At 53.8% G+C, this 47102-nt stretch carries 43 protein-coding genes and 1 tRNA gene; 20 read left to right on the top strand and 24 right to left on the bottom strand.

From position 1 onward, the window contains the following. The first annotated feature begins 103 nt into the window (after positions 1–103). The 4 genes from VFO10_RS06540 to tnpC all read left to right on the top strand — a co-directional run bounded on the left by VFO10_RS06540 (position 104) and on the right by tnpC (position 3555). Positions 104–1183: a hypothetical protein gene (locus tag VFO10_RS06540; RefSeq protein WP_325138277.1), complete on the top strand. Its 1080-nt coding sequence runs from the start codon at positions 104–106 to the stop codon at positions 1181–1183. 80 nt (positions 1184–1263) lie between these two features. After that, on the top strand, positions 1264–1620 hold the full coding sequence (locus VFO10_RS06545) for a hypothetical protein (RefSeq protein WP_325138279.1): 357 nt from the start codon (positions 1264–1266) through the stop codon (positions 1618–1620). Between the two features lie 2 nt (positions 1621–1622). Then, positions 1623–2138, top strand: coding sequence for an IS66 family insertion sequence element accessory protein TnpB (tnpB, locus tag VFO10_RS06550; RefSeq protein WP_325138282.1), 516 nt, complete (start codon positions 1623–1625; stop codon positions 2136–2138). Positions 2139–2172: 34 nt separating this feature from the next. Further along, a complete protein-coding gene (tnpC, locus tag VFO10_RS06555) occupies positions 2173–3555 on the top strand; it encodes an IS66 family transposase (RefSeq protein ID WP_325138358.1) in 1383 nt (460 codons plus the stop codon). Positions 3556–3588: 33 nt separating this feature from the next. On the opposite strand, the gene VFO10_RS06560 is transcribed toward tnpC, so the two are convergent. Genes VFO10_RS06560 through VFO10_RS06570 form a run of 3 tightly spaced genes read right to left on the bottom strand, consistent with a single transcriptional unit; the run spans position 3589 to position 4721 of the window. Then, positions 3589–3966 (bottom strand): hypothetical protein, encoded by a 378-nt coding sequence (locus tag VFO10_RS06560; RefSeq protein WP_325138285.1) that lies wholly within the window; start codon positions 3964–3966, stop codon positions 3589–3591. Continuing rightward, positions 3963–4295, bottom strand: a complete 333-nt coding sequence (locus tag VFO10_RS06565) for a hypothetical protein (protein WP_325138287.1) — start codon at positions 4293–4295, stop codon at positions 3963–3965. Before VFO10_RS06565 ends, VFO10_RS06560 begins: the two co-directional genes overlap by 4 nt. A 30-nt stretch (positions 4296–4325) precedes the next feature. After that, on the bottom strand, positions 4326–4721 hold the full coding sequence (locus tag VFO10_RS06570) for a hypothetical protein (protein WP_325138289.1): 396 nt from the start codon (positions 4719–4721) through the stop codon (positions 4326–4328). Between the two features lie 787 nt (positions 4722–5508). Between VFO10_RS06570 and VFO10_RS06575 the strand changes: the two genes are divergently transcribed. Beyond that, the gene (locus tag VFO10_RS06575; protein ID WP_325138291.1) at positions 5509–6858 is read left to right on the top strand and encodes a hypothetical protein; all 1350 of its coding nucleotides are present in this window, start codon (positions 5509–5511) and stop codon (positions 6856–6858) included. A 221-nt stretch (positions 6859–7079) separates the two neighbouring features. Here the strand turns inward: VFO10_RS06575 and VFO10_RS06580 are convergent, their stop codons facing one another. The 3 genes from VFO10_RS06580 to trxC form a co-directional block, all read right to left on the bottom strand. Beyond that, positions 7080–8294 (bottom strand): hypothetical protein, encoded by a 1215-nt coding sequence (locus VFO10_RS06580; protein WP_325138294.1) that lies wholly within the window; start codon positions 8292–8294, stop codon positions 7080–7082. A 62-nt stretch (positions 8295–8356) separates the two neighbouring features. Further along, positions 8357–8439, bottom strand: a tRNA-Leu gene (locus VFO10_RS06585). A gap of 301 nt (positions 8440–8740) precedes the next feature. Continuing rightward, the gene (trxC, locus tag VFO10_RS06590) at positions 8741–9178 is read right to left on the bottom strand and encodes a thioredoxin TrxC (RefSeq protein WP_325138359.1); all 438 of its coding nucleotides are present in this window, start codon (positions 9176–9178) and stop codon (positions 8741–8743) included. Positions 9179–9375: 197 nt separating this feature from the next. On the opposite strand from trxC, the gene VFO10_RS06595 reads away from it, so the two are divergent. Continuing rightward, positions 9376–9753: a PilZ domain-containing protein gene (locus tag VFO10_RS06595; RefSeq protein WP_325138295.1), complete on the top strand. Its 378-nt coding sequence runs from the start codon at positions 9376–9378 to the stop codon at positions 9751–9753. A gap of 53 nt (positions 9754–9806) precedes the next feature. Here the strand turns inward: VFO10_RS06595 and VFO10_RS06600 are convergent, their stop codons facing one another. After that, entirely contained in the window at positions 9807–10133 is a 327-nt protein-coding gene (locus tag VFO10_RS06600; protein ID WP_325138297.1) for a hypothetical protein, read from the bottom strand. A 289-nt stretch (positions 10134–10422) separates the two neighbouring features. Here VFO10_RS06600 and metH point away from each other — a divergent pair, with 289 nt between their 5' ends. Further along, entirely contained in the window at positions 10423–14133 is a 3711-nt protein-coding gene (gene metH / locus VFO10_RS06605; RefSeq protein WP_325138299.1) for a methionine synthase, read from the top strand. On the opposite strand, the gene VFO10_RS06610 is transcribed toward metH, so the two are convergent. After that, entirely contained in the window at positions 14134–15216 is a 1083-nt protein-coding gene (locus VFO10_RS06610; protein ID WP_325138301.1) for a two-component system sensor histidine kinase NtrB, read from the bottom strand. It lies immediately after the preceding gene. A gap of 154 nt (positions 15217–15370) precedes the next feature. On the opposite strand from VFO10_RS06610, the gene VFO10_RS06615 reads away from it, so the two are divergent. The 3 genes from VFO10_RS06615 to VFO10_RS06625 all read left to right on the top strand — a co-directional run bounded on the left by VFO10_RS06615 (position 15371) and on the right by VFO10_RS06625 (position 17397). Next, positions 15371–15841 carry a hypothetical protein gene (locus VFO10_RS06615; protein ID WP_325138303.1) on the top strand — a complete coding sequence of 157 codons (471 nt, stop codon included), beginning with the start codon at positions 15371–15373 and terminating at the stop codon, positions 15839–15841. Between the two features lie 97 nt (positions 15842–15938). Further along, positions 15939–16430, top strand: coding sequence for a hypothetical protein (locus VFO10_RS06620; RefSeq protein WP_325138304.1), 492 nt, complete (start codon positions 15939–15941; stop codon positions 16428–16430). A gap of 313 nt (positions 16431–16743) precedes the next feature. Continuing rightward, positions 16744–17397 carry a DUF4360 domain-containing protein gene (locus VFO10_RS06625; protein ID WP_325138305.1) on the top strand — a complete coding sequence of 218 codons (654 nt, stop codon included), beginning with the start codon at positions 16744–16746 and terminating at the stop codon, positions 17395–17397. 74 nt (positions 17398–17471) lie between these two features. Here the strand turns inward: VFO10_RS06625 and VFO10_RS06630 are convergent, their stop codons facing one another. Both VFO10_RS06630 and VFO10_RS06635 read right to left on the bottom strand, forming a co-directional pair. Further along, positions 17472–17783, bottom strand: a complete 312-nt coding sequence (locus tag VFO10_RS06630) for a DUF4389 domain-containing protein (RefSeq protein ID WP_325138307.1) — start codon at positions 17781–17783, stop codon at positions 17472–17474. Continuing rightward, positions 17780–18766, bottom strand: a complete 987-nt coding sequence (locus tag VFO10_RS06635; protein WP_325138309.1) for an AgmX/PglI C-terminal domain-containing protein — start codon at positions 18764–18766, stop codon at positions 17780–17782. The genes VFO10_RS06630 and VFO10_RS06635 overlap by 4 nt, the downstream gene beginning before the upstream one ends. Before the next feature lie 93 nt (positions 18767–18859). On the opposite strand from VFO10_RS06635, the gene VFO10_RS06640 reads away from it, so the two are divergent. Continuing rightward, positions 18860–19672: an MOSC domain-containing protein gene (locus VFO10_RS06640; protein WP_325138312.1), complete on the top strand. Its 813-nt coding sequence runs from the start codon at positions 18860–18862 to the stop codon at positions 19670–19672. Between the two features lie 47 nt (positions 19673–19719). Here VFO10_RS06640 and VFO10_RS06645 read toward each other — a convergent pair whose 3' ends face one another. From VFO10_RS06645 to ggt, 5 genes are all read right to left on the bottom strand, one after another. Further along, a complete protein-coding gene (locus VFO10_RS06645) occupies positions 19720–20010 on the bottom strand; it encodes a hypothetical protein (protein ID WP_325138314.1) in 291 nt (96 codons plus the stop codon). A gap of 13 nt (positions 20011–20023) precedes the next feature. After that, positions 20024–20749, bottom strand: a complete 726-nt coding sequence (locus VFO10_RS06650; RefSeq protein WP_325138316.1) for a hypothetical protein — start codon at positions 20747–20749, stop codon at positions 20024–20026. Positions 20750–21420: 671 nt separating this feature from the next. After that, positions 21421–24219, bottom strand: coding sequence for a 7TM diverse intracellular signaling domain-containing protein (locus tag VFO10_RS06655; protein ID WP_325138317.1), 2799 nt, complete (start codon positions 24217–24219; stop codon positions 21421–21423). A gap of 144 nt (positions 24220–24363) precedes the next feature. Beyond that, positions 24364–27006: a peptidase U32 family protein gene (locus VFO10_RS06660; protein WP_325138319.1), complete on the bottom strand. Its 2643-nt coding sequence runs from the start codon at positions 27004–27006 to the stop codon at positions 24364–24366. Between the two features lie 325 nt (positions 27007–27331). After that, complete coding sequence (gene ggt / locus VFO10_RS06665; RefSeq protein ID WP_325138321.1) at positions 27332–29074, bottom strand: gamma-glutamyltransferase; 1743 nt, start codon at positions 29072–29074, stop codon at positions 27332–27334. A gap of 150 nt (positions 29075–29224) precedes the next feature. Between ggt and VFO10_RS06670 the strand changes: the two genes are divergently transcribed. The 4 genes from VFO10_RS06670 to VFO10_RS06685 are packed head-to-tail and all read left to right on the top strand — an operon-like array spanning position 29225 to position 33161. Then, positions 29225–30559, top strand: coding sequence for an ABC transporter permease (locus VFO10_RS06670; RefSeq protein WP_325138323.1), 1335 nt, complete (start codon positions 29225–29227; stop codon positions 30557–30559). 22 nt (positions 30560–30581) lie between these two features. Next, on the top strand, positions 30582–31301 hold the full coding sequence (locus VFO10_RS06675; protein WP_325138325.1) for an outer membrane lipoprotein-sorting protein: 720 nt from the start codon (positions 30582–30584) through the stop codon (positions 31299–31301). After that, positions 31302–32471 carry a hypothetical protein gene (locus VFO10_RS06680; protein ID WP_325138328.1) on the top strand — a complete coding sequence of 390 codons (1170 nt, stop codon included), beginning with the start codon at positions 31302–31304 and terminating at the stop codon, positions 32469–32471. 18 nt (positions 32472–32489) lie between these two features. Then, on the top strand, positions 32490–33161 hold the full coding sequence (locus tag VFO10_RS06685) for an ABC transporter ATP-binding protein (protein WP_325138330.1): 672 nt from the start codon (positions 32490–32492) through the stop codon (positions 33159–33161). On the opposite strand, the gene tatB is transcribed toward VFO10_RS06685, so the two are convergent. The 3 genes from tatB to VFO10_RS06700 all read right to left on the bottom strand — a co-directional run bounded on the left by tatB (position 33162) and on the right by VFO10_RS06700 (position 35636). Continuing rightward, positions 33162–33812: a Sec-independent protein translocase protein TatB gene (gene tatB, locus VFO10_RS06690; protein WP_325138331.1), complete on the bottom strand. Its 651-nt coding sequence runs from the start codon at positions 33810–33812 to the stop codon at positions 33162–33164. A 77-nt stretch (positions 33813–33889) separates the two neighbouring features. Continuing rightward, positions 33890–34549: an O-methyltransferase gene (locus tag VFO10_RS06695; protein WP_325138333.1), complete on the bottom strand. Its 660-nt coding sequence runs from the start codon at positions 34547–34549 to the stop codon at positions 33890–33892. Positions 34550–34604: 55 nt separating this feature from the next. Further along, complete coding sequence (locus VFO10_RS06700; protein WP_325138335.1) at positions 34605–35636, bottom strand: transaldolase family protein; 1032 nt, start codon at positions 35634–35636, stop codon at positions 34605–34607. A 241-nt stretch (positions 35637–35877) separates the two neighbouring features. Between VFO10_RS06700 and VFO10_RS06705 the strand changes: the two genes are divergently transcribed. The 4 genes from VFO10_RS06705 (at position 35878) to VFO10_RS06720 (ending at position 39444) form a co-directional block, all read left to right on the top strand. Beyond that, positions 35878–36561, top strand: coding sequence for an START domain-containing protein (locus VFO10_RS06705; protein WP_325138337.1), 684 nt, complete (start codon positions 35878–35880; stop codon positions 36559–36561). A gap of 116 nt (positions 36562–36677) precedes the next feature. After that, positions 36678–37664, top strand: a complete 987-nt coding sequence (locus tag VFO10_RS06710) for a hypothetical protein (protein WP_325138339.1) — start codon at positions 36678–36680, stop codon at positions 37662–37664. A 159-nt stretch (positions 37665–37823) separates the two neighbouring features. Continuing rightward, positions 37824–39053: a hypothetical protein gene (locus VFO10_RS06715; protein WP_325138341.1), complete on the top strand. Its 1230-nt coding sequence runs from the start codon at positions 37824–37826 to the stop codon at positions 39051–39053. A gap of 13 nt (positions 39054–39066) precedes the next feature. Further along, on the top strand, positions 39067–39444 hold the full coding sequence (locus tag VFO10_RS06720; protein ID WP_325138343.1) for a response regulator: 378 nt from the start codon (positions 39067–39069) through the stop codon (positions 39442–39444). Here VFO10_RS06720 and murJ read toward each other — a convergent pair. From murJ to thiC, 6 genes are read right to left on the bottom strand one after another with little or no spacing between them, the layout of a single operon-like run. Then, positions 39441–41018: a murein biosynthesis integral membrane protein MurJ gene (gene murJ / locus VFO10_RS06725; RefSeq protein WP_325138345.1), complete on the bottom strand. Its 1578-nt coding sequence runs from the start codon at positions 41016–41018 to the stop codon at positions 39441–39443. The two genes, VFO10_RS06720 and murJ, sit on opposite strands and share 4 nt — an antisense overlap. Before the next feature lie 36 nt (positions 41019–41054). Beyond that, a complete protein-coding gene (gene thiE, locus VFO10_RS06730) occupies positions 41055–42506 on the bottom strand; it encodes a thiamine phosphate synthase (protein ID WP_325138346.1) in 1452 nt (483 codons plus the stop codon). 1 nt (position 42507) lies between these two features. Beyond that, positions 42508–43296: a thiazole synthase gene (locus VFO10_RS06735; protein ID WP_325138348.1), complete on the bottom strand. Its 789-nt coding sequence runs from the start codon at positions 43294–43296 to the stop codon at positions 42508–42510. 6 nt (positions 43297–43302) lie between these two features. Beyond that, positions 43303–43503 carry a sulfur carrier protein ThiS gene (gene thiS / locus VFO10_RS06740; protein WP_325138350.1) on the bottom strand — a complete coding sequence of 67 codons (201 nt, stop codon included), beginning with the start codon at positions 43501–43503 and terminating at the stop codon, positions 43303–43305. Positions 43504–43513: 10 nt separating this feature from the next. Next, positions 43514–44572 carry an FAD-dependent oxidoreductase gene (locus tag VFO10_RS06745; RefSeq protein ID WP_325138352.1) on the bottom strand — a complete coding sequence of 353 codons (1059 nt, stop codon included), beginning with the start codon at positions 44570–44572 and terminating at the stop codon, positions 43514–43516. Further along, positions 44569–46326, bottom strand: coding sequence for a phosphomethylpyrimidine synthase ThiC (gene thiC, locus VFO10_RS06750; protein WP_325138354.1), 1758 nt, complete (start codon positions 46324–46326; stop codon positions 44569–44571). Before thiC ends, VFO10_RS06745 begins: the two co-directional genes overlap by 4 nt. A gap of 328 nt (positions 46327–46654) precedes the next feature. On the opposite strand from thiC, the gene VFO10_RS06755 reads away from it, so the two are divergent. Then, a partial coding sequence (locus VFO10_RS06755; protein ID WP_325138356.1) for a hypothetical protein occupies positions 46655–47102 on the top strand: 448 nt, incomplete at its 3' end.

Below are 47102 nucleotides of genomic sequence, written 5' to 3' on the forward strand. Positions count from 1 at the left end.
CCACAGTTCATCAGGCATTCGATATCGATCAAAGCTTTTTCCCACAGCAACCTCGGCACGTCGAGAACAACAGCAAGGAATGAAGTGCAGACTCTAAAAAGTTATGGCAACGATTTCAACAGGTTTTTGGATGAGCTCTAAAGTCGAAGCGGAATTTCGGAGAGATGTCCGTGACCTATTCACAACGCATCTTAACGGGTCTTTGTCCTGCTCATTCGTTAGGGGATGGTTCAGAAGTGAAGAGCAGACGATTTCAGCAGAAAAATATTACAAAGGAAGAGTAGTCAAAGGAAATAATCTGAATCTTCACTTTCACAATATCCTTCTTATGAGTTGTGTCCCTGAAGAAATTCAGGATGAATTTCAATTGAGTTGCTATTTCTACATGAAGTGGTTCCGATGTTATCGTCAAGCTTGCAAGCAGCGTGGTATTAAGCCAAAACCCTTAAAACCGCCGTATAGAGATGATAATGGTGTCATTCGCGGAAGTGTTGTATTCCTATTCAAAAGATCATTGACAGATGACCAAGGCAACGACTCGTTGGCAAGTTATGTGATAAAGAAGGCGGCTTGGGGCCTTTCGGCTGAAGCCACCGCAAAAAGCCGAAAGAATGAATCCAAGGGTTTAAACATGCAGTCGATTGTTGAGTCGAAACGGGCAACATGCTTTAAGGCAAATGCTGTAAAAATGTTGGTTGTCGTCAATCACGGTCAGCGTGAGTATGAATATTCAAAAATGAAAGAAGGTCCGGTTCATAAACCAAAGAAAACCAAAAAACCGAGGAAAACTCCAGAAGAAATGATGCATATTTCGTTAAAGAAATATGAAAATGGAGGTGCGGCAAATCTGAAAGTCAGAGCCAGTGCGTGTAAGAAGAAAAATACCAAACCTATATCAAAGAAATCAGATGAGTCAAAGAAATGTAAAAAGGGATTGGGGAACCGCTATATCAACAAAAAATCGAACCAAGAAAAGGAGAATGAAAGAAGGAGGTGGCGCCCGTATGCTGCGGTAAATCATTCGGAGTATTACAAAGTAGGTGAAGCTGATTTGATAAAAGATGATGTCGAGAGACTATTCGAAGAATTTGTGAAGGAAAGCTCGGAAGCTCGCGAAAAAGGTAGAAAGAAAAGAAAAAATAAAGTGAAGTTTGAAAAAGGAGAGACCATCCTTGCCTCATGAAAATCTGTGTCCTTTCCGCAACGATTCGTGACTTGAGCTGAGCAATGCGCGACGATCTCCGAAACAAAAGGAGATCCAGTATGCACTCACCATCCATCGCCACAATTAAAGAACAGATCGAAGTCTATAGAAAAACTCGGTCCTACCGAAAGCAGCCGATCCCGGACGAGATCATTTCAAACCTTAAGACTCTCGCCCGGTCCATGCCCATCAGTAAACTGCAGCGCGAACTGAAACTTTCGGAATCCATCATGAAGCGCATTCGGGAACCAAAAGGTTCCAGCGACGTCATTCGGCTGGCTCCCGTTAACCTCGTGGGATCAGCAGGCGCGCTGGTTCTCGAAGTATCTTCGCCGCGCGGTGAAACAATATCAGTCCGCGGATTGTCCACGTCGCTGGAAGTGGCGGAACTTATCCGCGTTCTGCGGGAGGCCTGAGCATGTTGGCCTTGACGCCGCACTTGCGTATCTTTGTGGCCTTCGACCCAATCGACTTCCGTTGTGGCATGAATCGACTGGCTCAGATTGCCAAGGATCTTTTCAATGAGGATCCTCAATCGGGCGTCCTGTTTGTGTTTCGAAACCGCCGTCAAAGTGAAGTAAAAATGCTTGTCTATGATGGCTCAGGATATTATCTGATACACAAACGACTCTCTAGCGGTCGACTCGCTTTTTGGCCTAAAACTCTTCTTCAGCAGAAAGAGCCTGGAATCACGGTGGAATCCAGCGAGCTGCTTGTTCTTTTGCGCGGTGGCGATCCGCGTGGGACAATACCGGAATCATGGAAGAGAGTCGAGCCGAATGGCTTCGAAAAAAAATCTTCATCCCGACCTAAGCGGGATCGAGACGGCACAACTCGAAGAGCGTCTGCGCACGGGCCAACTGACCACGAGCGATGTGGAGCATTTGCTAAAAATCCTGGCCCTGTTTTCGACCCTTCGCCAGCTCCTTCATAAAAGAAGTCTCGGCCTGTTGACCTTGTTAAGGCGCATGTTCGGAGTCAAATCCGAGCCGCACAATGCTTCGGACGATGAGCGGCCCAGGGAAAAATCAAATGACGGCAACGGTGGCCATGGCCGTCGCGGACGCGACGGCTATCCTGGAGCTGAGCGTTTTCCTGTCGAGCATCCTGACCTCAAACCAAAGCAGAAATGCCCCGAATGCAACAAGGGTCGGCTTTACGAAGCCGAGCCGGCTGTTGACTATGCCTGGGAGGGCACCGCCCCTCTTCACCTCACAATATATCTTCTGCAAAAACTCCTGTGTCCGGAGTGCAAGACTTCGTTCACCGCGCCTTCGCCTGGTGAAGGACTGTCCCGCACAGTCGACGATAGCCAGGATTCAATGAAAACGGGTACCGTCGACGCAAATGCCAGCGCAAACGCGATGGTTGCTGGAATGCGCTTTGAATATGGTGTTCCCCACTATCGTCTGGCAAAAATCCAGGAACGCAGAGGCATGGCGTTGCCGGCTGCAAACCAGGATCGCATGATTAAACAGGTGGCTTTCAGTGCAGCCCCGGTCCACGAAGTCCTTGTCCGGATGGCTGCAGACGGTGAACTATTGCAGAGCGATGACACTAAAATGAAAATCCTGAATTGCCTGAAAAATGGCCAGGATCCACCAATCAAAAGAACACAAACAACGGTCATCATCAGCCATGTCAAGGGCCGCGCCATCACATTGCATGTGACAGGGCCGTCGCAGGCCGGGGCTAACGTATCGGCTATCCTCGCGTCACGATCCGAAGATCTTGAACCGCCCATTCATATGTGTGATGGACTAAGCGCCAATAATTTAACTGAAAATGCCGTTGTCGCCAATTGTCTGGATCATGCTCGACGCAAGTTTTATGACTTGCGCACCTCGTACAAAGACGAAGTAAATTATATTCTTTCGGAGCTGCAAAAGGTCTATCTCGTGGATCGAGAAGTCAAAGAACTGCCGGCAAACGAGCGACTGGCCATGCATCTGAAGCTAAGCAAACCGACCCTGGACAGTCTTCATCAATGGATGCCGGATCAATTCACCGAACGAAATGTCGAGCCAAATTCCCCGCTCGGAAAAGCCATCAATTATTCGTTCAGAAGGTGGCCGGAGTTGACCAGGTTCCTGGAAATGCCGGGCGTTCCATTGTCCAACAGCGATACCGAGCAGGCCATCAAGTGGGCCATCTGCCATCGTAAAAACTCGCTGTTTTATAGAACCCAGAACGGCGCAAGGAATGGCGATATCATTCAATCCATCATCAAGACCTGCAATAGCGCGAACGTCAACAGCTTCGACTATCTCGTCGCGCTTCAGGAGAACCGTTCGCGGGTGTATGCGAACCCTGAGATGTGGCTGCCGTGGAACTATAGGTCCCATCTCTGATTTTTATTCTTTCCGGAAAGCACACGAAAATCTTTAGTTTTGAGCCTTGATTTCTATACGAACGGCATCATCCCAATTGTTGTCCAGATTCCGAATAGTCTGTAGCTCAATCTTTTCATCCTCCGGCAGCGATGGAATAGGTTTATTATTTTGAGTCAATGAGAGCTGAATTAGGCGGATGAAAAAGACGGGGTGGCAGGACGCTGGAACGTTTGTTTCGAGGGTATAGACGTTTGACTGGATGATCTTCCAGGAATTTTCAGAAAGCGCCATGTTGAAATTTTGAATTAAATAACCGTCGACAATGACGGATGATTGTTCAATATGAACTTCATGCGCAGTTGTCTGTGGATGACCTGTGCCACATGCTATTGTAGATATTGCAGCAATGACTGATATAACCCATTTCACGATTTCGCTCCATGTTTGCGATTTTTGCGTTGAAAATTGGTTCCAAAATTGTGATCAGCAAAAAGCGTCGTGCAATATAAGAGAAGGTCATTCTGATCTGCGTGTATCTGCTTCAGATTGCTAGCGATAGGTGCGAGGCGATCTGATTCAAAGTTTGAGAGGATGTCTTCATGTCGTTTGAGATGAAGTTTTATTTGCTGACACTGCTCGTGTGCTGATTTTTTTTCTGCTTCGAATTTTGAAATGATTCTTTTGATCCTGAGATGAATGAGGATGAGTAGGAGTCCAATGATTGCTTCGATTGCGAGAAGACCAATGGAAAAAACCATATTCAAACTCCTGCTTTTCTGATGTGTTTCTTATGAAGCGATACCTGATATCCAAATTTGGTCCTTGTCATTTACACTCACATGCACCAGCACATACTTTTGATCGTTAGCTATAAGGTCAAGATTGCTGCTGGCGTAGATCAGCCGGTGGCCGGGCTCGACAGATCCATCAGAATTGAAAAATGGGCTGCTCGCCAATGCTTTGTAAGAGAAAAAGGCCCCACTGCCCGATCTGGCCATTCGATGCTGCTTTGCAAGGATTCTGATTTTCAAAATGTACATTAAAACCTCCGATTTTTTGATTTCGAAGGGCGGTTTGCCCCTCACAAACACAACGGGCAAACGCCTGAAGATCGAAAGCATGCCGTGAGCTGCAATGGGGGTGGTGTCCGAAGGCAAAAGCCTTTTGAGCGGAAGAAGTGACATGAAAAGGCGCGCTGACGCATGCTTTAACCCGCTATGCAGCGAGCAATGCATCGAAGGAGGTTTTAAGGATAATATTGAAGTTCCTGCTCAATGCATCATCGGCTCGCTCAGGTGGGAGAAGGTGCGTCTCGAAGGCTTTTGGGCTCTGCTGATCCTTTAAAAATGAGGCTGTTCTGTGATAGACTGGCCTGAATGTTGACGACGAAGGCAGAGCAATTTTTTGAAAGAGATCATTGGATATGCCCACCAAGGATGAAAAGGCAAAAAAGAGAAGAGAGAATAGGAAGCGAAAAGAACAACTGAATCAAGTGGAAGCCGCTGTCGTAGTCTCCATGCCTGTTCTGTCTGCGCATCAGGATCGCGTGTATAAGCGGCCTTAGCTTGCGGGGCAGCCCGGTAAACACCCACTACGTCTCTAGCTTTTATCGACCTCGATATATCTGCGATGCGAGTGCGAGCTTAATCATTTTGGTAGTCGTGCGCATTTACGTGCAATCACGCGGGCTGGGCGGATGACGATATTTACCTGCACAACTCGAAACAAACTTTGAAGTCTGGAAGAGCTGGCAATTGACCTCACGGGTTCTCCCGCGTTTCCGAAGATGATTAATTGAAGTTATTTCATTTACTTATATATAGACTAGACTGATCAAGTTCGGGCCTTGGCAAAAGTGACAGGGAATGGCGAAAACGATTTGTTATTTCAAGTCTGAGTGCTGTCTGCAAAGGGATTGACCCGGGAGATGGGTGATGGTATCCGAATATTGCGTACCTTAAAGGAGCTAAAATGAGAGCTATCGCCATATTATCCGCCATTACGGCAGCAGCCCTTGCTACAGCGCAGGCCGCTTATTCAGATCAGATCTTTCCGCTTGGGGAGCCAGCAGACAAAACTGATGGTCTGATCAAATCTTTTTGCCTTTTGGAATCCGTCTCAGGCCAGGAATCCAAATCTTGTATGGACGCAGTTAACGCCTGGGCTGGCGAGGAGATCGTTGCCAGCTGTGCTGAGGAGCAGGCCAAAGCTCTCGCAAAATCACCAGGCGTGAAATATATGGATATGGTTAACGGCGGTGTTTGGCATACCAGCTATCGGAAAGACAAAGACGGTAGTGACCATCGACATGATTGGTCAGACGGCATGAGAGAAGAGGCTGGTCAAGAGCTTGGGACAAGATATGTGACGCGACTTCGGGAAAAAACAGCCGAGCGGGAGTTACAAAATACAACGTCAGCAGACAAAAATTGGTCCACTGATGGAAACATCGGTGTGTCGGGAAAACTCTTTGGAACCGGAGTTGATGCTGGAGTAGGCCACGAGCGCGGCGGATCTTCAGGAACAGAGAAAACAGTCACCCAGAAAGGCCCAACCCAGGCTGAGATAGACAGTGAATTCGCCAGGGGGTACAAGGAAGGCTATAAAAATCCTCAAAAGGCAGGTATCCCTCCTGATGTTGCTTGCGAAAAAGGTCAACCGACTTGTTACAGTTCAAACGGCAATGTGAAGAATGAGCACCCAAAATCCGATCCTCCGCCGACAAAGGAACCTACGAAAGTTCCACCTCGCGTGTCTTCGGACGACTCGTCAAAACCTGACGATACAAAGACAGTGGATGCTTCTGATTCCTCCAACAAGGTGATATCTGACAACGAAGAGGCTAAAAAGCCGGACACAGCAGTATCAACTGTCGCCAATGATGGAGTGCTTAACTTAAGCCCCATGCAGCTCTGCGTTGCAAAAGCCGTTGAAAAGAAGTTTGGAAAAAACGGGGGACTTGGCTCAAAAGTCGTCGTGCAGACTGACAGCAGCAAGACACCAGAGGAACTCAAAAAGATCAACACCCAGATGCTGAAAATGGGTATATGTGATGAAACCTATTGGGGTAAAGCTTACTGCACGGACTACCTTAAGAAGCTGAATTACGGACTGGGAACATCTGTTCGAGGCGTAAAAATTGATAGCAGCTCTTTTGTTTTACCACGTCAGCCGCAACGCCCCCTCATCAATCCTGGAGCGATTGATTTGGGTAACCCTGAAAACTTCGACAACGGACCTGATGCCTGGAATGAAGGAGCACCTTTTCCAAAGGCACTCCCTTGCAGTGGGATTTTTTCCCGAGGGTGTCTGTCCGAATAAGAAACCTACCAGGGGGGGGGCGCGAGACCCTACCCGGTGGTGGACTGCCACGACCAATTCGGCTGCCAGTTGTGAAGCCTATAACCTGACAACAGAGCCCTGGACTATCCTTCTGGGGTTTTTCACTTTCAGTCTCAAATCAGCTCATCAGCCTTGTCCTTAGCCTGGACTCAAGTTGCTCTTTGCAATCTTGAGCTGAGGTCCCTGTCGAGTTCAGCTTCTTAATCGGTACCGGTTCGGTCGGTTTTGGATCCTTCTGCGTTCTCTTTTGCATCATCTTCATCATCTATGAGCTTGATTTTAAGGTTACTGCCCGCCAATTTTCTGCGGCGCATCATCTCGAACTGGAAATATCTGCGTGTGGTATCTTCGGACCGGTGGCCGTGCAGGTTGCCCACTAGAAAGAAGTCGCTAATCTCGAACGCCATTGACGTGATATGAGCCCGTCGGAAGTCGTGGGGTGTGTAATCAAACAGCGGTTCGACTTTCGTTGTGTTATAAAGATCTTCATAGGATACCGCTTCGTCTGGTATCCCCTGGTCAAAAGTCTCAATCAGAAACTTAGCGATCTTCTTACTGGTACAGGCTGCGATATAGGGACCTTGTTTTGGATCATCGTCGTCGTCCTTGATCTTGACCTTTGTTTCTCGTTTATAGGCTTTGGTTACGTCGCAGAACAATTGGATCTTAGCCAGCTGAAGGGCTCGGCTGATAACGTGCTTATGGTCGGTGTAGCCTTTGACTTCGGTCGCTCCAATCAGGTCTGCCGGCATTACCAATGCAGCTTCCGAGGGCCTCAAACCGAAGGCAATACTGGCAGCAAAGCACCATTTAATCTTCCCCTTCAGCAGCCTAAGCCAAGCAATATACTCATCATCGGTGGGCAGTCGATCGTGGGGAAGGAAGGTATCTTTTCGCTTAACTGGCTCGTTTAAAACCGTTGGGATGATCTTCAGGAGGTCTTTGGAATGGAGAAACTTAAGGTATTTCCGAATGGCCGTCCGTGCTACGTTCCGGGAATGGGGATCACTAACCCTTCCTTCGAGATAGATTTCCCATTTGCTGATATGGCTCTGCCACGCCTCGAACTTGAGGTGCCCGAGGTAAGGGAAGATATGGCGGCCAAGGTACATGAGATAACCGTCTATCGTTATCCCGCTGGCTGTCTTGGCCAAGTATTTGATGAACGATGGGCGATGCTTCAGGAAATAGTCAGGGAATACCGGGCCGGAGCGGTCTGTGATCTGGGCATCCAGGATCTGGCGGATTTGTTCGTCTGAGAGGGGGTCCAAGTGCTTAACCTTGGACCTGGGCGTGCAGCGGTGCTTCGTGCCGTCCAGAAGCTTGTAGGAGACATGAACCTGACCCTTTGCTCCTCTTCGCTCAAACCAGAACGAGAGGACATGTGCGCCTTGATGCTTATCCTTCACAAACAAAGAAACCCCCGAAAGAAACGGTGCTTGCCGTTCTTATCGGAGGTCATATAGTTTTGCAAGAGTAGGGGTGGTCAGACTCGAACTGACACACGCTTGCGCGCACGAGATTTTGAATCTCGCGTGTCTACCATTTCACCACACCCCCACTTGATTTTGGCTGCAATCTTAGGATCTTGCGGCTTCTGTCGAGTGTCGGTAGATCAGATCAAAGTCTGTCTACCAATTTCAAAAAAAGTGATCATTCTTACCGAAACCTATGGTTCTGGACCTATACACTCTGAGTTTTTTGAATCCAGCGTGTCTACCATTCCACCACTGAGGCATTCTTTGGTAGTTCTGCAGGGTATAAGCCCCGAGAGGACCCGATTATGCGGAGAAGCCCTGCGGCTGTAAAGTGAAAATTTAAAAAAATCACGAGGGCGGCAAGCTGGCCGCCGCTTGGGTGATCAGACCGCTGCCTGGCCGAGCCACTGGATGAAGTGGGGCATCGGAAGAGCGCCGGAGATGCGTTGTTTCTCCTGTCCCTTGTCGAAAAGGACGAGGGTGGGAATCCCGCGCACCCCATAGGTGTTCGAGGCCTGCGGATATTTCTCGGTATTCACTTTGGCGAAGATAAAATGCTCTTTCTGTTGATCCGCGACCCTTTCATACGTAGGCGCAAAGGATAGACAGGGGCCGCACCAGGGAGCCCAGAAATCCACCACCACGGGGCGATCTGCGGCCTGAATCAAGGCCTGGAGACCCTGAGGATCCTGCTCGACAAGCGCGCCATGGATAGGAAGGGGACTTTTGCATTGACCACAGCTAGGGTTTTGATTGGTTCGCGCCAGGGGCACGCGATTCACCGCATGACATTTCAGACAGGCTACATAGGTTTTATCCATCACGGTCACTCCTGCTTTTTGCATCGAATCCGCGCCGCGTCAGCTCCTCTTTTTTTAAGATAAGTCCGCTTTTTGTTAGGGCAAGGGACACCCTTCCAAACCTGCCTGATTCTTTCCTTTTCCGCAAAGTCTGCAGTTTTTTAAAGAATTTTCCGCCCAAGACGATACTGAAGACGTAGAGTCGCAGCGGAGGAGACATGCTTTTAGCCAAAAAACCCTTTAAAAAACAAAGGGAACCTCGGGTCCACGTCTTACCCATTGAAATCAAAGGGCTTTTGACCTTTGATGAGGGCAAGGAAGAACCGCATATCCCTTTTCTGGTTTGGGATGTTTCGCCCAGCGGACTCGGTATTTTGCTCTCCGATCGACTTAAGGCCGGTGACGTCCTGCGGCTGAGCTTTGGAATGCCCGTGGCCCTGACTGTGGTCTGCAGCGTGGTGTGGTGTGAATTGCAGGAAGCTGACTACGATTTTCAAGAACCCAGTTTTCGCGTGGGACTCATTACGGTCCACAAAAACAAACCGCTGCAAGCCTTGGTGGATCAGGTCGATCAAGCCCGCCTTCGTAAATCCTAAGCCAGATCCCCGTTGGCAAGAGACCTGGCTCTATAGGGTGTTTTACCCTTGTTTTAGGCTGATTCCTTAAGATTATTCAGATGATCATGAATATCGTTCAGCACGACTTTCAGCCGGCCGTGATGCCCAAGATTTTCGAGGGTGGAAAGGGAGATGTGCACCGATTCGCAGTGGTGGCAGCACAGAAGGCTGATGTCCTCGCGAACCCTCTCTTCCATGCCGTGCCCGCATTTGCTGCATTTATGATAATGCGCTGTGCGTTCCAGGATATCCTTCTTGGCCTTTTCCGCAGACTTCATCTTCTCGATCAGCTCGCGGTCTTTTTTATAGAAATACTCGTCTTCAAGTCGACTGGGTTCGCCTGGACCTTCTTTGTACATAGCATCTCCTGGATGAGTGTGCGGCTATTATCTCCAACTAATGAAGACAGATCGGTTGTACTAATCTGACGCTGAGGCACCGTCTTTCCCAGGCTCTTTTCAGGGCTTTAGACCAAAAATTACCTGGCCGGAGAATACCAGTCTCCGCCCAAAATGTCGCAGATTCGCAGCAGAGGACGCCTTTCTGTGACAGGTCTGTAATAAACTCGATGAGTCCGGCCGGAAACTTTGGTAATTTTGCCGAAAGCTGTTAAGATTATGTGCTTTCGGACAGTTAGAAGGAAATTCCATGAAACCCTTATCCATTCGGGGTCAGGAGCTGCAAGCAGCTCTCCGCGAACGTATCCTCATACTCGATGGCGCCATGGGCACCATGATCCAGCGCTATAAACTCGACGAGGCCGCCTTTCGTGGCGACCGTTTTCCCAATCCCCGGGTGGATCTGAAGGGCAACAACGATCTTCTGTGCCTGACCCGCCCTGATGTCATCAAGGAAATTCATCTGGCCTACCTCGAAGGTGGCGCGGATATCATCGAGACCAATACGTTCAGCGCCACCAGCATCGCGCAGGCCGACTATCATCTTGAAGACATCGTCTACGAGCTGAATAAGAAAGCCGCGGAGCTGGCCAAGGAAGCGGTCAACGAATTCAAAAAGAAGCATCCCGAGCGCGATTGCTATGTCGCGGGAGCCCTGGGACCCACGAACCGGACGGCGTCGCTGTCACCGGACGTGAATAACCCGGCTTACCGAGCGGTCACCTATCAGCAGCTGGTCGATGCCTATTACGAACAGATTCGCGGTCTGGTCGATGGCGGCGTCGATATCCTGCTGCCGGAAACCACCTTCGACACGCTGAACCTGAAAGCCGCGATCTTCGCTATTGAAAAATTCTTCGACGAACATCCCTATCGCCTGCCGGTGATGCTGTCGGTGACCATCACCGATGCGTCCGGCCGTACGCTGTCCGGTCAGACCGTGGAAGCCTTCTGGTATTCCGTGCGGCACGCGAAGCCCCTGAGCGTCGGCATCAATTGCGCGCTCGGTGCGAAGGAAATGCGTCCTTACATCGAAATGCTCTCGCGCATCGCCGAATGCCATATCAGCTGCTATCCCAACGCGGGTCTGCCCAATCCTTTGAGCGACACGGGCTATGATGAGACGCCGGATATGACCTCGGCCCTGCTCGATGAATTCGCGGGCAGCGGGCTCATCAATATCGTCGGCGGCTGCTGCGGAACCACGCCGGACCACATCAATGCCATCGCGAAGAAAATGCGGCAGCATAAGCCGCGCCTTCTGCCACGCGTGGAACCAGCGACTCGCCTGAGCGGTCTGGAACCCTTGATCATCAAGCCGAACGCCGGCCTTTTCTATATGGTGGGCGAACGGACCAACGTCACGGGTTCGCCGCGTTTCGCGAAGCTCATCAAGGAAAGCAACTTCGATGCGGCCCTCGCCGTCGCACGTCAGCAGGTGGAAAGCGGCGCCAACGTCATTGACATTAACTTTGACGAGGGCCTTTTGGATTCGGAAGCGTGCATGGAGCGCTTTTTGAATCTGATCGCCGCGGAGCCGGATATTTCCCGGGTTCCGGTGATGCTCGACAGTTCGAAGTGGTCGGTCCTGGAACGCGGCATTCGCTGCGTGCAGGGCAAGTGCATCGTCAACTCCATCAGCTTGAAAGAAGGCGAAGAGAAATTCGTCGAGCAGGCGCGGCTTCTGCAGCGCTATGGAGCGGCGGTCGTGGTCATGGCCTTCGATGAACAGGGCCAGGCAGCCACCAAGGACGAGAAAGTCCGCATCTGCCAGCGCGCGTATCGCATCCTGACCGAAGAGGTCGGCTTCGATCCGCATGATATTATCTTTGACCCGAACGTTCTGACCGTCGCCACCGGCATGGACGAGCACAATGATTACGCGGTCAACTTCATCGAAGCCGTTCGTGAAATCAAAAAGGTCTGTCCTGGTGCCCTGACGAGCGGCGGGATTTCCAACGTCTCCTTCAGTTTCCGCGGCAATAATCCGGTTCGCGAAGCGATTCACGCCTGCTTCCTTTATCACGCGATTCGCGCCGGCCTCGATATGGGCATCGTGAATGCCGGGATGCTCGAAGTCTATGAAGAGATCGAACCGACTCTGAAAGAGATGGTGGAAGACGTTCTTCTGAATCGGCGCGCCGATGCTACCGAACGCCTCATAGATTACGCGGAAAAATTCAAGGATCAGGCCCGTACGGCCAAGGATTCCGACAAGAACGCCTGGCGTCAGCTGCCGGTGCGGGAACGCCTCGCCCATGCCTTGGTCAAGGGCCTGGATGAACACATTGATGCCGATACGGAAGAAGCGCGGCAGCTGCTGCCCCGGCCTTTGGATGTGATCGAAGGCCCTTTGATGGACGGCATGAAAATCGTCGGCGGTCTTTTCGGTGAAGGCAAGATGTTCCTGCCTCAGGTCGTGAAGAGCGCGCGCGTGATGAAAAAAGCCGTGGCTTATCTGCAGCCGTTCATGGAAGCGGAGAAAGCCAAGGCTCAGGTTGTCTCAACCCGCAAAAGCCAGGGCCGCTTTTTGATCGCGACCGTCAAGGGCGATGTGCATGATATCGGCAAGAACATCGTCGGTGTGGTGCTCGCCTGCAACAACTACGAAGTCGTCGATATGGGTGTGATGGTGTCCTGCGAAGAGATCCTGCGCAAGGCCAGGGAATGGAACGCGGACATGATCGGTCTGTCCGGGCTCATTACGCCTTCGCTCGACGAAATGATTTATAACGCCGGTGAAATGCAGAGACAGGGTTTTGATATCCCGCTTCTGATCGGCGGCGCCACGACGAGTCGCGCGCATACGGCCATCAAGATCGCACCGGCTTATAAGGGCGCCGTCTGTCATGTGGCGGATGCCTCGCTTGTCGTGGAAGTGTGCAATGACCTCATGAGTCCGGATCGGCGTCAGGCTTTCATGGAAAAGAACAAGGTCGATCAGCAGGTGCTGCGTGAGCGTCATGCCGCGTCCCTTAGGGAAAGCCAGTTCATGTCCCTTGAGGAAGCCCGTCGTCAGGCCTATACCACCGACTGGGAGAAAGTGACGATTGATCGTCCGACCCGCCTTGGGGTGTGGGAGCATGAAGACCTGAAGCTGGATGAAATCGCTGCGTATATCGACTGGTCGCCCTTCTTTTGGACCTGGGATATCAAGGCGCTTTATCCGAAAGTCCTGACGCATAAAACCTGGGGTCCTCAGGCCACGGAACTTTTCCATGATGCGCAGAAACTTTTGGAAGACATCATCAAGAATCAAAGATTCAATGCCCGTGCGGTCACCGGACTCTGGGCGGCGAATCGGGTCGGGGATGATGTCGAGGTGTATACCGATGAGCAGCGCAGTTCTGTTCTGAAAACCCTTTATTTCCTGAGGCAGCAGAAGGAACGCAGTGAAGGCAAGCCGGCCATGTGCCTCGCCGACTTCATCGCGCCGCGGGATTCGGGGCGCCTTGATTATATCGGAGCCTTTGCGGTCACCGCGGGTTCGGAAGTCGAGGAGTGGGCGCACTCCTTTGAAAAGAAACATGATGATTATACAGCCATCATGATCAAGGCCCTTGGGGATCGCATGGCCGAAGCCATGGCCGAGATGATTCATAAGAAGATGCGAAAAGTCTGGGGCTTTGGTGCCCAGGAGACGACCAGCCTTGAGGATCTGATCAAGGAGCAGTATCGCGGCATTCGCCCGGCGCCGGGCTATCCTGCGTGTCCTGATCACACCGAAAAAGGCACGATCTGGCAGCTTCTGGATGTGGAGAAGAAGGCCGGCATTCGTCTGACCGAAAGCTTTGCGATGCATCCTGGCTCATCCGTGTCGGGCTACTACTTCTCGCATCCCGAAGCGGAATACTTCCGCGTGGGTTCGATCGATCGGGATCAGATGGAAGATTATGCAAGACGCAAGGGTTTGGATCTCGCCACCGTGGAAAGGTGGCTGCAGCCGAACAAAGGTTACTGATCAGGAGGCACTGCGGGTGGTCCGGTTCGGGACCTTCGGCAGGGATATGGAAAAGCAGGTGGCACCGGGGCTGCTGATAAAGCTGATGCGGCCCTCGTGTTCCTCGATCATGCCTTTGGCCGTGCTCAGGCCCACACCCACGCTTCGCATGTGATCCTTGGTCGTAAAGAAGGGTTCAAAGATTTTCACCCGCAGGGACTCGGGTATGCCGGGTCCATTATCCATCACTTCAATGCTCGCCCGATCGCCGTGATCCAGCACCTGAATGCTGACCTTGGGTTCCTTGACCTGAAGCGAAGCCTCGCAGGCATTCCTCAGCACATTGAAGAGGGCCTGAATCAACTGCAGACGACGGCCTTTGAGTCCGATATCCGGCAGGAGCGGCTGCCACTCCAATTTCACACCCATCGCGTGAAAGCTTTGTTCGCTGAGCTGAAGGGCGACGGCGATGATCTCATTCACCGAGCAGGATTCGAAAGGATCGTAGGACCCGTCACGGGCAAAATGCTTGAGGCTTTCGATGATGGCGTGGCAGCGGTCGCAGGCTTCCACGATTTTGCCAGTGGAAAAGATCAGACGATCGCTGGCCAGTTGACCCGCCTGGGCCTGGGTATGAAGCTGCTCGGCATAGCCGCTGATGATGGCCAGGGGATTATTAATCTCATGGGCCAGCCCACTGGCAATGCCGGCCAGGGAATTCAGGCGCTGGGTGGCGAGGAGCCGATGCCGCTCATCATCCAGGAACTGTTCCATCTGCAAATGTTTCGTCATGTCGGCGGTCATGCCCATTACGGCCTGGATTTCGCCGCCCTCTTCCAGGGGTCTGAGGCTGGTTTCGTAACTGAATCCCTGCAGGGAAAGGGTTATGCTGAAACTATGACCGCTCAGGGCTTTGCGGAAATGACTTCGCTTGATCGGAAGCGCAGAAGCTTTGAATGCAGGCTTGCCTACTATCTCTTCGGGTTTCAAACCCAGCTGGGTCGCAAGTCCACCGTTCAAAAGAACAAGCTGCTCGTCCCTATCAATGACAAAGCATAGGATAGGTGCGTGAGACATGATGTTTTCGAGTTTCCAGGAATGCATGGGGCCCCTGACTTTTGACCTCGAAGGTTATTGGCCACTGACTGATCGGGTGCGCGATCCGGCCTCTTGCTGCCTTTTTGATCTGGTTATCTTTCCTATATTTTTGCATACTGAAACATTGGATAAGAGGGAACCTTTTGCCGAGGGAGGCGCCGTGCTGCAAGTGACAGTGGAGCAGCAGGATCAACAGACCAGACTCATCCTGGCTGGGCCCATTGATGACCAGGCGGGACCCGCGCTGCGGGCTACGCTCCCACAGATTAAAAAGCAGGTCCTGGTTAATTTTTCTCAAGTGGAATATTTCAATTCCTTGGGTATCCGTACCTGGGTCAACTTTCTGCGCGTCCTGAGGGACGGTCGCCAGGTAGCTTACGAACACTGCCCGATGGACTTTCTGCAGCAGATCAGCATGACGCCGGCTCTGTCGCAGGGGGTTGAGATCCAGTCCTTTCAGGCGGATTTTGAGTGCAAAAGCTGTGGTTTGGAAAAGACCATAGGCTTCACCTGCAAGGTTGGCAAGGCGGTCCTGAGAAAGGAGATGGAGCGGCAGGTCTGCGAACGCTGCGGTTCGGATCTTTCGCTTCAAGAGGATATCGAATCCTTGCTCTTATTCCTGAAAGAATAGTCCCTTGCCTTTTGGGACTTTTGACAAAGATTTTCCGAGGGATGGGTCTCGCTCAAGTCCGTGGACAAGGAGCCGATGCTTCATCAGAGGATGGAGCATGAAGCACTGTACGATCAAGTGGTTGGCCCAGAACGAAGTCGCAATAGCCGGCATCGTTGACGAGTACGCGGATTTTTCCGAGTTCGTTCGTTGCGCGCAGAATACGCTGATCGTGGACTTCGCTGAAGTGACACGAATGAACAGTTCGGGCATACGCAGCTGGATCCAGACCATCATGAAGCACAAGATCAAACTCGTTCTGCGCAACTGCTCGTCCGTCGTCGTGGAGCAGTTTTCCATGATTCCCGAATTCGTCGGTAAGAATGGATATGTCGAATCGTTTTTCGTCCATTATCATTGCGTGTCCTGCGAATATGAAACGCGCAAACTTTTTGTACCCGGACGTGATATCCAGATCTGCGAGTCACCTCAGGTGGATTCCCGGCTTCCCGAAGCCTGTCCGAAGTGCGGTGATGTCGTCGAACTGGATCATAATCCAGATATCTACTTCGCCTTTTTGCGTTTCATGAAGCCGCGCCAGGTCTCTTGATCGCGACTCTTTTTAATTCCTATGATCCAACTTTGTCTTTGTTCATCTCAGCGTCTGAGATCATCGCAGAGATCTTTTTTGATCTTAGTGATCTTCGTGAATCTCAGTCGTGTCGCCCTTCGCTTTAGACCTGCTAAACTTGTGTACGCCGTTTAGATACACATGTAACTCACTGAATTTTAAGAATTAAAAGATGTTAAGAAAATATAGCGCCCACCGTGGTCCGCGCTCATGCTTGGCACGAGCTCTGCAATATATCGCTCGTGTTGGAAATTGCTCCTCGACTCAATAAACTCTAGGAAAGGTATTTCGTATGAGCATGGTAGGAAATCTTGCTAAAGTACTCGCCCCCGCCGCGCTGCTGGTTTCGTCTGTTTCTTTCGGTAACATCCTCGTTCCCGCAGAACCTGTCACGATCAAGAGCATCAAAGTCAACGGTACTGGCTGCCCGCTGGGAACCGTGGCTCAGAATATCTCGGAAGACAAACAAGCTTTCACGCTGACCTTCTCGGAATTCATCGCAGAAACAGGCCCAGGCCTTTCCCCAGCCAACTCCCGTAAGAACTGCGTTGTGACCGCCACTCTGAAAGTTCCTGTGGGCTGGCAGTATTCGATCGGTAGCTTCTTCTACCGTGGCTTCATGGGTCTGGACCAAGGCATCCGCGCAACTCACTCGACCTCGTACTTCTTCGAAGGCCAAGGCCGCACGGGTACTTTCTCGGCGACCAAAGAAGGTCCTTTGAGCGAAGATTTCGTCTTCACAGACAAGATCGGCCTCCAGTCGTCCGTAATGCCTGACACCTGGTCGGATTGTACCAAAGAACGCGCATTGAACATCAACACTTCGATCCGCGTATCGAACGTCAACGCTTCTGCGTATCCCAACGCTCAAGGCTTGATCACCAACGACTCGATCGATGGCGAAATCAAGCAAGTCTTCGGTCTGACCTGGAGACGCTGCCAGTAATGGTTGAGGTGAGGGTAGGCTGAAAGGTCTCACTCACTGTCGCCCTTGCCTTTTTGGGCAAGGGCTTTATTGTTTCAGATTTCCTGTCGCTCCTGTCCGATGTGGCAACTGCTGGTCCAATCGGCGAAGGGAAATATTCTCTGGTCGCTGTTATAGGTCAGGAACAGCCAAAGATTCCTGGAATAGTTGGTCAGGTCCACGCTGAAGGCATAAAGATTCTCAAGGCGTTTCTGAAACAGGAGCTGCGCGAAGAACTGCACCAGCATGATCGCGATCAGGATCGGCTGCACCAGCGAATAGAACGCCAGGAAGAGCACCAGCATGGGCACCGCCCGCCTCCACGTTTCCACATTCTTAACATTGTTTATGATGACTTCCGGATTCATGGGCTCGCCCTCCCCATTTCGTCTTTGAAATTAAAGTAAAACGTCACGCGACCATCCAGAGTCCTGGCGATCGGAAATTGCATGCGACCGAGTGCGAAGTAGAGGCATTCGACGACCTTTTTGCTGTTCAAGGTCCCGCCGCTGTATTTGATGCTCTGCAGGGCGCCGTCACCGCTATTCACGCGAAAACGAAAGCTGATCTGCCCCTGCAGCGATCCATCGCGATCGAGCTGATCCATGTAGCAGGTCCGAAGGTCCAAATCCTGGGAAGCCAGGGTATTGACGATGCTCTTGGAAAAGCGCTGGTCCTTGCCCAGATCGACCTTGTAATGCATCGAGATCTGCCTTTGCGTGGAAAAAGCCGCGCGCGCCTCATTCCCCGAGCTGAAGTCATCTTCGGACTTGGCGAAGAGTTCCGAGCCACCGAGTTTTTTCTGCACCTTCTGCGAATAGGCGTCCATCACACCGGCAAAGGCATCGTGCTGAAAGCTGTTCACGAATTGATCCGGCGCCGGTTGAAAGAGCGCCAGCAGCGCTTTGCCCTGGCCCGGCGACAGCACGAGATTCCCAAGGTTGGAAAGGATCAGGTGCCGGATGAAAATCTGCGGCTTGCCCTTGCTGATCCAAGTCCGCGTCAGTCCCACGTTATCGTTCAGACTTAACTTTTGAACGATATAATTGCCGGCCGGAATCTTCCAGACCCGCTGCTGCCCTGTAGTATCCGTCCCCAGGGGCTGACTGACCAGGTATTTTTTTCCCGTATTCACTTCATGCAGATGCAGGAACACGTTGCTTGTGATGAAAAGACCCCGGGCATTTTTCTTGAAGCCCTGCAGGCGAATTTTGACATAAAAACCCCCGTAGTCCTTGGGCAGGAATTCACCGCCCCAGGACTCCAAAGGCGTATAGAGATCCTCGGCAGGTGCCAAGGGGACCGACAGAGTCAGCCCCAGGATGAAAGAGATGATAAACTGGAGTTTCAAAAATGGGTCCCCTGACGCGGGAATGTCAAAGCCTGCTGGCTCGATCATAGCATCCGTGATATGGGCAAATGTTTCTTGAGGAGACGAGCGGTCATGATCATTTCAGAACTCTATCGCTATCCATTGAAGGGCGGCCATGGCGAAGCACTGCCCGAAACATCCGTTCTGGGGACGGGCTTTCCCGATGACCGGCGCTGGGTGCTGGTCGATGCCCAGGGTCGATTTTTAAGTCAGCGCGAGCATGCGGCCATGGCCTGGATCCAGACCCAGGTGACCGACGCCCTGCATTTTCAGTTTCGGGATCAAAAGCTGACCGTGCCGCGGGCCACGGGCCGGGAAAAAGTCCGTCCCGTCACGGTGTGGTCGGATACCGTGGACGCCTGGGATCTTGGGGACGCGGCGGCTGCCTTTTTTTCAGGCATCCTGCATAAGGACGTTCGCCTGTGCGAAGCGCGGCCGCAGCATGAACGGCACGTGGAAAGGAAATACACGGACGATCACGCCGTGGATTATCTGTTCGCCGATGCTTTTCCCTATCTCATCATCAGTCAGGAATCCCTGGATCTTTTGAACAGCAAGCTTTCCGCGGCTGGTGAAACGACCTTGACCATGGATCGCTTCCGGCCGAATATCGTGATTCAGGGCTGGCAGGCCCATGCCGAGGATCAGGTGCAGACGCTGAACATCGGCGGTCGCGTGAAACTCCGTTTGAGCAAACTCTGCAGCCGCTGCAATGTGACGACGATTGATCAAAAAACCACGGAAACCGGCGTCGAGCCGCTCAGGACCCTGGCGAGCTATCGCAAACTCGGGACCAGCAAGATTTTCTTTGGAATGAATGCTTGGGTTCTATCAGGAGCTGGCGCTACGATTCAGCGCGGCGATACCGTCACCATCGAGGCTTAGGGAAGTTTCCCCTTCCGAAGAAGGGGATGATCAGCCATGGGATTTGATCAGTCGCGGGGCACAACAAGGAAAGTCTTGTTGTATTCCACGATTTCCTCGTCCGATTTTTTCACTGTATAGGAACCGCTCGGCAGAGTCAGAGGCGCGACGTCTTCCACCGACAGTCGCGCTTTGGTCCGACGATAGGTATTGCCATCGACTTCCATGCGGGGAAGGTTTTCATCCGCCGATTGCCTTGGACCGGTGCTTCCACCAAATGTCGAGGCCGTAAGTTCGCTGACCCATGGGGTCGCGAGCAGAACGGCTGGAGCCAGGAATTTCAAGAGAAGTCTTTGCATGAGTCACTCGCTGTTATGGAGATGGGGCCTTGGGATTCAACACAGTACTGACCACTACGGTTGCAACGCTTTGCGAACCCCGGCAGTTTTTGTCATCCAGAATGCTCTGAATGGATTTTTCAGCCAAGGTCATCACTTCCTGAAGCTTTTCGATCCCCTTGTCATTGAGTCCTTCAATGCGCAGAGATGTGAAATTGCCCATTTGATCGGATCGCTCGCGATCGAAAAGATCCAGAACATAACCCATCCACCGTAAAACACGTTCGGGGTTGGGATCAAAGAAATAATCCGCCGTGAGCTTCACGCGCTCTTCGTGACGGCAGAGTATTTCCGCATCAATCAGTGATTGTATGGCCCGCGCTGCGCGCGTTCCCATGATGGCTTCGAGTTCCTTGCCATCAATGCCTCCATCCGGGCAACTGAGAGCCACGGCCAGCATCGCTTCTTTCGACGAAATCGGATCCAGTTTCTCGTTCGGGAAAAAGCGGAAGGGTCGTTCCAAACCGAGGCGCGCTTCCGGAAAAAAATCCTGCACGGCCTGTCGGGTTTCTTCGGGACTCATGATCACGGAGGCGAGCTGCAGGAGACTTTGAAGATTGGCTTCGCCATCACCAGACGCAAGTCGGCGTACCGTACTGTAACCCAGCCGACTCCTTTCTGCTAAATGGAGCAGGGTATGGCGTCGACTCGCCTCTGTCCATGCGGTGATCTTTTCCCGCAAAAATGACCTAAGATCCACCGTGTCGTCCCCCCGCGTGGCCTGGCTATGATGCGCGATGTTCTGTGACCGACGCTAATCGAGCCTGGGCCGCTTGTCAAGCCATGGTGATTGAGTGGGCCGTTTCAGTACGTTCGAGGGAGGCCACGACAGGCATGGGTTCCACGGCCTTGCAAAAAGTTGAACGACCGAAAGGTGAGGAAGTATCAAGCGAGTTAAGCTTCCGGCGATTCAATCCTGGGGATCAGGTCGTGCGAGGATTAACCTGTCGCTCGATCAGCGGCCTCTTTTGAACTCTTTGCCTAAGGAAACGGATGATGCGATGGTTAAAGCTGAGCGGGCTTCTGATGCTGCCTTTGATCGTGGCCTGTCGAGCGGGGAACCCTTAAATTTCCAGGGTTTTGAGACATATCGTAGGCATCTGAAAGCCGCCTGCGCATCCCTGGAACGGCCGCCTTCGGTCAGGGCCGCACCTTTCATGTCAGCACAATCGGTGGTTGGCTGCCGGCCGTGGCCTCGGGGCATTGGGATAATCCTCTGAGGCGTAGCCGCAATGGGTCGTCACGAATAACTATGTGCATGAGAGCAGGGGAAATGGCTCCATTTGGAGGATAGGACTGTGAGTGGCCGTCAAGACAGGACCGACCGTCGGTCCGATCTGAACGCAGCGGCCTGTGAGACGCCCTGAATTTTCAGGCGGCCTGGCCCGCACAAAACTGTTCATTCAGGGTCAGAATCAGCTCGAAGCTGACGAATTCCGGATCGATCACATCTTTGGAGAGAAGGCGCAGAGCCACGGTGCCCTTGCCTTTTTCCACATATTCCTTCACCGCATTCATGCCGACCCCGCGACCGGAAATATCGCTCAGCTCCGCGCTGGTGCTGAAGCCCGGCTCAAAGATGCAATAGGCGATATCCTCGAGAGTCATGGCGCTCGACTTTTGAATAAGACCTCGCTCCTGGGCCAGACGACGAATGGCCCGCACATTCAGGCCGCGTCCATCATCACGATAGCGAATGCTGAGCCTATCCTCTTCCATGCTGACGCTCACTTCAATGCGGCCTTTTTCCGCCTTGCCCATCTTCACGCGTTCGGCCGGCGTTTCGATACCATGATCCATGCTGTTACGAATGATATGCAGGAAAGCTTTGCGCACGAAGTCCTGGCCCTCGGTCGACAGTCGGATACTATGGTCCTGAATGATGATATCCGGGCACTCCTTGCGGAGATCCCGCGCCAGCATCTCTGCATGAGAGAGGACCTCACGGAAAACGGTTTCCGCGCGGACAAACGTCAGATCCTCCAGGGTTTCCCGGAAAGGTTTCACCTGCACCTTCAGACCCGCGGGAACCTCCTGCTCAACACGTTGCAAGGTCTGATGCAGCCGGCCGATGAAACGAAGCGGCAGCTGCACCGCATCCGCAGAATCACGGCCCAGCTTGCCCTGATTCAACTCCTGATAATGGTCCACCAGACCTTGAATATGGTCCGTGGCGGCCAGGAGCACGTCGCGATTCCAAGGACTGTCCTTTTTCATCATGGCCGCCAGTGTTTGTTCCAGCTCATGGATTTTCGGCGTAAGATTCTTCAACTGCAGCGCCCGCGCCGAACCCTTGATGGTGTGCATATTGATAAAGAGGATCTTCAGAACCTCGCGATCCCAAGCCGGGTTGACTTTTAAAAGCCGCGTGCATTCCGCTAGGAGCGAATGCGATGTGCTCATGAAAATACTGAACTGCCTGGGCGGAACATCGAGGATTTCGCCGATCAGCTCCAGTTCCTTGGATTTCTCCGCAGTCTCGCGTTCCAGCTTCTTCAGAGCGGTCACGTCTTTCATGATCACCAGGATCTTCTCGGTCCGGCCCTGATGATCCAGGACTGGATTCCAATCAAGCTGCAGGATGCGTTCGAACTCTTCCCGATGATAGACCAGCTCGCTGGGAAGAAGGTGGCTATTCATATCAAAGGCAATGCCTTCTTCATCCAGGCAACTCTCCAGGGCATTCTGCACCTGGCTCTTCATCTCTCGCGTGGCTGCGGCGCCGTGGAAGAGAAGCTCCACAATCGAGCGCTGCGCGACCTCATCCGTATCAAAAATATTTTTTACACAGTCCGAATGGGTTTCCGTAATCAAAAGACCGGGTTTACGGACAGCCACGATCCCTATCTGGATATGCTTGAGAATGGACCGGATTTCTCGGGTCTGTTCATCCACCAGCCGCTCCAGATTGTTCTTCAGCCCCAGAACCTTATCATGCTCCCGCTGCAGATCCTCATTCAGATGCTCGATGCGTTCGAAGGCGACTCTTTCAGTCACGCGCATTTTATCGGCTATGGCCAGGGACAGCAAAACGACCTCGACGACTGATCCCATCAGAACGCCCCATTCGACCACGAAGGTTGCGGGCATGCTGCCTGTGAGCATGGCCATGCGCAGAAGGTTGGCCACGATGATGACCGACCATGCGAGGGTGAAGAAATAAGCAGGACGGAAACGCTTGAGGGAGCAGACGATGCCGCAGCTTAAAGCGAAGACCGAGGCCAAGAGTCCACCGAAGACCGAAAGTTTCGCGCCTGTATTATACGAAAAAAAGCTCGCCACCGTCGTGGCGAGGATCAGGATCAGACCCAGCATGGAAAAGCGCATGAGCCAGGGATGCCGCTTTGGAAGCGAGAGGAAAAAAATGGGAAAAAGAAGGGCCATCAGGGTCGTGCTGTTGGCAATCAAAAGATAGCCATCGTTCATGAGCCAAGCGGTTGCCTTCAGGTGATGAGTCACAAGGCCCGTTACGATCATGAACTGACCGATGACGGTGAGGATAAATCCGATGTAAAGAAGAAAGGTGATGCGCCGCAGATGGATCCACATGAAGAAATTATAGAGGGCCATCACACCCAATATGCCGAACATCGTATAAAGGAAGGAGTATTCCGTGGTCTTCTGCTCATGGAAGTTGACTTCCGAGTGAAGATCTATATCAAAGATCACGCTGCCCTGGCTTTTGATGCGGATCATGAGGGTCGAGTCCCCGGAAGGCACTGTGAGTTTGAACGTCGGCAGCCGGTAGGAAACCTCCTGATGTTCGGCCTCGATCTTGTCGCCAGCCACTTCATGCTGCAGGATGCGGCCGCTCGAATCGAGCAGCCAGACGTCGATCTGATCCACGAGAGCATAGCCTTCAGTCATATGAAATGCCCGCGGCTGCTCATTCAGATTGCGCAGCGGGATGCGGGCCCACCAGTCTGATTCAGAAAAGCCAAAGTTGGGGGTCTTTTTCGTGAGCGGAGCAAAGCGCGCGTGAAACTCAGGAGAGCCAAGGTCGCTGTCGGAAAATGAGCGCCCGGCATCTTCAAAAAACCAGAGTCGGCGATTCAGATCGTAAGTCCCCCCCCGCTCATCGAACGTGAGCTGGTCTTGAACCGCGATTTGACCCTGGATGGGGGCAGTCCAGTTCATCAGCAGAATGAAAAATAGAAGTCGCTTCAGCATGGTTTGCTCTCCATCCCCAAGCTATCGGCAGGTTCGGGAAGGAGAGAACGCGGCGGCTGGCATTCAAACGATAAGGTAAAGAAGTTTTCGCGTGCAGCTTTTCGCAGAGCGAATCGCGGGTGACTGGCCGGTCACCCGTTCCGGTCAGAGGAGTTCTCTTTCAAAGTTCGCACTGTGAGTTTCAGGGAGTTTATAACCTTCGCGAATGCCATCCAGGATGTCCGTGATGGCCTTGGCGGTATAGTCACGGGTCAGGAAATCCACGCGGAAATCCCTGACACCCAGCTCCATCAGACGACTGCGGTGATCCGAGACGGCAAAGGCTTCCTTGCCGAAGACGATGGACTTGCAGCTTTCATGAGCCACGAAAAAGCGTTCACCTTCATCGTTTTCGATTTCAAGAGTCCGGTAACCGCAGACGGATGCTGTGGGGCAGCCGTGATGCAGGGCGGTCAAAGAGCAGGCTTCGGCAATGAAAAGCGGCGTGTCCTTATAAAGGATCACCTGCGGCTGAGCGTTTTCAGGCCAGTTGCGGAGTTTCGATCTTAGGCTGGGAAGATCATCTTCCACCGAAAGGCAGATGCGCTTCACATGCTCTTCAGTCAACGTGAGTGCGGCCTCCGTGTTCAAAGCGTAAAGGGTGAAGTCTGAAGCCAGATCGCAGTCCTCGCGCCTATAGCCGGCCTCGTCCAAAAGCTCCAGAGCTCCCAGGTTTCCGACTTCGAAGCAGGGAGTGCGGCCATCGGTTTGAAAGACGCGCAGCCAGGGTCGCAGCAAAGGCTCATCCCAGGCCCGGATTACGGTGGGAAGGGCCAGGCGAAGCTGAGCGCCCATGGCATCGGCTACGGACGTGAGCTGGGCGTAAGCGGAATCGACGGAAATCTTTCCAAGGAAAGCCCGCTTCGGTTCAAAAACGACTTCATCCACGGAAAAATCGGGATGAGCGTCCGCATAGGACTGAAGGATCGGCAGATAATCGAGCCGATCTATTTTGATTTGATAGCGGGCGGAGGTGACCGCTTCCAGACGGCGACGCCTGGTGTGGAGGCTGCTGTTGGCTGCATCCATGGAGCTTTGGGTAAAAGCGGGAATGCTGGGCCCAAGCAGTTCGGAAGCCTGTTTTTTCAGCTGTTTCAGAAGGCTTTTCGGCACGAACCAGTCCCAGTCGCCTGTGAAAGCGAGCGAGGCGGAGAGGACTTCCGCTTCGCCAAAAATCGCGAAGAGTTCGGCCAGGTCTTTTTTCAGACGTGATTCATTTTTGGGTTTTTCCGCTGGGGCCGTCAGGGACGTTTCGAGCAGTTTCGCGGTCCCGAGATAGGCGGCCGCGCTCAGGGTGAGCTGATCACCTTCGGCCTTCGCAGCCAGTTTGAAATCCACAAGACGCAGCGGACGCAGCCGCGCATCATCAGGCGCCTGGCTGAGAGCTTCCGTATGACGCTTGAGCTCGTTCGAGCGAATTTTATAGATGAGATCGCCTGGCCTTGGCAGTTTCACATCATCGGGCACCTGAATGCGAACTTTTTCACCCGCAGCGGCTTCTGTGCGGCGCTGCTGATAGACGGTGAAATCACGCAGCGAGAACTGACATTCTTCGCCGGCCCATTTGCGTTTGGCCGTCTTGATGTTGGCCTTCACATCTTCGCCGTGCTGAGGCTTCGCATGATAGACATCCAGCGCGGGATCAATGCGCAGACCATCAAAACGTTCCAGCGCTTCCTGGGTGACGAATTCGATGGCGCGGCCTTCGATGCGGCCGACAGTACCGATCAAAAGACCTTTATGCGTGGGGTTGGCCAGGTCGATGACGTTTTCATGATAACGACCCTTCACAAAGAAGGTGGTCATGTCCCGATGAAAACTGAAGGCCATATCCCTTTGCCAATCGCGGGCTTCGTGCTGAAGGGGGCGCGGTGAAGTATCGCGGCCAAAGAGTTGATTCAGCTTATCGCGATAAAGTCCGACGCTGGTCGCGACGTACTGAGCGTCCTTCTTGCGACCTTCGATTTTCAAAGTATCCATGCCGGCCGTCACGAGCTTGTCGAGATCCTGGCTGGTATTGAGATCCTTCATGCTGAAAAGAAAGCCGTGGCCCGGTTCATTCAGAATTTTATAGGGCTTGCGGCAGGTATAGGCGCATTCACCGCGATTGCCGCTGCGGGCATCTTCGGCGCCCGAGAAAAAGCAGAGTCCGCTGTAGCTATAGCAGAGGCTGCCATGACAGAAGGCTTCGATCTCCACCAGCTCACGGGGAATTTCGCGACGAATTTTGCGAAGTTCCTGCGCAGTCAATTCACGAGCCATCACCACGCGGCGGAAACCGAGTTTGGAGGCGGCCATCACGCCGGCTGCATTGTGAACGGCCATCTGGGTCGAGGCATGGAGCCGGAGGTTCGGGAATTCGCGACGGATCAGGCGGGCCACGCCGATGTCCTGGACGATGACCGCTTCCACGCCGATCCATTGCAGTTCGCCCAGGTCCGCGATCAAACGCGGCAGCTCGGCTTCCTTCAGCAGGATATTGATCGTAACCAGGACTTTCATGCCGCGACTGCGAGCCAAAGGGACAAGGCTGCGCAGGTCTTCGAGCGTGAAGTTTTCCGCGCGCCCGCGGGCGTTGAATTCCTTCATGCCGAGATAGACAGCGTCCGCTCCCGCATTCAAAGCCGCAAAAAACTGCGCCCTTCCGCCTGCTGGAGCCAGGATTTCCGGCACGGGAAAATCGCTGAAATGTCCAGAGCTTGCTGGGGATGCTGAGGGTTCGTGAGGATGACTGATCTCTCGTGACATGGGAATACCTCGGATACGACCTAAGATGGCTACGGGATAGCAGGAATTGCAAGCCAAAGCCAGCAAATTAGGGGGAAAATGGCGCTATCGCAAGCTGGGGCCAGGGGGGAGGATCCGTCGGCCGTCCAGCGAAGGTCGACGGATCGTAAGGAAAGCTCCTCAATGAGCAGTTGTCGAATACAGGACCTCTGTCGAACCCGGGTCGGGCGCGACAGGGTTAGGTGCATGATTCACAGCGTGGACGACCACAACGCAAGTATACTAGCGTGTTCCGCTGGAATGAAAAGTTCGAACGGCAATCATTTGTAAAAAATCATCAATACACTTATTCCACCGCGACGGAACCGCCATGCCGGGAATCCGAGCCGCCGGACCACTGCTGACGTTTCTTGTCGTAAAGAACCGCCTGCACATCCCCAAACTGGAAGGTGCGATCCCCAAAGATATGACCCATGCCCTGCATGATTTTTTTGGTGTCGGGATTCACGCCGAAGGGTTCATGGAGAATGCGATCGGGCATCCATTGATGATGAATTTTCGGAGCGTCGATGGCGGCCTGGATATCCATGTCGAAGACGAGCGTATTGAGCGTGACCTGAAACACGGAGTTGATGATGGTGGGTCCACCCGGTGAACCCAGCGCAAGAATGGGTTTGCCGTTTTCCAAAACGATGGTCGGCGTCATCGAAGATAGGGGGCGTTTTTTCGGAGCGATGGCATTGCGATCACTCTGCAGAAGACCATACATGTTGGGTGATCCCGGCTTGCTCGAGAAATCGTCCATCTCGTTGTTAAGAAGGATTCCTGTTCCATCCGCTGTGACGCCCGAACCAAAACTCCCGTTCAGCGTATAGGTATTGCTGACGATCATGCCCTGCGCGTCCACCACCGTGTAGTGGGTGGTCTCCGTGCTTTCCTTATCTGAAAAATCCCCGGCTTTGATCTCCTGACTCGGCGTGGCCTTGGTCAGACTGATACCCGCACGACGTTTTGCAAGGTAGGCAGGATCGAGAAACTTCTGCAAAGGGTTCTGCACGAAATCGGGATCACCGAACCATTCAGCGCGGTCGGCGAAGGCGCGCTTCATCGCTTCGACAAGCAGATGATAGTAAGCAGCCGAACCGAAACCGAGCGAAGCCAGATCATCTTTTTCCAGCATGCCGAGCATGGCTAAGAGAAGCGCCCCGCCCGAAGAGGGCGGAGGTGCGGTAATGATCTGATAGGATTTATAGCGGCCTTCCAATGGCGCACGCTCGACGACCTTATAGTTTTTCAGATCATCGGCCGTGAGCGCACCACCACCTTTTTGAATGTCCTTCACCAGCTTCTGGGCGATCACGCCCGTATAAAATGCGCTTTCGCCCGCCTTTTGAATCTGCGCGAGACTCCAGCCCAGTTCCGGCTGAATGAAACGATCACCGACCTTGACGCCCTTGCCATCTTTCAGAAAAATGCGTTTGCTGCCCGGAAATTTTCCCAGGCGTTCTTTCCCAGCTTCGAGCATGGATACGAAGGACTCATCGGCAATGAAGCCTTCGACTGCAAGGCGACGGGCTGGCTCGATTACTTTTTTCCAGGGCAATTTCCCGTATTTTTTATGAAGGAGTGCCATACCTGCCACGGTGCCTGGAGTGCCCACCGCGCGGTAGCCCGTCGTCGAGGCTCCCGGAATCACATCGCCTTTGGCATCCAGATAAAAGTTTTTATCAGCTGCCGCGGGCGCTGTCTCCCGGTAGTCGATGAAGTTGGTCTTGCCGTCCTGGCTGCGCACCAGGGCAAAGCCTCCGCCGCCAAGGTTTCCCGCCGCAGGCCAGGTGACCGCAAGGGCAAAGCCCACGGCCACGGCAGCATCCGCTGCATTACCGCCCTGCCGCAGAATGCTGGCACCAGCCTCCGAAGCCAAAGGACTGACCGTGGCCACGAGTCCACGCGGACCCCAAACCGGCGCGCGTGAGGCACTTAAGCCAAGGCTGGGTTCGAGAAGAAAGAAAGGAAGAGTAATCCAAAGGACCAGGGTCGCCAGGATTTTATTGGGGGAAAATCCCGGACGCTTTTGAAGTTCATCCATGGCAGCATTCAACTCCAGATGGAAAGGCCGTTAACGAGCTTGCGTCAGGAGGGTAACCCAAAAGTCCAAGCGGCTGCAAGCCTTCGCCTTGCTGAATGACTTCGGCCAAGGCATAGTCAAACGATGAAGACCCAAGGAGGAGGGTGAACCGTGCTTGACCTATGGAAGGTTTCCCTGCGCAATGTCGGGCGCAATAAAAGGCGATCCTTGATTACCATCATCACAGTGTTCATCGGTGTCGTGGTCGTCACCGGCACCCGCGGTCTTCTGAATGGTCTGCAGGGCGAATTTCGCAGCGCGTTGACCGGCAAGGTGCATGGTGATCTGCAGATTCATCGGCGCGGCTATCAGGATTCTCTGGAAAGCAATCCCTATAATATTCTGATTCCTTATGATCAGGGCCTGCAGCAAAAGCTCAAGGCTCAGCCGGATATCATGGCTTTTAGTCCGAGGCTCCGCGTTATGGGGCTTTTGAATCATCAGAAAAGCCAGGTCTCGACTCCGGTTTTTATCACAGGCATAGACCCCGAGCAGGAATTGAAAGTATGCCCGCGTCTTCAGGATGCTGTTCAGTTCGGGCAGATGATGGATCCACGCAAAGAGGAATCAAGCTCAGCCGCGCCCGCTGAGGATCTGGAGGAGGCCGTCGGGCTCGACGCTCGTACGTCCACGGCGGTCGTGGCAACGGAAGGTCCCAAGGCCGGCGGCTTTCATCAGATCATGGTCACGCCTGCGCTTCAGCGTGGACTCAAGGCCGCGATCGGGGACGAGATCGTGCTCCTGCTTCAGGATCGCAACAACATGCAGCAGGCCGTGATCGCCCGGCTGTTCGGCGTGGTCGACTATGGACTGCCGAACATGAACGCGCGCATGGCCTGGATGGATTTTCGCACGCTTCAGAAAACCCTGCATCTGGACGAGGAAACCTCGGAAATCGCCTTGCGCGTGCGGGATCAGGGGCGCGTGGATGCCATCAAGGAAGAGCTGTCGCGTGCTTTGGATTCCGCATATTTCGTGGAGACCTGGCTCGACCTGAGTCCTTTTTTTCGCGACATCATGGGTCTGCAGAATATAGTATTCGGAGCGGTCCTGGTGATTATTTTCGTGATCGTGATCGCGGCGATCGTGAACACCTCGCTCATGACGGTCATGGAACGAACGCGTGAGATTGGAACGCTCATGGCCCTTGGTTACCGTCGCAAGCATATCCTGCTTCTTTTTTTAGGCGAAGCTTCGGTCATCGGCTTGACCGGCGGTGTCGCGGGTGTCGTGTTCGTGGCCATCCTCATGAGCATTTTGGGGCGAATCGGTATCGTCATGAAATTGCCTGGCCAGCAGGTGGCTACCGTCCTTTACCCCCAGGTTCACCCTACTTTCATCGCCCTGGTTTTGGGCCTTGCCGTCGGTTCGGCTTTGGTGGCAGGACTTCTGCCGGCCTGGCGAGCCAGTCGTATGAAACCGGTGCAGGCCCTTGGCAGCACCTGATGCATGCAGAAAGGATTTCAAAATGAAACGCTTCCTTGTGACTCTGGTTTTGCTGCTACCCTTTACAGCTTCGGCTGCGGATAAGCCTGTGGATGTCAGGGCCATCGTCGCGGAAATCGAAGGGAATATGGCGCCGAAAGGCTATCAGTCGGTCAACAGTTTCGTGAACACGCGGACGGATGGAACGGTGATGAGCTACGAAGTCAAGTTCCAGTCCAAGGACGTGGATCATCATCATGGCGTTTTTATCAAGCCGGAACGCGAAAAGGGCCGGGAAATCCTGCGTCTCGGCGATAACCTTTGGACCTGGATGCCTTCGGTCGGGCGCGTCGTGCGCATTGCCGACCGGGATAGTTTCGCCGGCGGTGATTTTTCCAACGCGGATATTCTGCGGGTGGATTGGCTGAATCGCTATAATCCTGAATTGGTCAAAGAAACACCGAAGCAGTGGATCATTGATCTCAAGGCCAAAACTCCTGAAGCGCCGTATGCGAAGATGCGTCTTTGGGTGGATAAGGAAAGTCATCAGCCTGTTCAGCAGCAGTATTACGATTCAAACGGAACGCTTCTGAAGCGGCTTCTTTATGGTTCGGTTCAGAAATTCGGCAAAGTCGAACGCCCCGCCCATCTTCTGATGGAAAACGTCATCACAAAACAGAAAAGCGAACTGAAGATCCTGGAGATGCGCTTTGATGTGCCGATTCCAGACAGTCGTTTTGTGGTCGATAACCTGGGGAAATAAATGAAACGTCTCCTTTTCGGACTGCTGCTGGCAACCCGCCTCGCCGAGGCTCAGGATGATGATTTGGAGGAGGCCCAGGGACTGCCGGATGACAAGCCAGCCCTGGAAAAAGATCAGGGCCTGCGACTTCCTGAAGGCTTGAGCGAGCGCAGCTATCTGTGGCTGGAAGCCTTCTCCCGCAAAGCCGCTCGTGGGGAATGGGACAAGGTCAAAGGTCCCAATGCGGAGGCTTCGCTGACGCTGAACTATAAAAATTACTCGGGTTTTCAAGCCTTTTTGGATGGCCGCGCCCTGCACAATGCCGATCCCAAGGATGACCTGGGTATCCTGGAGCAAGGCGGCCTTCGGTGTCAGGCCACTGAAAAAATCCTAGTCACTTTGGGCAAGGAGCGCAGTCGCAAGGCTCCCGGTCTGATCGTGGCGCCGAGTGACTTCCTTTATGCCCAGGAAAATCTTCCCGGACAGCGTGAGCAGAGGGCCGGGATCTGGCAAGGAAAAATCGCCTGGCAGGAATCCGGCCGCAGCTTCGAAGTCCTCGCTCTGCCTTTTGATCGTTTGAATGAAAACGGTCTGCCGGATGATGAGGCCGAGTGGAAGGGTTGGGCGGCCCGTGGCTTTTATCAGTTCGCGAATTTCGATATCCAGCTTTCCGTCGGGCATCTTGAAGACGATTGGCATGAGGGCCTCAGCACCCAAGGCATCATCGGGGCGTGGAAGGTCTATGCGGAAGGCGGTTGGACGGAAGACCAGCGCTCGCAGCTCGGCGGCGTGGAATATCAGGGCGTCGATAAATGGTCCTTCCGCGCGGAGTACTATCATCAGGATCCCCTGGTCACCCGCGATGAGCTGCAGAAGCTCTGGCAGCTGTCGCGGCTTTTGAACGTCACAGTTCCGGTCAACGCGGGCAATTTTCGGCCTTTTTTACGTGAAAATTATGCGATAGCCAGCATGAGTGGGCTGGGACTCGATGATCGCTGGAATATTTTTGCCACCTTTCTGCGCGGCGTTGATGATCGCGGCTATCTTGCCAATGTACGGGGCGAATGGCTGGTCGATGATCATCAGGTCCTGGGTCTGAGCCTTCTTGGTTTCAGCGAAGGGGATCGGCAGCAGTATGCGCTGCGGCCCTTTGATCGGCAGGCGAGTCTGGATTGGAAATTTACGCTCTAAACTGAGGTATGAAGGCGCATGCTGGAATTAAGAAAAGTCAGCAAGACCTATACGATCGGCAAGGCTTCCGTCACAGCGCTGCAGGCGGTCGACTTTACTTTGAATCGCGGCGATTTCGTGGTGATCCGTGGTCCCTCGGGTTCGGGCAAGTCCACGCTTTTGAATATCCTTGGGCTTTTGGATTCACCCACGTCGGGCTCGGTGCTTTTGAATGGGGAAACCATAACGTATGAGGATTATGACAAGCTCGCCGTCATTCGCAGCCGCAGCATTTCCTTTATTTTCCAGGCTTTCAACCTGAACCCTGTTCTGACTCTGGAAGAAAACGTGATGGTGCCGCTCATGATAAGGGCTGACATCAGCAAGGATGAAAAGCGCAGGCGCGTGGCGGAATGGGTCGAGCATACGGGACTGACCCCCTATCGGCACCATCGGCCTGACGAATTATCGGGCGGCCAAAGGCAAAGGGTGGCTATCGCCCGGGCCATGGTGTCGAAGCCTGAGCTGGTGATCGCCGATGAACCCACGGCAAATCTGGATTCCCAAACATCCCAGAAGATTCTTGAACTCATGCGCACGCTCAACGCCGAGCAGTCCACGGCGTTTATTTTTGCGACCCATGATCCTTTATTGGATTCTTTTGCCAAGAATATTTATCGCATGCAGGACGGGATCCTGCATCTGGCATAATCAGGAAGGTTTCGTTTCGGGCTTTTTCTCGGGGTTTTCAGCGAGTTTTTCCGGGGCCGGTGCGGCAGCAGCAGAAGGCGCGGGAGCGGGAGCCTCCACGGCGGGCTGGGCGGCAATTGCGGCCGTGCCGTCTGCAGGGGCTTCTTCCTGCTTCAGGGGGAAGAGTTCATTCAAAGGCTTGTCCCAGGCCGGATCCCAGGATACAAAGGTGTCGGCGTTCTTCACAAATTTCCCATCGACGTAATGACCTTCATGATACTCAGGCTGCTCCTGAGCGGTCGCGCCTTCGGGTGCGAGGGGATAACCATTTTCATCGTAGCCCGGCAGAGGATGGCCATGCTCATCCAGGCCAGGACCCTGCAAAGGTTTGGTGGCCGTGGTTTTGGAATCCGCGAGCGCGGCGTCGAGGACCTGCTGCGGGGAGGTGCTCTGCAGTTTCTTTTGCAGCTCACGAATGCGCTCCAATTCGAATTCGCGCTCGGCTTCATGAATCACATCGTTGAAGCCGCTTTTGACTTCGTTGGCCTGGCGGCGGACCTGGACGAAAATTTTGCCAAATTTCCGCATGAGGTCCGGAAGTTTATCGGGACCAATAAAAAGCATGGCGACGATGGCGATGACAACCAGTTCCATGGGACCAATGCCGAACATAGAGTATCCTTTCCCGAATAAACAGTAGGGGCCAGTGACGCCTGCGCCCCTTATTCTAACCTGCGCCGCCCCAGGTGTCAGCCCTTCTTACGAATCATATAGAGCCCATCGGCTATGGACAGCATGCTGGCTTCCACACGGCTATCTTTGCGCACAACAGCATTGAAGCGGCGCAGAGCTTCGGTCGCGGCTGACGTGTCGGCGGCGTCCACGACGCGTCCGCTCCACAGCACGTTGTCGGCGAGAATCACACCATTGGCCCGCAAGAGCTCCAAACCGATCTCATAGTAACTGCCATAGTTTTCCTTATCGGCATCAATAAAAATAAGATCAAAAGTGTTCTTGCCGCGATGGGTCAGAAGCTTTTGCATGGTATCGACGGCAGGACCGAGGATGATTTGCGACTTTTTTTCCAGGCCGGCGGCCTTCAGATACTGACGCGCGACGGCTGCGGTTTCAGGATTGATGTCGCAGGAGATGATTTCACCGCCTTCGGGAAGGCCGAGCCCCATGCAGATCGTGCTATAACCGGTAAAGCAGCCCACCTCCAGAATGCGCCTGGCACCGATCAGGCGCACAAGCTGATTCATGAACACGCCCTGGTCCGCGGCGATTTGCATGCCAGCATCCGGCCGCTGGCGGGTGATGCTGACGAGTTCAGGGAGGACGGGGTGCAGCGGCGTCTGGTGTTCGCAAAGATAATCGTAAACGGCTTCCGTCATCGGAACAGTTTTCATGACTGCATTCCTTCCAAAAAAAAAGAGGAGCCAGGCTCCTCTTTCTTATAGCGAATTATTTGGTCGAGATCAGTTCCAGAAGCGCTTTTTGCGGATCCGCGAATTTCTTCAGCCCGTCCGCCATCAGGAAGTCTTCCAGTTTCTGGAAGTCGACGTGCTTATCTATGGCATCCAGAACGTCCTTGGGTGGGAGTTCGGCGATCTTCGATGTGAAGGATCGGCCGCTGGCGGCCACGGCTTCATTGGTTTCGGGTGGATTGGTTTCAATGTCGCTGCCGGCGAAAGCTTCCACGTATTTCCACTTGGGATCGCTTGGCTTTTTGGTGCCGGTGCTGGCAAAGATCATTTCCTGGTCCAGCTTCACGCCTTTGTCAGCCCAGAACGCTTTATTCTTCGCCCAGATGCGTTTGGCGTTGACGATGCCGACCCAGCCCTGGCCCACGCCCAAAGCGGGGACATGCTCTTCGGTGTAAACATCAAGGCGCGAGACGAAGATACTGTAAACGCTCTTGAAGCGGTCGCGATTGGCAAGGCGCTGCGCCCCTCTCCAGACGGCTTCACGCGCTTTGTTGTACTGGGCTTCCGAGAAAATCAAGGTGACGTTCAAAGGCACGCCGGCTGCGGCCAGCTCTTCCAGAGCGTCGATGCCGGCAGGCGTTGCGGGCACCTTGATCATCCTGTTGGGATGGCCTTTCGACCAGTATTTGCCAAGCTCGATGTAGCGAGCCACGCGTTCTTTATGGGGAGGACCGAGTTTCAGGTCTTCCAAAAGGGGATCCACTTCAAAGCTCACGTAACCGTCATTGCCCTTCGTTGCTTCATAAACGGGCATGAACACGCGTTCCGCTTCGCTGACCAGATGATTGGTCACCGTCCACGCCACGTCTTCCGGAGATTTGCCTTCCTTGCGAAGCTCACGAATCATTCCATCCATGAGGCCGGTCTTGACGATGTTGGCGACGATGATGGGATTGGAAGTGGCGCCGGTTGCGCCCTGACTTTTGCTCAATTCAACAAGTTTCGGATCGATCGAGTCCAGCCACAGTTTGGTGCCGGTAGCGACCAAAGATTGCAGAGGTGCCGTCATAAGGTGAATCCTTTCGCTGGGTCACGGTTCGGGGCGGATGCTAACACAGGGACGGAATGCGGACAATGCCCTTAACCGGCGCTTTTCTGTCTCAAAAACCATTAGCTGCTTTAATGACCGAAGGGAAAGAAATTCCGTAAAACATAATAATATCATTGGCATATGAGGGTTTCTCAGTTCCCGCAGAAGAGTGCCGAATTGGAATTCATTAGTTAAGTTAATCCTACTCGGGAGTCGTCTCATGCTTGGTTATATTTGGAAAGCCGGATTGGTTCTTGGCCTTGGTCTGATGAGTCAATTTGCTTTTGCTGGCTCCAAGTGGGAATTGGTCAGCGAAAAGGACGGCATCAAAGTCTATCGCATGGAAGTTCCCGGCAGTCCCCTGGTCGCGTTTAAGGGCGTGAAGCTCATGCCTGTCCCCATCACCAAAGTCGCGCAGGTGATTTTGGATGAAGATACGGAAAAGAAAAAAGAGTGGATTGATATGATCATGGACTTCAAGATCGTCCAAAAAGGAACCTTCGAGTCCGTGACCTATTCCGCCTATGACCTGCCTTGGCCTTTGACGGATCGTGATTATGTGATCCAGAGCACCTTGAAAATCGACAATGAAGCCAACCAGGTCGTCGTGGAACTGAAATCAACCGAGCATGCCAAGGCCCCCAAAACCATAGGCGTGCGGGCCGAGCTGGTGCACAGTCTTTATAAGCTTGTTCCAAGACCAGGCCGCACCACCGAGGTCACCGTTGAAATCCAGACCGATCCCAAAGGGGATTTGCCCAAGTGGCTCGTGAACGTGATTCAAAAAGGTTGGCCTGCCAACACTCTGAAGAAGATGGAAACCCAGGCCTTGCGCCCGGATACGAAAGAGAATGATCTGATCAAGGCCAAATTCAAAGGCGCCAACGAACTGGCGAGACGCTAAGCAAAGACTTCGTTTTTCGTCGCCGTGAACGTGTTCTGCCAACACAAACATGGAGCCTCCTCCCCGGAGGCTCCTTTTTTTCTGCTATAATGGGTCTCTACCTTGAGGAGACACCCATGAAGCATCTCGGAATCAGCCTTCTCGTGCTTGGAAGCCTCACCGCGTGCGGCGAGAAAAGCGACGATAAAAACAGTGAATCGGGTACAACAATCACCGCAGGCTCTGGTCCCATTTCCGTTGCGGCCCTGGCCAAGCCCAGTGACCTCGGCACTCTTTCGCGCGCCGAGGTGATTCTGGCCATGGAATCCAATCGCGCGGATTTTTTGGCGACAGAAATTGAAGAACCTGAAGCCGAAGAGCCTGTCGAAGAAGAAGGCGATGTGGATTGCGCAGCTGCCCTTTCCACGGTCCAGGTGGTGGCGGAAGGCGATACCATGTCGGTGGATATCAACCTTGATATGACCGAATGTTTGAAGAAAGCCTGGTCCGAGGCTGGCGAAGGCGTGACGGCGAGCGTGACCAAGGCCGTGATGTCCTTTTATATTCGTCAGACCTGTGTGGGCGGTGACCTCAGCAGCTTCAACGGCAAAATGCTGGATGAAGTCGGCAATCCTCCCGAATGCGATAACAACAAAGTTCTGATGAATATGACCTCCGAAATGGTCGCGTCGATTTCCGGCAACGGTCAGAGCATGGATATCAATTCCAACTCGACGAATGTATTCGGTACAGACGCCAACGAACCCTGTCTTATGACGAAGACGGCCGATGGCTATGCTCAGGATGGATGCGTGGAGATTTTCAAAAGCGTCGGTCCTGAAGGCAATGGCGATAACGAATACACGAAGTATACGCACAACAGTCTGAAGTGGGTCGCTTCCCCCAACAATACCTGGTACACCTCGGGCAGCATCGCGGTGGACATGAATGATTGGGCCGGAGCGGTCACCTTCCGCGGTGCGGATATCAATCCGCTTTATACCATGGAATATGGCACCGAAAAGATCAACGGAACCTTGACCGTTCCTTCGGGTCTTTACTTCAAGAATTCACTGCAGCGCGCTGTGAAACGCAGCCTTCCCGATCTCAGAAAAATGCGCTAACGCGTGAGGCTGCCCTTCCCGGGGCAGCCCTGCATCCCGCCGAGCAGACACGACGGAACCTGGATAAATCATGCACTTGCCCTAATCCATACCATCTGAATTCTCTGGTCGCCGCAGACGTTTCGCGATAATGTCCGCCCTGTATCCAAGGGGTGTGCTATGAACGCTTTGCAAAAGACCGCGAACGAAGCCTGGCAGCTTTACCGTGGCCGTGGTCAGATCTCGAGCAAATTGCTGCGATCTCATGTCTATCGTGCCTGGGAAAGATCCCATACTCAAAAAGCCAGCCCCCTTCATATGAAGGCCGAACAGCTTTCTGCTGTGGAAACGGAGCGTTTGCTCCAAGAAAAAAGCGATCTGATCGAGGCCGCGCGCCCCTATATGCTGGCTTTATCCGCAGCTGCGGGACGTGAGAGGCACGCCGCGATGCTGGGTGATGCCCAGGCCAATGTCCTGGATGTCGTGGCAGACGAGGCTACTCTTCACGGTCCCAACGGATTTCCCGGACCAGGCAGCATGCTGCAGGAAGCATTGAGTGGTGCCAACGGAATCGGCACGCCCCTCATTGAAAATGCCTATGTAGAGCTTGTCGGTGCAGAGCATTTCATTCAAGGATTTCATGTCTACACCTGCCAGGGGATTCCCATTGTCGGCCCCGGTCAAGAGATTGTGGGTGTTCTTAGCAGCTCGGTGCGGCGTCCAGAGGCCTCGCAGCGTCTGCGAGAAATCATGATCGTAGCCGCTCAGGGGATCGGTGCTGAGTTGATCGCTCGGCAATGGGAGAGTATGCTGCAGCATGCGAACCATGTGCAGCATGCGCAGTTTTCCCCGGAAAATTTGGAAAATCTTCGTCAGGATCTTCTCCAGCTGTATAGCGCCTGGCGCATGCATATCGAGCTCGCTGCCCTTCATCTCAGTCGATCGACTCAGGATCAAAGGCCCGAAAGTGGACTTCGACTTTTGGAAGCAGCATCTCGGGCCATCGAACGATTTCGCGAACAATCCATGCTCTGTCTGAGGCTGACGTCCCCAGACCCAGGTCTTTGCGATCGGTTTCAGGTCCGTTCGGTTCTGGACCTTATGACCGAACTTTTGGCCACAGAAGCGCGCATGCGCAGGGTTACTGTCTTAATGTCAGGACCACAGGATGCCTGGATTACCGCCAATCAGAGGCGACTGGAAAAGTATGTGCTTCGGCTTTTTTTAGAGGGATTGAATGCGGCGGAGGGAGACGTTCTGAAAGTGGACGTGTTTCCTCACTCGGCCGCGCGACCCCTTGAAATTCGCTTCACGTCCCGTCCTGATTCAAAGGCTTATACGTCTCACACGGCCTTGCTCATTTCCGAGCAGGGTGCGATGACAATCGAGCCTTGCCGCTCAACATTGTGAAGGAGAAGGGGATTTGGAGTCAGCGCCCAGGAAAGGCACCGTCCTGATAGTCGATGATGATGACCTCCTGCGCGAGGCCTTTGTATCCATCCTTGAATTCGACGGCTGGCGGACCATGGAAGCCCGGAACGGGAAAGAGGCTTTGAATATTATGCGTCAGTCCCCTCTTGATGTGATGATCCTGGATCAAAGAATGCCGGAGATGACCGGCAAGGAAGTCTATCAGTACATGCTGCAGCATAAGTTGAACATTCCCGTGATCCTGATCACAGCGGCTGCGGATATAGTCGAACTCGTCCTGGAACTCGGCATCACCTACTATCTGCCTAAGCCCGTGGGGATGAAGGCGCTTTTGGATACTGTGCAGCGTGCCTCCGAAGGCGGGTGCTAAGGTCTTTTCATGGGCAGACGTCTTCTGACTTTTTGATAGAGGACCTCGGACTCAGTGACCTTGAACAGAACGGTCAAACCCAGATAGATCGTTCCAAAGGTCGCAACGGCGAAGCCGCCGCTGATCCAGACCGGGATCAGCGTCAGGGGCTCTGTAAAATAAAAGACGATATAGCCGGCGAAACCGCCGACGATAGCACTCAGCATCAGACTGCCCAGATATTTGGGCGGAAGATTTTCAAAACTGATGTCGCGACTCAGAGCCCTTCGCAAAAGAAAGTATTCCGTAAGTCCGGCGAAGCTGGACGCCATGGCAATGCCGGCCGTGGCCCAGTTGGGCGGAATGGGCAGGATGCGCGGCAGATAAAGACTGAAAAGAGCCGCCAGCACAATGCTGACGCTTACCCGTATCACCGAGTATTTGAAAGGCGTACGGGTGTTTTTCAAAGCATAGAAGGCGGTGGTCAAAAGTCTGCCCTGGGTGGATGCCATCAGCCCCAGAGCCGAAGCCGCAAGAATCAGCCACACATTGCGCGCATCATCGGCCGTGAATTTCCCGGTTTGAAAGAGTATGGCGGCGAGGACATGCCCGATCATCAGAAAGGCAATGGACGAGGGCACGATGAAATACGCGAGCTGCCGCATGCCTTGGGTCAGATTCCGGCCGATTTCCGCCCGCTGCTCGGCCACCGACATGTCCACGAGTTTGGAGGCGGCGATGGAGCTGCCGAATAAACTCGAAGGCAGGGTCGCAAGCAGCTGCGCATAGCCGATGTTCGCGACGGCCCCGGTCTGCAGGTAGCTGGCAATCAAGGATTCAAAGTAAGCGCTGATCTGCACGACGCCCCGGGAAAACAGCGAAGGAATAAAGCGGGTGAACACAGTCCGAACGTGCTCGGAACGCCAGTTCAGGCTTAATTTCATCCCATCCAGATGCGGCCACAGCGGAAAGATTTGGACGGCGAGCTGCAGGAAACTGCCGGCCACGGCACCCCAGGCCAGATGCTCAGCAAAAATATAGGCGTTCGGATTCTGCCAGAAAAAAGCCGTGGCAATGATCGCCCCGCTCCACAAAACCGGGGCCGCATAGGGCACGAAGAATTTACGATGGCTGTTCAAGACCCCAAGGCAAAATGCGGAGAGAACCAAAAGTCCGATGCCCGGAAAAAGAATCCGCACAAGGCTGATGGCCACCTCGCGCTTTTCCCCATCAAAACCCGGGATAATCAGATCGACCAGCTGCGGCGTGAAAAGAAAACCAAGCAGCACGAGGACAGATGTCAAAAGCGCGAGCATGGTTCCAATGATGCCAGCGACGCGAGCCGCTTCCTTGGGATCTTTTTCATGAAGGTTGGCGTAAACTGGAATGAAGGAGGCGGACATGGCCCCTTCACCGAAAAGATTCTGCAGAAGATTGGGGATGCGAAGTGCAGCGCGGAAGACATCGGCGGCATCGGTGGTTCCCAGATAATGCGCGACGACCCGCTCCCTTAGGAAACCGATCAATCGCGACAGCAAAATACCCGCACCGACAATCAGGGCCCCGCTGCGCGAAGCCTTCGCTTTCTTTGTCATCGTACCCCTTCCGTCAAGACCCAGGTTTGCAGTTTATCACTGCGCTGGATACGAGGCGAAGGAATTCAACCACTCCTGGACGCGGGCTTCCGGGTTCTCATGGGCCAGGACATCGGTAATAACAGAAAGGCCCGAGGCTCCGTAGCCGAGGAGCGTCGGCGCATGCTCCAGCTTCAGCCCACCAATCGCCACAAGGGGAATGTCGCCGCAAAGCTCCTTCCACTCCTGGACCCGCTCCATCCCCTGGGGACCAAAGGCCATGGATTTGCATGTCGTGTGAAAGATCGGACCCAGCGCGATATAAGAGGGCTGCAGGGCCACGGCGCGTGCCGCCTCTTCATAGGAATGCGTGCTGACGCCCAGGCGCAGGCCGCTTTTTTGCAGCGTACGAATCTCCCGCGGCGTAAGACGATCCAGATCCTCCTGACCCAGATGCACACCAAAAGCATGACATTCGATGGCAAGCTGCCAGTAGTCATTGATGAAGAGCTGCACGCCACGGTCGCGGCAATACGCGACCGCTTCACGAACAGAGGTCAGCACCTGATCCGCCGGGACATCCTTCATGCGCAGCTGAATGCTCGGAACACCGGCATCGACAAGGCGCTTGAGCCAGATAAGATCAGGCACGATCGGATAAAAACCGATCTTCGATACGGGGGCGAAAGCCTGCGGCAGACCGTCTGCGGAATGATAACTGAGTCCTGATGAACGGAAAGGTTTCTGCTCATACTGAAGGTACGGCGCGTCCTGAGCCGAACTCCGGGCCAGCATGGTCTGCAGAAAACCATGAGCTGTGATCACAGCTTCACGCAGGGAAAGACCCTTGCTCAGCTGCGCGCTGATTGCTGCGGCCAGGGTGCAGCCGGTCCCGCGATAATCGCGACTCACGCGCTTTCCCACCAACCAGAAGGGACGCTCGCCATCATCGAAGTAATCGGCTGGTTCCCGCGCTTTGCTGTGCCCGCCTTTAATCAAAACGGCCTTCAATCCCCAGGATCGTAAGTCCTGAGCGGCCCGCACAACGGTTTCCGGATCATCCACGCGGTATCCGAGGAGCTGCTCGGTTTCTGGAATATTCGGCGTCAGGAGAGTCAGACGCAAAAAAAGCAGTTCGCGCCAGGCGGCGACCAGGGTGTCGCGGGAAAAATTATGCCCGGAACTGGATGCCAGGACGGGATCCGCGATCACCGGCACGTCCGGTATTTCCGCCAAGGCTTCCCGCAGAAAGACCAGAAGTTCGCGATGATTCAAAAGACCAAGTTTAATGGCAGCCGGTTTTTCCTGCTCCCGCAGTGTTTGCCATTGCGCTTTAAGCCAGGGCTTGGGCACGGGTTCGCTCAGGCTGACGCGACGATCGGATTGCGCCGTGAAGCTGCCGATCAAAGTCCGCGTCATCACTCCCAGAGTTCGCGCGGTCAGAAGATCCGCCTGCACGCCCGCGACGGCATTCGGATCATGCCCGCCCAGAGTCCATATCGTTTTCATATCAGTGAGCCCCTTCCTGATGCCAGAAAGGAAGTCCAACCGTCGGCGACGAGGCATGGGCCCGCGACGAGGGCTGCATCATGCCCGATTCATAACCCAGGCGTCCGGCCTCGACCGCAGCACCGAAGGCTTGAGCCATCTTAATGGGATCATGCGCAAGGGCCACAGCGGTATTCACCAGGACGGCATCATAACCCATTTCCAGAGCCTGCGCGGCATGAGAAGGACGACCGATTCCTGCGTCCACTACCAAAGTCGCTTCCGGTAAGCGCTCTCTGAGAGTGCGAAGGGCCTCGATATTTCTAAGGCCTTGTCCCGTTCCAATCGGTGAACCCCAGGGCATGATAATGCGGCAACCGACCGACAGCAGTTTCTCTGCGACCACAAGGTCATCGGTCGTATAGGGGAAGACTTCAAAGCCTTCGTTGCACAGGATGCGCGCCGCTTCCACAGTTCCGAAAGGATCGGGCTGCAGCGTATCATCATTGCCGATGACTTCGAGCTTGATCCAGTTCGTCTGAAAAAGTTCCCGCGACATATGCGCGGTAAGGATGGCTTCGCGCACCGAAAGGCAGCCGGCCGTATTCGGCAGGATATGACTGCCGGTTTGACGAAGATAATCCCAGAAGCGATTGCCGGTGTTTTCCTGGGCTGATTCGCGGCGCAGGGAGACCGTCACGACATTGGTGCCGGACGCTTTGATGGACTGCTGCAGAATATCAGGACTCGGATAACGGGCGGTGCCTAAAAAAAGGCGACTTTGAATGCTTCGATCAGCCAGGGTCCACATGATGCATCATCCTCCCGCCATCGGTGCCAGGATTTCGACTTCATCCTGGTCCTTGACGAGTTTGTCCTGAAATTGTTGTTTGGGTATGCACTGCTGATTCAGGGCGACCGCTACGAAACGATTGCGGTAGCCGAGTTCCTCGAGCAGCGTTTCAATGCTTGTCGGTCCATTGAGCTGGCGAAATTGTCCATTGATGCGAACTTGCATAGGAGGTCCCTCAATGAAATTGCAGAAGCTGGGGATGCGGCAGCGGTTTATCTTCCAAATAAAGTCGCAGGCAGCGCGCCAGGCTCGGAGCCACCAAAAATCCATGACGGAAGAGTCCGTTGATGGAAATGCGGCCCGGCTGACAGAACATGCGCGGCTCGTTGTGCGGCAGTGCCGGACGCAGCCCGCTATAGGTATTGAGTATCGTCGCTTCACCAAAACCCTTGTGAATGGAATAGGCGGCCGATAAGAGTTCAAGCGCCGAACGCACCGTGATGGGCGCGTCGCTCGTCGATTCAATCATGGTCGCGCCTATGTAATAACGATGATCCGCGCGCGGCACGATGTAAATACCGTAACGCGGATGCATCAGCTTCACCGGGCGCTCGAAACGAACCGCGGGCGCTTCCACCAAAAAGGCTTCGCCGCGCACGCCGCGCAGGTCAGGCAAGGCCTTCTGCGCGCCGATGCCCCGGCAGTCGATCACAAGGTCATAGATGGTGCTGCCCTTGCTGGTTTCGATGATGTGTGGCATCAGCTGCTCGACATGCTCACCGAAGAGGATGCGGCAGTCGCCACGCTGCAGATAACGCAAAAGCGCCGGCATCAGTTCCGTGTTATCGAGATGGGCTTCGAGCGGCAGATAGAGGCCTTTTTCAAAAGTCTCACCCAGCTCGGGCTCGATATCGCCGACCCGAACCCACTGATAGTATTCCTTCGGAACTTTTTGAATGATGCGCTGCGTGACCTGATCAAACAGCGGCCGATCGCGCATATGCGAGAGGATGAGGCTGCCATTTCTTTGGAAATGAACCTTCTCCCCGATATCGGCCATGATCTGAGGCCAGAATTCCAAGGCTTCCATACCCATCGCATGGGTCATGGGATCCGAGCTTTCCAATTCCGTAAAAGGGACCAGCATGCCGGCAGCGGCAAAACTGGTGGAACGGTGGTAATCCGCTTCCGTCCTTTTTTCAAATATATGGACTTTCCACCCGAGGTCCAGCAGCTCGCGAGCTGCCAGAAGTCCCATAATTCCTGCGCCGGCTATGGCTGCCTGTTTAGTCATGCCTCACCTGTGCCTCCAGCTGATTTTTTTTCAATATCCTGGCTGATACGCATCGAGCAGAAGGAGGGTCCGCACATCGAACAGAAGTGGGCGGATTTGTAACGCTCCTTCGGCAATGTTTCATCATGATACTTGCGAGCGGTTTCCGGATCCAGCGAGAGATTAAATTGATCTTCCCAACGGAATGCGAAACGGGCGCGCGACAAAGCGTCATCACGAAGACGTGCGGCCGGATGTCCTTTGGCCAGGTCTGCGGCATGCGCCGCAATTTTATAAGCAATCAAACCCTGTTTGACGTCTTCACGATTGGGAAGGCCCAAATGTTCCTTGGGTGTTACGTAACAGAGCATCGCGGTTCCAAACCAGCCGATCATGGCCGCGCCGATTCCGCTGGTGATGTGGTCATAACCCGGAGCGATATCGGTGGTCAGGGGCCCGAGGGTATAGAACGGAGCCTCGTGGCAGATTTCCAGCTGCTTATCCATGTTCTCTTTGATCATGTGCATCGGCACATGGCCGGGGCCTTCGATCATGACCTGCACGTCGTGTTCCCAGGCGCGCAGGGTGAGTTCGCCGAGAGTCTTCAGCTCGCCGAACTGGGCCGCGTCATTGGCATCGGCGATGGAACCGGGACGCAGACCGTCACCGAGCGAGAAGGAGATATCATAGGCCTTCATGATCTCGCAGATTTCATCGAAGTGGGTGTAAAGGAAGTTTTCCTTGTTATGATAGGTACACCACTGGGCCATGATCGAGCCACCGCGCGAGACGATGCCCGTCACGCGATTTTTCGTGTAGGGAATGTATTCGCGCAGAACGCCCGCGTGAATCGTGAAGTAGTCCACGCCCTGCTCGGCCTGTTCGATGAGGGTTTGCTTATAGACTTCCCAGGTGAAGTCCTCGATGCGGCCGTTCACTTTTTCGAAGGCCTGGTACAAGGGGACCGTTCCGATCGGAACCGGCGAATTGCGCAGAATCCATTCGCGGGTTTCGTGAATGCTTTTGCCGGTGGAAAGGTCCATCACGGTATCGGCGCCCCAACGGGTCGACCAGACGAGTTTTTCCACTTCCTCTTCGATGCCGGAGCTCAAAGCCGAGTTGCCGATGTTGGCGTTCACTTTCACGAGGAAGTTACGGCCGATGATCATCGGTTCCAATTCAGGATGGTTGATGTTGCAGGGAATGATGGCGCGACCGGCGGCCACTTCACTGCGCACGAATTCGGGTGTGATATAATCGGGCATGCGGGCCCCGAAGTTATTCCCGCGCAGACGTTCGGCGCGTTCCCGCGCGACGGGATCGAGATCTTCCAGACGCTGACGTTCCAAGGCGCGCTGCTGATTTTCACGAATCGCGATGTATTCCATTTCGGGCGTGATGATGCCGCGCCGCGCGTAATACATCTGCGTGACGTTTTTCCCGGAACGGGCCCGGCGAGGTTTATGCTGGGCCAGGGGCAATTCGTTTTGAATCTGCGATTTGATCAGCGTGCTGTGCGCATGACCCGGACTCAGCTCCGTGTCTTCGCGCGCTTCAATCCACGATTCGCGCAGACGCGGCAGACCGTGTTTCACATCGATCTGAGCGTTGGTGTCCGTGTAGGGTCCCGAGCTGTCGTAAAGATGAAGGGACACAGCTTCGCCCGCGGCATTTTTTTCGTTCAGATGCACGCGTTTCATGGGAACCCGCAGGAACGAGTGAATTTCGCCCGGGATATAGACTTTTTCGAAAACGGGGGTTTGGGTGCCAGCCATGAAAACGATCTCCTTGAGGGCAAACGTTGGTAACGCGATTTTTAAACGTCCAGGTGTGCAAAGAAGGAGAGGGCCGGCGGCCGGATCGCTCTTCCTACGCTGGTGTTATCCAGTTCAGGTTCTAGAGTTGGAAGCATCCTTCGATCTTCCTCTCAGCCTTGCGGCACCCCTGGCGAATCCCCCCATGGTTACCATAGTCTTCCAAAAAAAAACAGGAAAAGACCTACTCAATGCCCAAACGGCATGTAATATGACGTGAAGGCGGAAACCCAAGACATATAATAGGGCCTGAGGCTGAAACTCCACTGACAAGCAAGGCGGCTTGACCATGAACCACTTCCAATTGGCGCGATTTTCCTGGATCCTTCTGCTGCTGCTGGGTTGCGCAGGACATTCGGAGCTGGACGAATCCGTCCGCACCGAGGCGGAACGTTTGAAACTTCCCGAACTGAGTCAGGAGCCCCTGGCACCGGGAGTCTCCTTGACCGCCGACTACTTCCGGCAATCCTACCCACATCTCAGCGCAGAACAATTCCAACAGAAATGGAAAAACGCCCAGAAAAGCGGACTTTTCTTCATGCGTTCCTTCGTTAATACCTGGTATGACGAACTCGACCGCCTCAGCAGCACAGGACCGATCGGGCCGTGTTTTGGGGATCCGCATCCTGAAAATTTTGGCTATCTCCTATTCGGAGACGGCGGCAAGCAAAGAGACGGCGGCAGGCAAGTAGACAGCAGCAGGCAAGTAGACAGCAGCAGGCAAGTAGACAGCAGCA

Origin of the sequence: Oligoflexus sp., assembly GCF_035712445.1 — a bacterium.
In the GTDB taxonomy this organism is placed as follows: domain Bacteria; phylum Bdellovibrionota_B; class Oligoflexia; order Oligoflexales; family Oligoflexaceae; genus Oligoflexus.

Coding starts and splice junctions, on each gene's coding strand:
- VFO10_RS06710 (WP_325138339.1), top strand. CDS start 36,678: ATGAAGCATCTCGGAATCAGCCTTCTCGTGCTTGGAAGCCTCACCGCG.
- VFO10_RS06675 (WP_325138325.1), top strand. CDS start 30,582: ATGAAACGCTTCCTTGTGACTCTGGTTTTGCTGCTACCCTTTACAGCT.
- VFO10_RS06660 (WP_325138319.1), bottom strand. CDS start 27,006: ATGTCACGAGAGATCAGTCATCCTCACGAACCCTCAGCATCCCCAGCA.
- thiE (WP_325138346.1), bottom strand. CDS start 42,506: ATGAAAACGATATGGACTCTGGGCGGGCATGATCCGAATGCCGTCGCG.
- VFO10_RS06540 (WP_325138277.1), top strand. CDS start 104: ATGGCAACGATTTCAACAGGTTTTTGGATGAGCTCTAAAGTCGAAGCG.
- VFO10_RS06575 (WP_325138291.1), top strand. CDS start 5,509: ATGAGAGCTATCGCCATATTATCCGCCATTACGGCAGCAGCCCTTGCT.
- VFO10_RS06620 (WP_325138304.1), top strand. CDS start 15,939: ATGAAGCACTGTACGATCAAGTGGTTGGCCCAGAACGAAGTCGCAATA.
- VFO10_RS06545 (WP_325138279.1), top strand. CDS start 1,264: ATGCACTCACCATCCATCGCCACAATTAAAGAACAGATCGAAGTCTAT.
- VFO10_RS06565 (WP_325138287.1), bottom strand. CDS start 4,295: ATGGTTTTTTCCATTGGTCTTCTCGCAATCGAAGCAATCATTGGACTC.
- VFO10_RS06570 (WP_325138289.1), bottom strand. CDS start 4,721: ATGTCACTTCTTCCGCTCAAAAGGCTTTTGCCTTCGGACACCACCCCC.
- VFO10_RS06715 (WP_325138341.1), top strand. CDS start 37,824: ATGAACGCTTTGCAAAAGACCGCGAACGAAGCCTGGCAGCTTTACCGT.
- VFO10_RS06655 (WP_325138317.1), bottom strand. CDS start 24,219: ATGCTGAAGCGACTTCTATTTTTCATTCTGCTGATGAACTGGACTGCC.
- VFO10_RS06700 (WP_325138335.1), bottom strand. CDS start 35,636: ATGACGGCACCTCTGCAATCTTTGGTCGCTACCGGCACCAAACTGTGG.
- VFO10_RS06610 (WP_325138301.1), bottom strand. CDS start 15,216: ATGCATTCCTGGAAACTCGAAAACATCATGTCTCACGCACCTATCCTA.
- VFO10_RS06630 (WP_325138307.1), bottom strand. CDS start 17,783: ATGAATCCGGAAGTCATCATAAACAATGTTAAGAATGTGGAAACGTGG.
- VFO10_RS06735 (WP_325138348.1), bottom strand. CDS start 43,296: ATGTGGACCCTGGCTGATCGAAGCATTCAAAGTCGCCTTTTTTTAGGC.
- VFO10_RS06695 (WP_325138333.1), bottom strand. CDS start 34,549: ATGAAAACTGTTCCGATGACGGAAGCCGTTTACGATTATCTTTGCGAA.
- VFO10_RS06645 (WP_325138314.1), bottom strand. CDS start 20,010: ATGCAAAGACTTCTCTTGAAATTCCTGGCTCCAGCCGTTCTGCTCGCG.
- murJ (WP_325138345.1), bottom strand. CDS start 41,018: ATGACAAAGAAAGCGAAGGCTTCGCGCAGCGGGGCCCTGATTGTCGGT.
- VFO10_RS06640 (WP_325138312.1), top strand. CDS start 18,860: ATGATCATTTCAGAACTCTATCGCTATCCATTGAAGGGCGGCCATGGC.
- VFO10_RS06680 (WP_325138328.1), top strand. CDS start 31,302: ATGAAACGTCTCCTTTTCGGACTGCTGCTGGCAACCCGCCTCGCCGAG.
- tnpC (WP_325138358.1), top strand. CDS start 2,173: ATGTTCGGAGTCAAATCCGAGCCGCACAATGCTTCGGACGATGAGCGG.
- metH (WP_325138299.1), top strand. CDS start 10,423: ATGAAACCCTTATCCATTCGGGGTCAGGAGCTGCAAGCAGCTCTCCGC.
- VFO10_RS06705 (WP_325138337.1), top strand. CDS start 35,878: ATGCTTGGTTATATTTGGAAAGCCGGATTGGTTCTTGGCCTTGGTCTG.
- tatB (WP_325138331.1), bottom strand. CDS start 33,812: ATGTTCGGCATTGGTCCCATGGAACTGGTTGTCATCGCCATCGTCGCC.
- VFO10_RS06625 (WP_325138305.1), top strand. CDS start 16,744: ATGAGCATGGTAGGAAATCTTGCTAAAGTACTCGCCCCCGCCGCGCTG.
- thiS (WP_325138350.1), bottom strand. CDS start 43,503: ATGCAAGTTCGCATCAATGGACAATTTCGCCAGCTCAATGGACCGACA.
- thiC (WP_325138354.1), bottom strand. CDS start 46,326: ATGGCTGGCACCCAAACCCCCGTTTTCGAAAAAGTCTATATCCCGGGC.
- tnpB (WP_325138282.1), top strand. CDS start 1,623: ATGTTGGCCTTGACGCCGCACTTGCGTATCTTTGTGGCCTTCGACCCA.
- ggt (WP_325138321.1), bottom strand. CDS start 29,074: ATGGATGAACTTCAAAAGCGTCCGGGATTTTCCCCCAATAAAATCCTG.
- VFO10_RS06600 (WP_325138297.1), bottom strand. CDS start 10,133: ATGTACAAAGAAGGTCCAGGCGAACCCAGTCGACTTGAAGACGAGTAT.
- trxC (WP_325138359.1), bottom strand. CDS start 9,178: ATGGATAAAACCTATGTAGCCTGTCTGAAATGTCATGCGGTGAATCGC.
- VFO10_RS06595 (WP_325138295.1), top strand. CDS start 9,376: ATGCTTTTAGCCAAAAAACCCTTTAAAAAACAAAGGGAACCTCGGGTC.
- VFO10_RS06685 (WP_325138330.1), top strand. CDS start 32,490: ATGCTGGAATTAAGAAAAGTCAGCAAGACCTATACGATCGGCAAGGCT.
- VFO10_RS06745 (WP_325138352.1), bottom strand. CDS start 44,572: ATGACTAAACAGGCAGCCATAGCCGGCGCAGGAATTATGGGACTTCTG.